The organism is Streptomyces sp. NPDC037126 (assembly GCF_055605965.1).
In genome coordinates this window covers 1-53,849 of record NZ_JBVJTD010000014.1, presented here as the reverse complement: position 1 = coordinate 53,849, position 53,849 = coordinate 1, and the positions used below count along the sequence as shown (strand labels likewise).

Genomic DNA, 53,849 nt, shown 5'->3' with positions numbered 1-53,849 from the left:
GCCCCGCCGCCCCCGGCGGCCGAGGGCGCCACCCAGTACCTGCCGCCGGTCGCGGGTGCGCCCGCCGGCGCGGCCGAGGGGGCGACGCAGTACCTGCCGCCGGTGCCCGCCGCACCCGCCGACGAGGGCGCCACGCAGTTCATCCCGCCGGTGGCGGCGGGCGGGCCGCCGCCCGAGGCGGCCGGCGAGCAGACGCGCTACCTGGGCATCACGCCCCAGCAGCCGGCGGCCGTGCCGTCCGACGCGGAGGCCACCCAGTTCATACCGCCGTACGCGGCCCAGGGCCAGGGCGGGGACCGGCAGCCGCCCGCCGAGTTCGACAACCTCTTCCGGGGCGGCCCGGCCGGCGCCGACGCCCCGGCCGGGTCCACCCAGCAGCTCCCGCGCGTCCCGCAGCAGGGCGCCTACCAGCCGTCGTACGCCCCGGCGCAGCCGTCGTACGGCCCCTCGCACGACGACGAGGGGTCCGGGCGCCGGTCGCGGGTGCCGCTGATCGCCGCCGTCGGCATCGGCATCGTGGTGATCGGCGTGGGTGCCGGCGCGATGCTCAGCGGCGGGGGCGGCAAGGACCAGGCGGCCGACGGCAAGACCGTCGCCGCCACGTCCGCCGCGCCGCAGAACTCCGGGGCGGGGGCCGACCCCGCGCGCCAGCAGGCCGTGGCGCTGGACAAGCTGCTCGCCGACAGCGGCAACAGCCGCGCCTCGGTGATCAAGGCGGTGGCCGACGTCAAGCAGTGCGACAACCTCGACCAGTCGGCGTCCGGCCTGCGGGACGCCGCCGGGCAGCGCGGCCGGCTGGTCACCCGGCTCGGCAAGCTGTCCGTGGACAAGCTGCCGAACAACGCCGCGCTGACGGCCGCCCTGACCTCGGCCTGGCAGGCGTCCGCCGCGGCCGACAACCACTACGCGGCCTGGGCCGACCAGGTCAAGGGCAACCGCAAGGGCTGCCGCAAGGGCCATGCCCGGATCACCGGCGAGACCCAGGCGGGCAACCGGGAGAGCGGCACCGCCAGCGAGCAGAAGGTCAAGGCGGCGGCGCTGTGGAACGCGATCGCGCAGAAGTACGGCCTGACCCAGCGCCAACCCACCCAGCTGTGAGCGAGGGGGGCGCGGGCGTGCGGGTCACTGCACGTCCGCGCTCTCCAGCGTCTGCGTCATGTCCGCGATGCCGTTGATGCCGCCGATGCCCTTGCGGGCCGAGACCAGCTGCCCGTTCTGGACCACCTGCAGGGTGACGTCGGCGTTGACCATGCGCGGGAAGCCGACCCCGGCCAGCTTGCCCTCGTAGGGCCAGTGCAGGGTCGGGGTGAGGCCGCCGGTGGAGACCTGCAGGCCGTCGTCCAGGGTGTGCCGCACGGTGTCGGAGCTCACGTCGCCGTCGCCGATCTTGTCCAGGGCGGCCTTGAGCACGGTGTAGGCGATCCAGGTGGTCTGCACCCCGGCATCCGCGGGGTCGATGTCGTTGTCGCCGAAGGCCTCCTCGTTGATGACCTTCTTCATCAGGTCCCAGCGCGTGTCGGAGGCCGGCGGGTACCAGCCGGTGATGTACGCCCCCTCGTACGGCCCGGAGGCGCCGCCCGTCGCATTGATCACGGTCTGGTCGACGCTGCCGAGGACGGTGGCGAGGCGCACCGCCGGGTAGCTGTCGCGGGCCCGCCGGAAGGAGTCCATGAAGATGTCCGTACGGTCCCCGAGCGCGGGCACCACGCAGCCCTTGCGGACCGGGTCCTTGGTCGCGTACCGCAACGCCTGGTCGGACTGGCCGCTGTACTCGGTGAGGTCCTCGGCGGCGAGCTGGTCGCCCGCCTGCGGGTGCTTGCCGGCCCGCAGCCCCGAGTCGAGCATCGTCGGCAGCTCGTCGCCCGCGATGCTGTCGGGGCGGACCAGGGAGACGGGCCCGCAGACCGCCGAGAGCGCCTTGCCCAGACCGGCGAGGAGGGCGGGCTGGCCGCCGTTGACCGGGTACGACATCGAGCCGGTGAACTCGTCGTTGGTGACGCCGTAGCCGCCTATGTAGGGGATGCCGGCGCCCTCCAGCGGGGCGAGGTAGGAGTCGCCGAACTGGCTGTAGGAGCCGACGACGGCCACCACGTCCTCGTCCGCCGCGTACCGGGCGCACTTCGCGGCACCCACGCTGTCGTTGTGGTCGTTGCAGGTCAGGACGTCGAGCTTGCGGCCGTCGATACCGCCGTGGGCGTTGAGCCACTTGGCGTAGGCGCGGGCCATCGCGGGCATGCCGGGCTTGTTGGTCGAGTCGGTGCCCTGCGGTGCCCACGTCATGACCTTGATCGGGTCATCCCCGGCGCCCCCCGTGACACCGGGGATGACCCCGCATCCGGCGGTGAGCGACGCACAGAGAGCCATCGCCCCCAGGGACAGGGCTGCGGCTCTGCCGGGGCGGGAGAAGGAGTGGGGGAAGGTGCGGGTGCGTCGCCTGCCGGTCATGGACACGCACGATTCCCTCACACCGCGAACCGGGGAGTGACCCTCGGTCAATGAAAAGTGACACCCAGGTGAATTACGGGGGCCGGTGGGACCGGTGGGACGAAGAACGTACGATCGATGACCGTGCAAGGTTCGGAGAACTCTTCCCGTCGCGGCCGTCGCTCCTCCACCATGGGCGGCATGCCCCTCAACGACATGCCGTGGTGGCGCTGGCGCAGCAATGTGCGCTCGGCGCTGCACATGCTCTCCGACCCCGGGTTCCAGCGGGACGTCTGGCTGGCCGGCGTGGACGGCTACGGCGACGTCACCGACGCCGTGTACCGGCTGGTGGAGGACACCTGGCTGGACAACTGGTCCGCGGAGAAGTACGTCGGCACGATATTCCGGGACTCGCAGGAGGCGGCGCTCGTCGACACCGCCGTGCTGCGGGTGCTGCGGATCATGCACCAGGTCGGCCCGGACGCGCCGGTCACCGCCTACGTCGACCACGAGAGCTGGCCGGAGGCCGTGCGGGCGGCGCGGGACGCGCACGTGCGGATGGCGGTGAGCGACGGGGAGGACCCGGAGGCGCCGCCGAAGAGCCTGGAAGTGCTGCGGATCCTCACCAGGTCCGCGTAGCGGACGCGGGGCGCCCGCGGACGGTCCGTATGGAACCCTGTAGTACATGAACGAGCAGCCTGCGCCCGCCGCCGCACCGGCCGACCAGTATGTCCTGACTCTGTCCTGCCCGGACAGGAAGGGCATCGTGCACGCCGTGTCCAGCTATCTGTTCATGACCGGCTGCAACATCGAGGACAGCCAGCAGTTCGGTGACCACGACACGGGTCTGTTCTTCATGCGCGTCCACTTCTCCGCGGACGCGCCGGTGACCGTGGACAAGCTGCGTGCGAGCTTCGCCGCGATCGGCGACTCCTTCCACATGGCCTGGCAGATCAACCGGGCCGACGAGCGGATGCGCATCCTGCTGATGGTCAGCAAGTTCGGGCACTGCCTGAACGACCTGCTGTTCCGGGCCAGGATCGGCGCGCTGCCGGTGGACATCGTGGGCGTCGTCTCGAACCACACCGAGTTCGAGGAACTGGTGGGCTCGTACAACGTGCCCTTCCACCACATTCCGGTCACCAGGGACACCAAGTCGGAGTCCGAGGCCAGGCTGCTGGACATCGTCCGCGAGGAGCGGGTCGAACTGGTCGTCCTCGCCCGCTACATGCAGGTGCTCTCGGACGACCTGTGCAAGCAGCTCAGCGGCCGGATCATCAACATCCACCACTCCTTCCTGCCGAGCTTCAAGGGCGCCAAGCCGTACCACCAGGCGCACGCGCGCGGTGTGAAGCTGATCGGCGCCACGGCGCACTACGTGACGGCCGACCTCGACGAGGGGCCGATCATCGAGCAGGAGGTCGAGCGCGTCGGCCACGACGTGACCCCGGACCAGCTGGTGGCCATCGGCCGTGACGTGGAGTGCCAGGCGCTGGCGCGGGCGGTGAAGTGGCACGCGGAGCGCCGGATCCTGCTGAACGGGCGCCGGACGGTCATCTTCGCCTGACCGGCGGGCCCGGCGGTTCGCGCCGGCGCCCGGGCGCCGCCTACTCGGGGATCGTGAAGTAGCGGGCGATGGCGGGGACGATGTCCTGTTCGCCGACGGTGCCGTCGCCCGTCGTGTCCAGCGCGGCGGCGGTCGCCAGGGCGATCTCCTGCGGCACGTGGAACACCCGCAGCACGCGCGCCGTGTCCGCGACCGTGGCCCGGCCGTCCCCGTCGGTGTCCGCGACGGCGAGGGCCGCGTGCAGGAAGGGGCGGGCGATCTCGGCGAAGCGGTCGGGGTTGTCCCGCAGGCGCTTGACCGCGCCGGTGACGAACTCCTCGCGGGTGATGCGCTGGTCGCCGTCGCGGTCCGCGATCCCGGCCATGCCCTGCCAGAACGCCTCCGCACCCGCGTAGAGCGCCTGCCCCTCGGCGGAGCGGGCGGGCACGGCGAACTCGGCGAGCAGCGCCTTGGCCGCCGCGCTGAAGTCCCCGCGGTCGATGTGGCCGTTGCCGTCCTGGTCGAAGGTGGCGAAACGGGCGGCGATCCTGCGCTCGTACTCGGTGCTGACCATGTCTGTTCGGGCCGCCTTACCTGTGCGTGGGGTTGACCTGGCACGGAGCGTACGACGCGGGTGGCCGCCAGGCGGCGGGAAACCGGCGGTTGTGCCAAGACCGGGGGAATTCCGCGACAACGGTGTGGCCCTGTCGCGTATCTCCTCGGGGTTCACGCGGGGTTCACGCGGACAGGGGGTCGGCCTCGTCGGTCGTGGCGGATTCGAGGTCGGGGCGGACGTCGAAGAGGCGGCGCACCCCGAGCGCGCCGAGGACCCGGTTGACGTGGGAGCCGTCCTCGGCGCCCCGGTCGGGCAGTATCAGCCGCAGCCGGCCCTGGCAGGAGCGGATCAGCCGGCGGGCGGCGACGAGGACGCCGACCCCGCTGGAGTCGCAGAAGAACACGTCGGAGAGGTCCACGACGAGGCTGTGGTGGCCTTCGGCCACGACGTCGTGGACCCGTTGGCGCAGCACCGGCGAGGTCATCAGGTCCAGTTCCCCGGACACCCGGAGCACGGCCCACTCGCCCTGTTCGACGCCGGTCACGTTGAAAGCCACGGCCTAGCCCCTCCGCTCGCCGGATCTCCCGGAACCGCACGGAAACGGAAGTAGTTCCTACGTTTCATTCCGCGCGGCTGCCCAGCGGCGTTTCCCTGAAACGTCGGGTGGCAAACGGCACGTGATCGACAAGGGGCTTGTTTCGGTCACTATCGATCCTGTTCGATCAGAGGTGTACGCGCCCTGTGTGGAGGTTGTGTGAAGAGGGCACTATCACCTGCGGCCCTTCGGGGGGCGCACATTGACACAAAGGGGCGTGCACTGTCAGTCGTGCCGACTACATTCGAGAGGACGGTGCAGACAGGCTGGAAGGCCGCGGGACGGGCGAGGGGAGGGGACCGCATGGCCGAGAAGGACGTACCACCGCGCTGGGACCGCAAGATGCAGCAGCGGCTCGCCCGCGGCGAGGCGGCCGCCCTGGGCGAGTTGTACGACAGGTACGCCTCCCTGGTGCACAGCCTGGCCCACCGCGTCCTCGGCGACGAGAGGGCGGCCGACGGCATCACCCGCGAGGTCTTCGCGCACGTCTGGGAGCACCCTGAGACCTACGACCCCAAGCAGGGCCCGCTGCGCTCCTGGATCGCCGCGGTGACCCACCGGCTCGCCGTGCTGCGGCTGCGCGACCGGGAGGTGCTGGAGCGCCGGGAAGAGGCGGAGGACGGGGAGCCGGAGCGCGAGGAGCTGGAGGGCAAGGTGCGCCGCGCCTCGGTCGCAGCCCGCGCCGACTACATCGTGCACTCCATGCCCGCCCCGCTGCGCGCCGCCCTGGAACTGGCCTACTTCCAGCGCCGCGACTACCGCCAGACCGCCGTCGACCTCGGCGTCACCGAGGACGAGGCCCGCCGTCGGCTCCGCCTCGGCCTGCAGCTGCTCTCCACCGCGCACGACGTCGGTGCGCCCCCGGGATACGGCGGTGCGGTGTGAGCGGGACGGAACGGCCGGAGGCGCACGGGGAGCACGCGGGCCGCGGCGGTCACGACGGCGGCGACCCGAACGGCCCCTGCGCGCACGGCCCGGACGAGCGGCCCGCACCGGGCCACGACGTCACGGGCCACGACGTCACGGGCGCCGGCGGACCGGACGCGGGCGTCCCCGGTGCGGGCGGTGGCGCGGGCGGCCCGGCCCCGCGGCCCGGCGGTTCCGAGCCGGTTCGGCCGCCACGGATACCGATGCCCCGCGCCTCCGTCGAGGACGGCGGGCGACCGCTGCCCGACCTCACCGGTCAGGGGGACCCCGCACCCGTGCCGCTCGACCTCCCGCACGATGTCCTGAAGTCGCTCCTCGGCGCCTGGGCGCTGGCCGCGTGCTCGGCGGCGGAGACGGATGCCGTGGAGCACCACCTCGGCTCCTGCGGGGGCTGCGCCGACGAGGCGCGCCGGCTGCGCGAGGCGGTCGGCCTGCTGCACCAGCCGGAGAGCCTCGACCTCGACCCCGCGCTGCGCACCCGGGTCCTGGAGAGCTGCCTGGACCGCCGGCCGCCGCGCATCCCGCTGCCCGAGTGGGCGGCGCCCTACGACGCCGAGACCGCCCGACTGGACGCGCTGCTGCAGGACTTCGGGGACGCGGAGTGGCACGCCCCGGTGCGGCTGCGGTGGTTCGAGGAGGACGCGGCCACGAGCCGTCGTACGACCGTGGCCGGGGTGATCGCGCACCTGCTGTCCGTGGACGGGCTGATCGCGGCCGCGCTCGGCCTGGAGGACCCGCTGGCGCGGGTCGCCGGTCCCCGGGAGCGGGACGCGGCGGGTCCGGCCGCGCGCACGGAGGCGTTCTGGCGGGCCTCCCACTTCCCGCCGACCCGTTCGGTGCGGGCGCCCTGGCGGGAGCAGAGCCACAGCCTGGTGCGGACCGTGGCCTTCACGGGCAGCCACGCGGGCGGTCTGACGGTGCCCTACGGCGGCTTCGAACTGCCGCTGCACGACGCGATGCTGGACCGCGCCTTCGAGTGCTGGGTGCACGCCGAGGACATCGCGGAGGCGGTGGACTACCCGTACCAGCCGCCGGCGCCGCGCCACCTCAGCAGGATGATCGACCTCGCCGCCCGGATGCTGCCGGCCGCGCTCGCCGAGCGGCGGCGGGCCGGGCTGTCCGCGCCGGGCGGCCGGACCCCGCACCTGGTGGCCGCGGGCGCGCCGGGCCGCAGCCTGCGGCTGGAGATCGAGGGCGCCGCGGGCGGCGAGTGGCTGATCCCGCTCGACTCGCCGGGCGCCGTGGGCTCCGCCGACCACGAGGTGGCCCATGTCGCCCTGGACGGCGTGGAGTTCTGCCGGCTGGCCGCGGGCCACATCTCCCCGGAGGAGGCCGCGGCGGGCCAGGTCGGCGACCGCCAGGCGATCAGAGACGTCCTGTTCGCCGCGGCGGGGCTGAGCCGCATGTGATCCCCCCGGGGCCGTCCCGCGCCTAGGGCGTCGCGAAGCGCTCCCGCAGCCGGTACTTGAGCACCTTGCGCAGGGTGTCGTTGCGGGGCAGCGCCTCCACGACCTCCAGGCGTTCCGGGAGCTTGTGCACCGACAGGCCCTCCGCGCGCAGGTGTCCGACGGCCTCGGCGAGTGTCAGCCGGGGTGCGCCGGGGGGCTGTTCCACCACCGCGCACACCAGCTCGCCGCGCTCCGCGTCCGGCAGGCCGATCACCGCCACGTCGCCCACCGCGGGGTGCCGGTGCAGCAGGTCCTCGATCTCCTTAGCCGAGATGTTCTCGCCCTTGCGGATGATCACGTCCTTCAGGCGGCCGGTGAGGACCAGATGGCCGGAGTCCGTCACCCGGCCCAGGTCGCCGGTGCGCAGGAAGCCGTCGGCGTCGAACGCGGCGGCGGTCTGGGCGGGGTCCAGGTAGCCCCGGCAGACGGCCTCGCCGCGCAGGCGTATCTCGCCGTCGACGACGCGGACCTCCATCCCGGCCGGCGGGCGGCCCTCGGTGGCCGCCAGGTTCTCGGGGGTGTCCCCGGGGTCGCCCATGGTGATCATCGGGACCTCGGTCATGCCGTACCCGTGGGTGAGCTGGACGCCCATCTCGCGGACCACGGCGTGGTACAGCCCGGGCGGCTTGGGGGCGCCGCCGCCCGCGAGCAGGCGCAGGGAGGGGATGACCCTCGTGCCCGGGCGCCGGCGCTGCTCGGCCAGGAACATCGAGTAGAACGCCGTCGAGCCGCCGGCCACCGTCACCCCGTGCCGCCGGTACTCCGTGAGCGCCTCCGGCAGCGCGAAGTGCTCGAACATCACCGCCGGGAAGCCGTAGAGCAGCAGCATGACCGTGTAGTCGGGGCCGGCTATGTGGGCGTAGGGGAAGGCCATCGAGCCCACGTCGTCCGCCGTCAGGCGCAGGGCGTGGGCCAGGCAGGAGCCCCCCGCGATCAGCGAACGGTCGGTGTGCAGCACGCCCTTGGGGTCGGAGGTGGTGCCCGAGGTCCAGTAGATCCAGCGCACCGAGGTGCCCTCGGCGGGCGGGGCGGGGAGCACGGCGGGGTCGCCGTCCGGCAGGGTGCCGTACGCCTCGAAGACGCCCCTCGCGCCGAGGCGCCGGGCCATCTCCGTGTGGTCGAAACCGCGCCAGGTTCCCGGTACGGCGAAGAACTCCGCCTTCGCCTCCCGCAGCGCGAAGCCGACCTCGCGGTCCCGGTAGAAGGGGATGACCGGGGACTGCACGGCGCCGAGGCGGGCCAGGGCGAAGGAGAGCAGCGCGGTCTCGATGCGGGTGGGCAGCTGCCAGGCGACCACGGTGCCGGGGCGTACCCCCATGCCGTGCAGGCCGGCCGCCACCCGCTCGGCGCGCGAGCAGAGCTCCCCGAAGGTCAGGACCCGGTCCTCCTGGAGCAGTACCGGGCGGTCGGGGGTGAGCCGGGCGCGGGCGGCGACCAGGTCCCACAGCGTGCGGGCGGAACTCAGGGAGTGCGGGGTCTCGTTCACGGGTGCCCCCTGCTTGGCTGACGACTCGTCAGGTGTCATGCTATCTGACGGACCATCAGATAAGTACCGTCCGGCGGAGGGGACCCATGGCCACCGAACTGCCCCGCATCGTCAGCGTCGACGATCACGTGATCGAGCCCGCCCACCTCTTCGAGACCTGGCTGCCGGCGAAGTACCGGGAGCGCGGCCCGCAGCCGCTGACCGCCGGAATCGGGGAACTGGCCTACGTCGGCGGGAAGTACCAGATCACCATGGACCCGCAGGGGCCGCCGACCGACTGGTGGATCTACGAGGACCTGAAGTTCCCGTACAAGCGGAACATCGCCGCCGTCGGGTTCGACCGGGACGAGATGACCCTGGAGGGGATCACCCGGGAGCAGATGCGGCGCGGCTGCTGGGACCCGAAGGCGCGCCTCGCGGACATGGACCTCAACCACGTCGAGGCCAGTCTCTGCTTCCCCACCTTCCCCCGCTTCTGCGGGCAGACCTTCGCCGAGGCGCACGACAAGGAGGTCGCCCTCGCCTGTGTCCGCGCCTACAACGACTGGATGGTGGAGGAGTGGTGCGGGGACAGCGGCGGCCGGCTCGTCCCGCTGTGCCTGATCCCGCTGTGGGACGTCGCACTGGCCGTCGCGGAGATCCGGCGCAACGCGGCGCGGGGGGTGCGGGCCGTGACCTTCTCGGAGATCCCCACCCACCTCGGGCTGCCGTCCATCCACTCCGGTCACTGGGACCCGTTCTTCGCCGTGTGCCAGGAGACCGGGACGGTCGTCAACATGCACATCGGCAGCAGCTCGCAGATGCCCGCCGCCTCACCGGACGCACCGCCCGCCGTCCAGGCGTCGCTCAGCTTCAACAACGCCATGGCCTCGATGATGGACTACCTCTTCAGCGGCGTCCTGGTGCGGTTCCCGCGACTCAAACTCGCCTACTCCGAGGGGCAGATGGGGTGGGTCCCCTACGCCCTGGAGCGCGCCGACGACGTGTGGGAGGAGCACCGCGCCTGGGGCGGGGTCCGGGACCTGGTGCCCGAGCCGCCGTCGACGTACTACTACCGGCAGATCTTCTGCTGCTTCTTCCGCGACAAGCACGGGGTCGCCTCGCTCGACGTCGTCGGCCGGGACAACGCCACCTTCGAGACCGACTACCCGCACGTCGACTCGACCTTCCCGCACACCAAGGAGGTCGCCCTCGACCATGTGAAGGGCCTGGACGACGAGACCGTCCACAAGCTCATGCGGGGCAACGCCATCCGCATGCTCGACCTCGACCTGGACGACTAGTGGACCTCTCCCTCACCCCCGAGGAGGAGGAGTTCCGCGCCCGGCTGCGCGAGTGGCTCGGCAAGGTGCTGCCCACCCTGCCGCGCAAGCCGTCCCCGGACGACTGGCCCGGCCGCCGCGCCCACGACCTCGGCTGGCAGCGGATGCTGTACGACGCCGGGTACGCCGACGTCCACTGGGACGCCTCGCCGACCCTGCGGCTGCTCTTCCTGGAGGAGACCGAGAAGGCGGGCGCGCCCTACGTGGGGGCCAACTTCGTCGGGCTGCTGCACGCCGGGCCGACCATCGCCGCGGAGGGCACCGCCGGGCAGCGGGCGCGCTGGCTGCCGCCGATCCTGCGCGGGGAGGAGGTGTGGTGCCAGGGGTTCAGCGAACCGGACGCCGGCTCCGACCTCGCCGCGCTGCGCACCCGGGCGCGCCGGGACGGCGACGTGTACGTGGTCAGCGGCGCCAAGATCTGGACCTCGCACGCCGAGGTCGCCGACTGGTGCGAGCTGCTGGTGCGCACCGACCCGGACGCGCCCAGGCACCGGGGCATCACCTGGCTCGCCATGCCCATGGACGCCGAGGGCGTCACCGTAAGGCCGCTGCGCACGCTCGCGGGATCCACCGAGTTCGCCGAGGTGTTCCTCGACGAGGTGCGCGTGCCGGTGGCCAACCGGGTGGGCGAGGAGAACGACGGCTGGCGCGTGACGATGGTGACGCTGTCCTTCGAACGCGGTACCGCCTTCGTCGGGGAGGTCGTCGCCTGCCGCCGCGTCCTGTCCGGGCTGGCCGGCACCGCGCGGGAGAACGGACGCTGGGACGACCCCGCGCTGCGCCGGCGGCTCGGCAGGCTGGACGCGGAGTTCCGGGCGCTGTGGCGGCTGACCCAGTGGAACGTGAGCGAGGCCGAGCGGAACGGCGGGGTGCCCGGGGCCGGGGGCTCGGTCTTCAAGCTCCGCTACTCGCACGCACGGCAGGAGCTGTACGACGCCGCCGCCGAGGTGCTCGGCCCCGACTGCCTCGACCTGGACCGGCCCTGGGTCCTCGACCGGCTGTCCTCCCTGTCGTACACCATCGCCGCCGGCACCTCGCAGATCCAGCGGAACATCGTCGCCGAGCGCATCCTCGGCCTGCCCCGGGGAGGATGAGCATGCGATTCCAGCCGACCGAGGAGCAGCGGGCCCTGCAGGCGGGTGTGCGGGGGCTGCTGGAGCGGCGCTTCGGGCGCGAGGCGCTGCGCGCGGCCGTGGCCGGACCGGGCGTACTCGACCGGTCGCTGTGGTCGGCGCTCGGCGCGGCGGGCTTCTTCGCCCTGCGGCTGCCCGAGGCGGACGGCGGGGTGGGGCTCGGGCTGCCCGAGGCGGTGCTGGCCTTCGAGGAGGCCGGGCGGGCCCTGCTGCCCGGGCCGCTCGTCGCGACCCACCTGGCCGCCGGGACCGTGCCCGGCGCGGCGACCGGCGAGACCGTCGTGGCCGCCGTGGACGGGGGCCTCGTGGAGTGGCTGGACGCGGCGGACGCCGTGCTCGGGGACGCCTCGGCCGCCGTGCCGCTGCGGTCGGTGGACCCGCTGACCCCGCTGCACCGCGTGCCCGCCGCGGGCGCCGCGGATCCCGTCGCCGTGCTCCTCACCGCCGCCGAGCAGCTGGGCACGGCCGTGCGGGTGTGCGAACTGGCGGTGCAACACGCCCGGACCCGTGAGCAGTTCGGAAGGCCGATCGGGGCCTTCCAGGCCGTCAAGCACCTGTGCGCGGACCTGCTGGTGCGCGCCGAAACGGCGCGGGCCGCCGTCTACGCGGCCGCCGTCACCGCCGACCCGGCCGACATCGCCGCGGCCCGGCTGCTCGCCGACGAGGCCGCGGTCCGCGGGGCCCGCGACTGCCTCCAGGTGCACGGCGGCATGGGCTTCACCTGGGAGGCGGACGTGCATCTGCACGTGAAGCGGGCCTGGGTGCGGGCCCGGCGCGGGGGCGGGGGCACGGAGAGTGAGGAAGTCCTCGCCGCCGGTCTGGTGGCCTGAGCGGCGCGCGGCGCCCTGCGCTGCGCCGCGCCCAAAGCCTTGGCCCAAGATGTCGCGGATCGTGGCGCGGTGGAATCACACAGCGTCGATACCGGGTTGTGTCCTCGGCGTGACTCGTCACGGCCCGGAGTCGGGGGTGTGCTCCGGTACCTTGTGTGGGATGCGAGTGGCTGCGAGCACGAGCCGTGCCGGCGATGCCCCTGGGGCGGTGCCGGACCACGCGGTGCGCGCCGCTGCTCGCGGGGCGGTCAGGGCTGTTGCCTCCGCCTGTTCGACTCCCCGGCACGAGCGTCGCACAGTATGCCTTACGCGTACTCCTTCGCGCTGGAATATGCCCGAAGCGCTTGTTGGGGTGACTGTACGTCAACCATGCTGTCGCGTAAGGGACTCACGTTCCGTGACCCTTGCTCTGGCCGTTGTTCTGGCCATGCAGAAAATGGCTACGATCGTGGCCCTCGTGATCGTCGCCGCGGCTCACGCCGGGGCGTCCGATCGGCGCGGGGTCATGTGTCCGCCGGTTCGGATGGTGTGAGCGGTGCAGGTGCTTCAAGTGCAGCTGGAGATCCGGCCCGACCCCGCGGAGGTGGGGCGGGCCAGGCGGTGGGCCCGCTCGCGGCTCGGGGGGCTGGGCATAGCGGCCGACGAGCCGTTGGCCGAGACGCTGATCCTGCTCGTCTCCGAGCTGGTGACCAACGCCGTGGTGCACACCGGCTGCCCGGCCGTGCTGCGCCTCTCCCTGCCGGGCCCGCAGGCCGAGGCCGCCCCCTCGGCCACGGTGCGCGTGGAGGTGGCCGACACCAGCTCCCGTGCCCCCGTGCCGCGTTGCGTCGGCGGTGACGCCACCGGCGGCCGGGGCCTGGCCCTCGTGGACTGCCTCGCCGACCGCTGGGGCTGGAGCCCCGAAGGTGCCGGCAAGAGCATCTGGTGCGAACTCGACCGCTGTTCGCAGCCCCGGGAGAGCGCGGCGATGGCGTACGGGGGCGGGATGTCCGCGTACGAGGGTCTCGCCTTCGAGGCGGTGTAGCGGCCAAGTCGGCGGTGCGCCGGGAGTGCAACCGTGCGTGGGCGTCGTGAGCAGGGCGTACGTAACAAATCCCCGTACCGGCGTTGACGACCCGTGACCGGCTGATCACGCTGGAGTGCGTCGATTCGCCGCGAGGGGACGGCGAGGGCCGGGGTGAGCGACGGCGGCCCTCGCCGAGTGTGGGTCGCACCGGACGGCGGCGCGTGCGCGCGGCGGTGGGGGAGACGCGCCGCCAACCGGTCCCGCGGCGTGCTCCGTCCGGCCGTGCGGCCGCGGCCTCAGAGGATCGCCACCGGTGCCACCGGTGTGCCCGTGGCGCCGACGAACGGCTCGGGCATCGCCGACAGCAGGAACGCGTACCGGCCGGATTCTCCACAGGCTGTGGACAACTCTTCGAGATTCCAGTTCTGGCCCTGGAGCATCCCCATCTCCACCAGGTCCAGGGCGTGCACCGGCAGCCACAGGTCGTCGATCTCGGGCGGGAACACCTCGAAGGTGAGCGTGTCGTTGGCGACCGCGGCCACGTCGCGCGCGTGGAACCACTCCGGGCAGCGCACCGAGAGCCCCGGCGACGGATAGCCGTACCCGTGCCTGTCCCCGGCCAGGTACACCTGCACCTGCCCGGTGCGGACCAGCGCGATGTCACCGGCCCGCACCCGGACCCCGCCGAACTCCTGCGCCCGCTCCAGGTCCTCCGGCGTGACCGCGTGGCCGCCCGCCAGCCGGTCCACGCCCCGCGCGCGTGCCACGTCCAGCAGCACCCCGCGCGAGACGACGTGCCGCGCCTTGTCGATGCCGGCGAACTCCGCACCGCCGTGCGCGGTGACCGAACGGGCCGGACGCCCGTTGTAGAGCCGCCCCGAGTGCGAGACATGGGTCAGCGCGTCCCAGTGGGTGCCCGCCTGCAGCCCCATGGTCACCGCGTCGTCGCTGCACGCCACCGTCCCCGGCCCGAACAGCTCCTGGTTGATCTGCACCATCACGTGCAGCGGATTGACCCGCCCCGGGATCATCCCGGTCTGCACCCCGTCCTGCGTGAGCGGCAGCGCGAGCGGGACGCGGCGGCCGGTGCGGACCTCGGCGGCGGCCGCCCGCACGACCTCGTCCGTGACGAGGTTCAGCGTGCCGATCTCGTCCTCGGCACCCCAACGCCCCCAGTTGTTCACGCGCTTGGCGATCTCGTGGAACTCGTCCGGCAGTGCCATCCGGTGCCTCCCCGGGGCTTGTGTCCGCGCATCCGACGGGCCATAAAATCTAACGGACCGTCAGAAACCGCGGGAAGGGGCCGGGCGTGGGGAACTTCTTGGCAGGAAAGGCCGTCGCCGTGACGGGTGCCGGGCGCGGTATCGGGCGGGCGGTGGCGCTCGCGGCGGCGGCCGAGGGCGCGAAGGTCGTCGTCAACGACTACGGGGTGGCCACCGACGGCACCGCACCGGCCGGCGAGGTCGCCGAAGCCGTCGTCAAGGAGATCGAGGCGGCCGGCGGGGAGGCGGTGGCGGTCGCCGACGACATCTCCACGATGGCCGGCGGGCAGCGGGTCGTGGACACCGCCCTGGCCGCCTACGGCCGGCTCGACGGGGTGGTCTGCGTGGCCGGGATCCTGCGCGAGCGCATGCTGTTCAACATGACCGAGGAGGAGTGGGACCCCGTCGTCGCCACCCACCTCAAGGGCACGTTCACCGTGTTCCGGGCGGCCTCCGCGGTGATGCGGCGCCAGCGCTCCGGCACGCTCGTCGGCTTCACCAGCGGCAACCACCAGGGCTCGGTGTCCCAGCCCAACTACAGCGCGGCCAAGGGCGGGATCATCTCCCTGGTCCGCAGCGCGGCGCTCGGGCTGCACAAGTACGGGGTGACCGCGAACGCGGTGGCCCCCGTGGCCCGGACTCGGATGTCGGCGGGCGTCCCCATGGAGCTGGCGGAGATCGGGACACCCGAGGACGTGGCCGCCCTGGTGGTGTACCTGCTGTCCGACCGGGCCGCCGCGCAGGACGTCACCGGGCAGGTGTACACCATCGCGGGCCCGAAGATCGCGGTGTGGGCCCAGCCGAGGGAACTGCGGGCCATGTACGCCGAGGGCGGCTCCTGGACACCGGAATCCATCGCCGAGTTCCTGCCGGGGACCGTGGGGGTCGACCCGATGCCGATGCTGTCCCAGCTCGCGGCGATGGAGAGCGCGGCCCGGGACGGGGCCCGGCCGAACGCCTGACAGTCCCGCGCCCCCAGGGGCGCTCCACACCAAGGCGGTCTTCGATGGATTTCGGATTCACCCAGGACGACGACGTCTTCCGCGCCGAGGCGAGGGCATGGCTGGCGGCGCACGCCGGCCCCTCGGCCGACCGCCGGGACTGGGAGCGCACCCTCGGGAAGGCGGGCTGGATCGGGCTCGGCTGGCCCGAGGGCGGGTACGGCAACCGGACCGGCACCCTCACGGAGCAGGTGGCCTGGGCCGAGGAGTACGCGCGCTCGGCCGCGCCCCCGCGCTCGGGGCACATCGGGGAGAACCTGCTCGCGCCGACCCTGATCGCGCACGGCACGGACGAGCAGAAGGCCCGCTTCCTGCCCCCGGTCGCGGCCGGCGAGGAACTGTGGTGCCAGGGCTACAGCGAGCCGGGCGCCGGTTCGGACCTGGCCGGGGTGCGCACCTCGGCGGTGCGCGAGGGGCCGTACTACCGGATCACCGGTCAGAAGATCTGGACCTCCCTCGCCCGGGAGGCCGACTGGTGCTTCGTGCTGGCCCGGACCGAGCCGGACTCCCGCCGCCACCACGGGCTGAGCTTCCTGCTCGTGCCGATGGACCAGCCCGGCCGCGTCGACGTCAGGCCCATCCGCCAGATGACCGGCACGAGCGACTTCAACGAGGTCTTCTTCGACGGGGCACACGCCCGCGTGGAGCACGTCGTCGGGGGCGAGGGCCGGGGCTGGCCGGTGGCGATGAGCCTGCTCGGGTTCGAGCGCGGGGTGTCCACCCTCGCCCAGCAGATCGGGTTCGCCGAGGAACTCGGCCGGGTCGTGCGGACGGCCGTCGACAGCGGGGCGGTGCGCGATCCCGTGCTGCGCGAGCGGCTGGTGCGGCAGTGGGCCGAGCTGCGGGCCATGCGCTGGCACGCCCTGCGCACCCTCGGCGGCTCGGGCGACCCGGGCGCGCCCAGCGTCGCCAAGCTGCTGTGGGCCGGCTGGCACCAGCGGCTGGGGGAGCTGGCCGTGCAGGTCCGGGGCGCGGCGGCCGCCGTGGGGCCCGGGGAGTGGTCGGCGTCCGTGCCGTACGCGCTGGACGCGGCCCAGCACCTGTTCCTGTTCTCCCGGGCCGACACCATCTACGGCGGCTCGGACCAGGTCCAGCGCACGATCGTCGCCGAGCGGGTGCTCGGCCTGCCCAGAGAGCCCAAGGGGGTCCGCTGATGCGTGGTGTGGTGTTCGACGGCAGACAGGTCCAGGTGGTGGACGACCTGGCGGTGCGGGAGCCGGGTCCCGGCGAGGTGCTGGTGGCGGTCGCGGCGGCCGGGCTGTGTCACAGCGACCTGTCGGTGGTGGACGGCACCATCCCGTTCCCGGTGCCGGTGGTGCTCGGCCACGAGGGCGCCGGGGTCGTGGAGTCGGTCGGCGCGGGGGTCACCCATGTCGCGCCCGGCGACCACGTGGCCCTGTCCACGCTGGCCAACTGCGGCACGTGCGCGGAGTGCGACCGGGGCCGCCCGACGATGTGCCGGCAGGCGATCGGGCGCCCGGGCAGGCCGTTCACCCGGGGCGGCACCCAGCCGGTGCACCAGTTCGCCGCCAACTCCGCCTTCGCCGAGCGCACGGTCGTCCGGGCCGTGCAGGCGGTGCGGATCCCGAAGGACATCCCGCTGGAGTCGGCCGCGCTGATCGGCTGCGGGGTGCTCACCGGGGTGGGCGCGGTCCTGAACCGGGCGCGCGTGGACCGCGGGGACAGCGTCGTCGTCATCGGCACCGGCGGGATCGGGCTGAACGTGCTGCAGGGCGCGCGGCTCGCGGGGGCGCTCAGGATCGTCGCCGTGGACGCCAACCCGGCGAAGGAGGCGGTGGCCCGGCAGTTCGGCGCCACCGACTTCCTGACGTCGGCGGACGGCGTGCGCGACCTGCTGCCCACGGGCGCCGACCACGCCTTCGAGTGCGTCGGACGGGTGGAGCTGATCCGCAGGGCCGTCGACCTCCTCGACCGGCACGGGCAGGCGGTCCTGCTGGGCGTGCCCCCGGCCGCGGCCGAGGCGTCCTTCCAGGTCTCCTCGCTCTACCTGGACAAGTCCATCCTGGGCTGCCGCTACGGCTCCTCCCGCCCCCAGCGGGACATCGCCCTGTACGCCGAGCTGTACCGGCAGGGGCGGCTCATGCTGGACGAACTGGCGACGGCCGTCCATCCGGTGGAGGACTTCGAGAAGGCGCGGGCGGACGCGGAGGCGGGCCGGGTGGCCCGGGCGGTGCTCACGTTCTGACCGCCGATCGGAACGTCCTGCGGTAGGCGGTCGGCGTCACCCCGAGTGCCTGCTGGAGGTGCTGGCGCATCGACTGGGCCGTGCCGAAGCCTGCCTCCCGGGCCACCTGGTCCATGGACAGGTCGCTGGACTCCAGCAGATGGCGGGCGCGCTCCACCCGCTGCCGGGTGAGCCACTGCCCGGGGCTGACGCCCACCTCCTCGCGGAAGCGGCGGGTGAAGGTGCGCACCGACATGGCCTCCTGCCCGGCCATGTCGCGCAGCTGGATCGGCTCGTGGAGGCGGTCCAGCGCCCAGGCGCGCGCCGCGGTCGTGGTCGCCAGCTGGGGGTCGGGGACCGGGCGCTCGATGTACTGGGCCTGGCCGCCGTCGCGGTGGGGCGGTACGACGGTGCGCCGGGCGACGTCGTTGGCGACGGCCGTGCCGAAGTCGCGGCGGACCATGTGCAGGCACAGGTCGATCCCGGCGGCCACGCCCGCCGAGGTGAGCACGTCCCCGTCGTCGACGAACAGCACGTCGGCGTCCACCCTGACCCGCGGGAACATCCGCTGGAAGCGCTCGGCGTCGGCCCAGTGCGTGGTCGCGGGGCGGCCGTCGAGGCGTCCGGCGGCGGCGAGGACGTACACGCCGGTGCAGATGGAGGCGAGCCGGGTGCCGGGCCGGATCCGGGCGAACGCCGCGGCCAGCTCGTCGGTCAGCCGGCCCTCCTCGAAGACGGGGCCGAGTTCGTACGACGCCGGGACGATCACCGTGTCGGCGGTGGCCAGCGCCTCGGGGCCGTGGGGGACGTGCACGGCGAAGTCGGCGTCCGTGTCGACCGGGCCGGGCGCCCGCACCGAGCAGGTCACCACCTCGTACAGATGCCGGCCCCGGTCGTCCCTGGGGCGGCCGAAGATGCGGTGCGGAATGCCCAGTTCGAAGGGGAGCAGGCCGTCCAGTGCGAGGACGGCGACCCGGTGCGGACGGAAGGCCTCGGCGACGCTCATGGCCCGATCGTAGCGAATACTGTCCGCCGGGCCACTCGTTGCGGACGGCCGTGATCGGCAGGCTTTGTGACGTGACTCAGACAAGCCCAGCCGCAGCCCCCGTCCAGGCCCCGCCGACCCGGCGCCGCCGCGTGCACCGCGCCTGGTTCGTCGCCGCCGTCACCTTCGTCACGATCACCGGCGCGGCCGCCTTCCGCTCGCTGCCCGGACTGCTCCTCGACCCGCTGCACCAGGAGTTCGGCTGGTCGCGCGGCACGATCGGCGCCGCCGTCTCCGTCAACCTCGCGCTCTACGGCCTCACCGCGCCGTTCGCCGCCGCGCTGATGGACCGCTTCGGCATCCGCCGGGTGGTCGCCGTCGCGCTGACCGTGATCGCGCTCGGCTCCGTCCTGACCGTGTGGATGACCGCGCCCTGGCAGCTGTGGCTGTGCTGGGGCCTGCTGGTGGGACTCGGCTCCGGCTCGATGGCCCTCGCGTTCGCCGCGACGGTCACCAACCGCTGGTTCACCGAGCGGCGCGGCCTGGTCAGCGGCATCCTCACCGCCGCCTCCGCCTCCGGCCAACTGGTGTTCCTGCCGGTGCTGTCCTGGACGGTGGAGCACCACGGCTGGCGCCCCGCGGCCGTGACGGTCGGCCTCGCCGCCCTCGCCGTGGTCCCGTTCGTCTGGATCCTGCTGCGCGACCACCCGGCCGACGTGGGGCAGAAGCCGTACGGCTCCGAGGAGTTCGTGCCGAAGCCGCCCCCGGTCGCCGGCGCCGCCCGGCGCACCCTCGGGATCCTGCGCACCGCCGTGCGCAGCGGCACCTTCTGGCTGCTCGCCGGCACCTTCGCGATCTGCGGCGCCTCCACCAACGGCCTGGTGCAGACCCACTTCGTGCCCGCCGAGCACGACCACGGGATGCCGGTCACGACGGCGGCCTCGCTGCTCGCGGTCGTCGGCGTGTTCGACGTCGTCGGCACCGTCGCCTCCGGCTGGTTCACCGACCGCTTCGAACCGCGCCGCCTGCTCGCGGTCTACTACGCCCTGCGCGGACTCTCGCTGGTCTTCCTGCCCATGCTGCTGGGCCCGGCGATCCACCCGCCGGTGATCTTCTTCATCGTCTTCTACGGCCTGGACTGGGTGGCCACCGTGCCGCCCACCCTGGCGCTGTGCCGCGAGCAGTTCGGGGAGGACAGCGCCATCGTCTTCGGCTGGGTGCTGGCCGCCCACCAGGTCGGGGCGGCGCTGGTCGCCTACCTCGGCGGGGTCGCCCGCGACGTCTTCGGCTCCTACGACCTGGTCTGGTACGCCTCCGGCACCCTGTGCGCGGCGGCGGCCCTGATGGCCCTGGTGATCCGGCGCCGCCCGGTCCTCGCCGCGCCGGCCCTGGCCCGAACGGCCTGAACCGGCTCAGCCGCCCGCCAGCCGGGCGAACCGGCCCCGGTGGAAGAGGAGCGGGTCGCCCGGTCCCTCGGTGCCTAGGGCGGTCACCCGGCCCACCACGATGAGATGGTCGCCGCCGGTGTGCACCGCGTGGACGGCGCAGTCGATCCAGGCGTCGGCGCCGGCGAGGCGCGGGGAGCCGGAGACGGGGGCCGGATCGTGGGCCACGCCCGCGAACTTGTCGGCGCCGCTCACCGCGAAGGCCCGGCACAGCTCGCCCTGTCCGGCGCCCAACACGTTGACGCAGAAGACGCCCGCGCGGGCGATGCGGGGCCAGGTGGTGGACGTGCGGCCCACCATGAAGCAGACGAGGGGCGGGTCCAGGGAGAGGGAGGAGAAGGACTGGCAGGCGAAACCGGCCGGACCCGGCTCGCCCGCCGCGGGCGGAGCCGTGATCACCGTGACGCCGGTCGCGAAGCCGCCCAGCACCCGCCGGAACTCGGCCTGGTCCACGGGCGCCCGCTCGTCCTCCCGTACGCACCGCAACTCGGGGCGCGGCAGCGGCTCCACCGGCTCCCGGCCCGGCCCCAGATATCGAACGGCGGCAGCGGCCGCCCCTGCGTGTCCCATCACACCGTCCATTGAAACTGACGCGGTGTCAGATGGGAACCCGTACGACCGCCGGCGGACGGCGCCCGGGCCTCAGCGGTCCAGCGCGGCCGCGACCGGCTGGACGCGGGCGGGGTCGACGCGGGTGCGCACCGCGACCGCGGGCACCGCGACGCCGGGCAGCAGCAGCCGCCACATGCGCACGACGCGGTCCATCAGGTCCTCCCGGCCGCTGACCGCCTTGGAGTACAGCTGCATGCCGGTGCAGGACTCCACGATGTACTCGGCCAGTTCGCGCGTGTCGACGCCTGCCTGCAGCTCGCCGTTGCCGGCGGCCTCCCGCAGGTAGTCCTCCATGATCTGCGCCCACTGCTGGTACGGCCCGGAGGCGTCCTCCATGCCGAAGGTGGTCGCCTCGTTGGTCAGCCGCACGCCCGCCCGGAGCATCAGGTCCACCTGGAGCTGGTACGCCCAGACCAGGGTGACGTCCACGACCCGCTGCAGGCCGTGGGAGTCGGCCATCGGCACGATGGTCTCGGGCTGGGCGTGCATGACCGCGTGCGCCAGCCCCTCCTTGGACTTGAAGTGGAAGTACAGTGCGCCCGCCGTGGTGCCGGCCCGCTCCAGGATCCGGTTGATGCTCGCGCCCGAGTAGCCCAGCTCGTCGAAGACGGCTGCCGCCGCACGCAGGATCGCCTCGCGGGTCTGCACGGCGCGCTGCTGCTTCGGCTGCCGCATGACGCCTCCAAAAAATTAGAACGTTCTGTAGGTAACAGGTATCGGGCTGTGCGCCGTGCGTCAAGTGTGGGCCGATTCCGAGCTGGTCAAACGGCATGGAGAGCGGATCAATCGGTCACTGAGCCCGTTCTCTTGGGGGGGCGCGTGGCCGAACCTTTACCTTGCGTTGACGGAAGGAAAAAGAACACTCTTTATGTTTGTGCCTGGCTCAAGTGCCACTCACGCATGCTTCTAGGGGGAATCGCATGTCCAGCACTGTCCAGAGCGTTCAGTCCTATGTGCACAAGACCGCCGCGTCCGAGGTCCTCGTGACGGACTGGCGGCAGGTGGGGGAGGACGCCTACGTCGTCGCCGCGCGGTGGCCGCAGGACCACCCCTTCTACCGGCCCGTCCACGGCTGCCACGACCCGCTGCTCATCGCCGAGTCGATACGCCAGTCGGTGCTGCTGCTCGGGCACGCGGCCTACGGCGTGCCGTTCGGCAACCCGCAGTCCTGGAGCCAGTTCCGGTACGCGGTCGAGCCGGCCGCGCTGCTCGCCCCGGGCGCCCCGGCCGATGTGGAACTGCACGTCACCTGCGGCGACGTGGTCCGGCGCGGCGGACGGCTCGCGGCCATGACCGTGCGCGTCGACGTCCTGCGCGACGGTGTGCGCGTCGGGGCCGGGGAGGTCGACTACGTGGGCCACACGCCCACCGTCTACCGCCGGCTGCGCGGCGACTACGCCGACCCGGACCAGGCCATGGCCCGGGTGGTGCCGCTGGCCCCGCCGATGCCGCCCGCCCGGGTGGGCCGCGAGCACTTCGAGGACGTCGTGCTCTCGCCCACCGACGCGCCCGGCCGCACCCAGCTGCGCATCGACGTCAACCACCCGACCCTCTTCGACCACCGCGTCGACCACGTGCCCGGGATGCTGCTGCTGGAGGCGGCGCGGCAGGCCGCACACACGATGTCCTACCCGCGGCCCGTGCTCCCGGCCGCCATGGACGCCGCCTTCTACCGCTACGTCGAGTTCGACACGCCCTGCTGGGTGCACGTGCACCCGCTCCCCGACGACGCCCGCGGCCGCAGCCGGCTCCTCGCCTTCGCGCTGCAGAACCAGAGCTGCGTCTTCTCCAGCATCACCACGCTGGAGCCGGCGCCGGAGCACTAGCGGCACCCGCGGCGGCGCCCGGCCACCGCACGAACAGGCTCTCATCCGGGGGAACTTCAGGGGGACTTCCGGCAGACCGATCTCACGCGGCTGCCGTTTCGCGGCCGTCGCCGGCCCGCGGAGGCCACGAGGGGGTGGCCCGCGCACGGCGGCCGCACAGGCCGGCGCCGGACCCTGCCGTCCGGCGCACACCCGGCCGACCATCACGTTCTGCGGCACGCGGCCGCGACGGGACCACCCGTGCCCGCGTGCCGTACAGGGAGGGGAAACACACATGGGGCGTCGCCTCACACGGCTCAGACTCGCCGCGCTCAACATCGACGGGGTCCTGCTCAACGACACGTTCAGCCCCGTCATCCACCGCTTCGTCGTCGACCGGGGCGGCAGCTACACGGCCGACACCGAACGGGCGGTCTTCTCCCAGCCACAGGCGGTCGCCGCCGGCCGGCTGGCCGAGGCGGTCGGCGGCGGGCTCACCGCCGACCAGGTGCTCGCCGCCTACTTCGGCGAGCGGGAGCGCTACCTGGCCGACCACCCGGTCGCCGTGCAGCCGGGCGTGCCCGAGCTGCTGCACCGGCTGCGGGCGCTCGACCTGCGGCTGATCTGCTACGGCGGGCTGCCGAAGAGCCACTTCGACGCCCACCTCGGCGCCTGGGCCCACCTGTTCGACGGCCCCGGCTACGTCTGCACCGACGCGTTCCGGCCGGGGCTCCACGAGATCACGACGGAGATCTTCGGGCTCCGGTACGACCAGGCCGTGTTCGTGGACGACGTGGCCCGGGTGGCGGAGGAGGCCAGGGCGCTCGGCATCCCGTTCATCGGGCTGCCCAGCCCCTACGCGCACGGCTTCCAGCGGGGGTCGATGCGCGAGGCGGGCGTACGGCACCTGGTCGACGGCCTGGACGCGATCGACGGCGAACTGCTGCGCACGGTGGACGCCGAGGCGGCCGCCGGCCGGACGTGGGGGGTCTGAACATGCTGCGGGACAGGGTTGCCATGATCACCGGCGCGTCGAGCGGCATCGGGGCCGCCGCGGCGCGGCTGTTCGCCGCCGAGGGCGCCGCCGTCGTCCTCCTGGCCCGCCGGGCCGAGCGGCTGGAGCAGTTGGTGGCCGAGGTGCGCGCCGAGGGGGGCCGGGCGCTCGCGGTGGCCGGGGACGTGACGCGGTCCGCCGACGTGGCCCGCGCGGTCGACGCGGCCGTCACCGCCTTCGGCCGGCTGGACGCGGCCTTCAACAACGCCGGGTACGGAACGGCGGGCGTGCCGCTGCACGAGGTCGCCGACGACGACTACGAGCGGACCATGGACGTCAATGTGCGCGGCGTCTGGAACTGTCTGCGCCACCAGATCCCGGCCATGCTGGAGAGCGGCTCGGGCGGGGCGGTGGTCAACACCTCCAGCGTGGCCGGCACCCGGGCCACCGGCGCCTCGGCCGCGTACGTGGCGGCCAAGCACGCGGTGCTCGGACTGACCAGGGCGGCGGCCGCGGAGTACGGGCAGCGCGGCATCCGGGTCAACGCCCTGGTCGTGGGCGCCACCCGGACGGAGATGCTGGAGCAGGCGATCACCGCCGTACCGGGGCTGGAACAGGTCTTCCTCGCCGAGTCGGTGCAGAAGCGGATGGCCGGACCCGAGGAGGTGGCCCGGGCCGCCGCGTGGCTCTGCAGCGACCGCGCCTCCTTCGTGACCGGGGCGGCGCTGGCCGTCGACGGGGGCGCCACGGCGGTGTAGAAGGCGCGGTGAGCGCGTGCGGAGTGGGGCGGTCCCGGAGCGGGGCCGCCCCTTCCGTTTCGCGCAAGAGCGGATCCGGGCATAAATAAAGAGAACGATCGCTTTGATTTGTGCCTCCGCTTTGGCTACCGTCGAGGCCAGGGACCCTCATGCACCTTGGGAGAGTGAGATGACGCAGGCCAGGGCGGCGCGTACGCGCGAGTCGCTCATCCTCGCGGCCGCCGCCGAGATCGACCGCAACGGCTACCGGGGTGCCACCGTGACCGGTATCTGCCGCGCGGCCGGGGTCTCGCTGGGGGCCCTGACCTTCCACTTCCGCAGCAAACTGCAACTCGCCCTGGCCGTCAGCGAGTCCGGTGCCGCCGTGGCGCGCGACCGCGCCGAGCGCGCGGCGGCGGGCGGCGGGGCCGCGCTGCCCGCGGTCACCGAGCTGGCCAGGCAGTTGGCCGTGCTGCTGGAGGGGGACGCGGTGGTGCGCTCGGCCGCACGGCTGGAGCGGGAGCGGCCGGCGCCCGTCGGCGCCTGGAGCCGGGCCTGGGCGCCGGTGCTGACCGGCCTCCTCGAACGGGCCGAGGTGGAGGGGGAGTTGCACCCGGGCGCGGCCCCGCAACTGGTGACGGATCTGGTGGAGTGCCTGCTCGCCGGCGTCGAGGCGCGACCCGTCGGCCGGGCCGGCGGTGGCGGCTGCGGGGGTGTGGTGGGCCGGCTGGAGCGCATCTGGCCGCTGGTCGAGCGCGGGGTGGCGGCGGAGAAGGCCTGAAGTGGCGCCACGGGGTTCGGTTTTCGGGGACCCGGGCCGCCCCGGCCCGCCGTCTTTCCCTGATCCTTACCGTCCGTGCCGGCTTCGGCCTGGAAAACATAGCGAACGTTCTGTATTCTTCCTGGTGTCAGGTCGCCGGGCCCGTCGCCCGGCAACGGGGGGGACGCCTGTGTGTCCCACGCAGGAAGGCAGGACCGTAGTGACGTACATGGAAGGTGGCCTCGACACGGCGGCAAGCACCCTGCTCGCCCGCGAGGTGCACGACCGCATCGGCACCGGGCTCGCGGTGGCCCTGCGCCGGCTGGAGCTCCTCGAAGCGACCGCGACCTCCCTCGCCCCGGCCGACCGCGCCCATCTCGACCAGGCCCGCAGCGCCCTCGTGGACACCCTCGGCATCGCCCGCGAGGTCACCACCGCGCTGCGCGGCCGGGCCGGCGCCGCGCGGGTGCCCGCCCGGTCCCTGCGGCAGGCCCTGGACGGCTTCCTGCTGTCCATGGCGCCGCTCGCACCGGGCGTGCGGATCCAGGTGGACGGCGACGACGGCGGACTCGACCCGCGCATCGCCGACGAGGTGTTCGTCGTGGTCCGCGAGGCCCTGCGCAACGTGCTCGCGCACGCCGGCGCCCGCCGCGTCACCGCCCACGTCGTCGTCGGCGACCGGGACGTGCACGCCTGCGTCACCGACGACGGCACCGGCTTCGACCCCGAGGCCGCCCGCCGCGCCGGCGCCGCCAACGGGCTGCACGGCATGGAGGAGCGGGCCCGCGCCCTCGGCGGCATCACCACCGTCACCTCGGCCCCCGGCCGCGGCACCCGCATCACCTGCTGGATCCCCGTCGGGGGCGACGAAGGGCGGGAGGAGCGGCGATGACCGAGCCCGTCACCCGCATCCTGGTCGCCGACGACCACACTTTGCTGCGGGACGCGCTGTGCGACCTGCTCGCCGCGGAACCCGACTTCGAGGTCGTCGCCCGGGTCGGCGACGCCGAGGCCGCGATCCGCGCGGCCGCCGAACTCCGGCCCGACGTGGCCCTGCTCGACGTGCAGATGCCGCACAACGAGGACCCGGCGGCCACGGTGCGCTGGCTGCTCGCCCGGCGGCCCGAGCTGCGCGTCATCATCGTCAGCATGGACGACCACCCGGTCCTGGTACGGCAGTTGCTGGCCCTCGGCGTCCGCGGCTATCTGCACAAGAGCGTCAGCCGGCAGACCCTCGTCGCCGCGATCCGGGAGCGCGCCGACGCCGGGCGGCGCACGGTCACCGTGACCATGCCGGCGGGCGGCGGGCACCCGCAGGGCGGCGCCGCCGCACCCGCCGAGCGGATCTCCGAGCGGGAGGCCGAGGTGCTCACGCTGGTCGCCGCGGCGCTCAGCAACCGGCAGATCGGGGCGCGGCTCGGCATCACCGAGGGCACCGTCAAACGGCACATGCGCAAGATCTTCGACAAGCTCGGCGCGGTCTCCCGCCTCGACGCCGTCAACAAGGCGGTCGAGCTCGGCGCGATCCGTCCGCCCCGCCCCCGCCGCCGCAGCGCCGCGTGAGAGCGCCCGGCGGCCCGCACGCGCCGGCGGGCGGTCACCCCCAGGGTGCCGCCCGCCGTGCGCTCCGGCCGGTTCACAGGGCCACGTACCCGCCGTCCACCGGCAGGGACGTGCCGGTCACGTACGAGCTGGCGTCCGAGGCGAGGAACAGCAGCGCGCCGTTCAGCTCGTCCAGCCGGCCCGCGCGGCGCATCGGCGTACGGCGCTCCACCCAGGAGCGGCCCTTGTCGGTGCCCAGCATCGACTCCGTCATCTCCGACCGGAACCAGCCCGGGCACAGCGCGTTCACCCGCACCCCGCGCGCCCCCCACTCGGCGGCCAGCTCCCGGGTCAGGTTCACCACTCCGCCCTTGCTCGCGGTGTACGCGGCCTGCGGGAGGCTGCCGCTGGCCACCAGGCCGTAGATCGAGGCGATGTTGACGATCGAGCCCCGGCCGCGCTCCAGCATGCCCGCGCCCACGGCCGTGCTCAGCGCGAACACCGCCGTCAGGTTGACGCCCAGGATGTTCTGGAACATCTCCACCGACTGCCGTTCCGCCGGCACCGTCTCCGACAGGCCCGCGTTGTTCACCAGCACGTCCACGGGACCGAGTTCCGCGGTGACCGTGCGCACCAGCCGCTCCCGGTCCGCCGCGAGCGTCACGTCGCACGGCACCGCGAGCGCCCCCGGCAGCCGGCCGGCCAGCTCCTTCAGCGGCCCGTCCCGGCGCGCGGCCAGGGCCACCCGGGCGCCCGCCGCGGTCAGCACCCGGGCGATGTGCGCGCCGAGCCCGCTGGAGGCCCCCGTCACGAGGGCCACCCGGCCGTCGAGACGGAACAGCTCCACGGGGTCCGCGCCCCCGAACTCCAGCGCCCCCGCGGGCCGTTCTCCGATGTCCGTCACAGCGACTCCACCTCCGCGATCGCGGCCGACCAGGTGAACCCGGCACCGGCACTGAGCAGGACGAGCAGGTCCTTGGGACGTACGTCGTCCCGGTCGAGCAGATCGGCGAGGTTGGCGACGGCGTCACCCGCGCCCAGGTGACCGGTGTCCGCGCCGAGCGGGACCACCGGGGCGGAGCACACCTCGCGGAACGCCGGTTCGTAGGCCTCGGCCGTCACATGCCGGGCGAGCCGCGGCAGCCCCGCCGCCCGCAGCCGCGGATCGTCCCCCGCGACACCGGCGTCGGCCAGCGCCCGTGCCACCACACCCGTCACCGCGTCACGGGCCAGCGGGCCGAACGGCAGGTCGGGGTGTTCGGTCAGGAACTCCTTCTTCGCGGCCTTCGGCTGCAGCGTCTTGACCCCGCTGAGCGGCGCGGGACCGAACGGGGCGGCGCCCCGGTGCATGCCCTCCAGCGCGGCCACCGCCACGGTCGCCGTCGACAGCAGTCGCACCGACCGCCCCCGCGGGGCGCGGGTGACCAGCACCGAGGTGGCGCCGTCGCCATAGCAGACGCCGTAGTCCCCGCCCCACCGGTCGAAGCCGGGGGCGGCGAACCGGTCGCCGGTGGTCACCAGGACCGGCCCCGCCGCCGGATCGGCCAGCAGGTCGCGCACGGCCTGTCCGACGGCGGCCATCGCGCCGTTGCACATCTGCTGCACCCCGGCCGGCTCCGCGCCGCGCGCCCCGACCCGGTCGGCGATGTAGTGCGCGGGGGACCAGAACTCGTGGCCCTGGTGGTACGTCCACGCGTGCAGCACCCGGCCGAGCGCGGCCGCGTCCACGCCGGCGGCGGCCAGGGAGCGGGCGGCCGAGTCCACGGCCAGTTCCACCGGCGCCCGCTCGCTGACCCGCAGCGCCTCGTACCCGTACTTCTCCGCGGTGTCCGCCGTGATCAGCGCCTCGGCGACCGCCTCCGCCACCGGCTGGGCGTGCTCCCCGAGCACCCGCTCGGGGGAGGAGAGATAGACCGGAGGGTCAACGCGCATCGCCGGCTCCGGGGGTCAGGGTGCTGTCCAGTCGTATCCGCATCCGGGCGACCTCCTCGCCCTGCTGCACGAACGCCACGTCCGTCAGCAGGTCCGAGCCGAGACCGGCCGGGGTGGTCACCACGGTGATGGGGGAGTCCAGTTCGGCGAATCGCAGGTACTCGGCGCTCACCCCGGCCAGGAACGACGAGCCGGGCGAGACGCCCCGCCGGTCGGCGGCCAGCAGCAGCGAGGCCTGCCGGGCGGCCTCCATCATCACCGGGCCCGGCACATGGTCCTGGGCGTGGTCGAACATGCTCGGGTGGTCCACCGGCACCCGCAGCCGGCACACCAGCGACTCGCCGTCGTCGCGGGCGTCCTCCAGGACCACGTTCTCCGCGTTCTCCCGGCCCACCAGCCAGGGCGCCGGCGCCACCCCGTCCGTACGGCCCGGCAGGGTGTCCGAGGACGGCGGCGGGCTCGCGCGGTGGCTCATGCGCAGCTTCTCGTACACGTCGTCGGGGCGCTGCGCGGTGTCCACGGTGATCACGCCGACCTCGTGGCCGCGGGCCAGCACCCGCACCCGGTGCACCACCCGGGAGACGGCGCCCTGGTAGTTCTTGGCCAGTTCGACCGCGCCCTCCAGGGCCAGGTCCAGGGGGCCGCGCACCCGCAGCGGGGCCGCGTCCGAGATGTCCAGCGTGGCCGTGGCGGTGATCGACTTGGTGTCGGAGCCGGCGTCGTGCTGCAGGTGCATCGCGCACAGCAGCATCTGCCGTACGGCCTCGAACACCGCGAGCGGGTCGTGCGCGGCGGGGCGGGTGGTGTGGTCGCCGTAGTAGAAGTGGCGCGGCGGGAGCTGGGCCGCGGCCCGGAAGGTGTGTTCGTCGACCGACTGGAAGTCGGTGAGGAACACCTCGGCGAGCGCCGCGCGGTGCACCAGGTGGCGGGCGAGGGTGCGCTGCGTGGTCAGCCGGCTCGCCGCTGCGGCGGCGGTGCGGGGCAGGGGCAGGACGGTCATGGCGGTACCTCTTCTTGTCGGCGGGGTCGGTTCAGCGGGCGGCGGCGGCCGGGGCGGCCGCGTCCAGCAGGCCCTGGACCTGGCGGGCGGCCTGCCCGGCGTCGTGGAACAGCACGGCCTGCCAGCCGGCCGCGATCGCGCCGGCGACGTTCTTCTCCAGGTCGTCGACGAGCACGCAGCGGTGGGGCTCCAGGCCGGCCCGCTCGGCGGCGATCCGGAAGATCTCCGGCTCGGGCTTGCGGGAGCCGACGGCGTACGAGCAGACGATCCCGTCGAAGAGGGAGTCGTCGGCCATGTAACGGCGGTGCCTCTCCCACGAGGGCGGCAGGTTGGACAGCAGGCCCACGAAGGCGCCCTGGGCGCGGAACTCCTCCAGGTGCCTCGCCCACAGGGCGTTGGCGGGCCGCCCGGCGAACCAGCGGTCGCCGAAGTTCTCCAGGTCGGCGACGACACCGAAGCGGCTGCCGAGCACGTCCTCCAGCTCGCTCGACCAGGTGGCCTCGTCGATCAGCGGGATGTCGATGGCGCCCATGGGGTCGGTGCCGTACTTCTCACCGACGATGCGCATCGCCTCCTTCAGCGACCACAGCGGGACGCCGACCCGGTCGGCGAACTCGTTGAAGGTGACGGAGACCGGCGGGGTGAGCACGCCGCCGAAGTCGGTCCAGACGGCGAGTGGTGCGGTGGTGGTCATGGCGGGGTCCTTCGCTTCTCGGGTGGGGTGGTCGGTCAGAGGCGGTAGAGGAGCCCGCCGTAGTACCAGCCGGAGCCGACCGCCGTGGACAGCACCAGGTCGCCGCTCTTGAGCAGGCCCTTCTCGGAGAACTCCGACAGGGCGATCGGGATCGACGCGCAGCCGGTGTTGCCCCGGTCGGCGAAGTTGGTGAGGAAGCGCGCCGGGTCGAGGTCCAGGCCGTCGCGGACGCCCGCGTGGATGGCGTTGTTGCCGGGGTGCGGGACCAGCCAGTCGATGTCGGAGGTCTTCAGGCCGTTGCGGGTCAGCACGTTGCCGGCGACGCGCAGGCTGGAGGAGACCGCCAGGTCGATCAGCTCGGGCTTGGGCCGCAGCCAGCCCTCCGGCGCGCGGGCCGCGACCGTGTCGGCCTCCGCCGCGTCGCAGTCGAGGACCGAGTCCAGCAGGCCGCTCGGGTCGTCCGGGTCGCCCTTCTCCAGCACCACGGCACCGGCCGCGTCGCCGAAGACGAGCTGGCCGCGGGTGCCGGGCCGGGCCCGGCGGGTGAAGCGGTCGGCGGCCACCACGACGGCCCTGCGCCAGCCGGGGTGCGCGCTCAGCATCGCCGCCGCCGTCTGCACGCCGTGCACGAAGCCGGTGCAGGCACCGCACACGTCGAAGGCGAGTGCCCCGTGGGCGCCGAGCGCCGCCGATACACCGGGGGCGATCTCCGGGATCCACTGCCGGTCCGTCCAGTTGGCCAGCACCACCAGGTCCAGGTCGCCGGCCTCCCGGCCTGCCTTCGCGAGCGCGGCCTTCGCGGCCTCGACGGCCATGAACTCCACCGTCTCGTCCTCGGCGGCGACGTGCAGGCTCCGCACGCCGAGTTCGGCGGCGGCCTGCGGCGGGTACGTCCGCCCGTCGAGCGTGACCTCGCCCTCGTGGCTGCGCCGCAGCCGGGGGAAGTAGTGGCCGAGGCCGGTGAACTTCAGACCCGTGCCGGTCCAGGTGCGGCCTTCGGTGCGTGCGTGCATGGTGAAGCTCCTTGGAAGGGGGAAGAAGGCGTGGGGGTTCGGGGTGGCGCCGGGCACCGTCACCGGTAGCGGCCGGCCGGGTCGAGGGCGCGCAGCAGCGCCAGCTCCTCGGCCGAGACGGGCTTCTCCGGGACCACGGCGGTGACGTCCGCCGTCCACGAGGTACGGGTGGCCACCGCCTCCGCGGCCCGCCGGCGCATCTCCGCGGCGTCGTCGGCTGCCTCCTCCGCGGGCAGCCACGTCGCCAGCCGGAAACCGGTGTCCCGCCGGGCCTCGCGGGTGAAGCGGCCGAAGTCGCTGACGACCTCGCGGACGCGGTGGCCCGGGCTGGTGCGGTAGCCGACCTGCCGCACGTAACGGCGCCGGGACGACGGGGCGATGACCACGCAGTCCGTGCTGGACGCGATGTCGTTGGCCCCGCCCGATCCGGTCAGCCAGCGGCCGTCGGCGGACCGGCTGGTGTTGATGGTGCCGGTCTCGTCGATCTCGGCGGCGGCCAGCACACCGAGGGCGCGCGGGTTGGCCGCGACCATGCCGCCGAGGATCTCGGGGATGCCGGCGAGCATCTCGCTGCGCCGGGCGTGCAGGAGGCTGAAGAGGTAGACGTCCCCCGGCTCGGGCGAGAAGCCGTACATGCCCAGCTCCGCCACGACCTTGACGTCGTGACCGCCCGCCCTGAGGAGTTCGGCGGCGAGCCAGGCGCACATGTGGGACGTGCCGATGCCGGCCAGCAGGGTGTCGTAGCCGTGGTCTCTGACCTGGTCCGCGACCGCCCTGGCGCCCAGGACGATGAGGCGTTCCTGTCGGGTCGCCTCGGCCTCGCCCTCGGTGGGCGCGTTCCCGCCCGCCCCACTCGTGCGGCCTGCGCCACCGGGTGCGCGGGCCGGGGCGTGGTGCGGTGCGGCGCCGCCGCGGGGGGCCGCCGCCGTGCGCAACGCCTGTTCCACCGCGGAGCGTTCGCAGCGGTAGATCTCCGCCCAGGCCTCGATCTCGGCCTCGTAGTCGGACGACGCGGCCCGGGGCGGCCGCAGCGGGTCGGTCAGGGACGCGCGGCGGGCCGCACCGAGGCGGGTCAGATAGGCCTCGTGGGAGCCGGGGCCGGTCACCCAGGACTCGTACCAGCCGGTGCCACGGGACGGGCCGTGGCAGGAGTCGACGATCTCCTCCAGGAAGGCGTAGTCGTCCAGGTAGCCGTCCACGCCGGCGAGCCCGGCCGTGCGCAGGGACTGGGGGTGGGCGCCGAGCGGGGCCTCGGTCAGGCCCAGGACGCGCTGGCCGGGGATGACCACCCGGTCGGCCATCTCGCTCATCTCCTCGCGGGAGACGATCCGTTCCACCGAGGCGATCACCCCGCGCCGGGCCGCGTACGCCGCCCACGCGCCCTCGCCGAGCGGCGGCACCAGCGCGATGTTGCCGTCCTCGTCGGCGGCCACGCCGTGCACCAGGGTCAGGTCCGGGCGCAGCGCCGTCACCAGGGTGACCTCGCGGTCCGGGTCGGCCGGGTCGGGTACGACGTGCAGCTCGTCCGGCTTGCCCCCGGCGAGGTCGGTGCCGGCCAGCGAGCCGGTGACCGCGTACGGGGCGCCCTGGGCGCCGGCGATCAGCCGCTGGACGTAGGACAGCAGCGACCAGGCCTCGAAGGTGAACGGCCTGCCCTCGGCCAGGTCCGCGTACAGCGGGTTGGGGCGGGGGGAGGGGTAGGTGTCGCCGGCGAAGCCCGCGATGACCTTCTCGGCCACGCCGGACAGGGCGAGCGCGTGGGCCGAGGAGTGCACGGCCGTCGTGGAGACCGTCAGCCGGCCCTCGGCGCCGAAGACCCGGCACAGGGCGTAGGTCAGGGCGTTGGGGCGGGACGGGGTGCCCGCCAGGTGGACGTGGTCGCCGGGGCGCACCAGCCGGCGGACGAGGTCGTCGACGTCCCGGGCGATCAGCGGGCGGCTCATGAGGGCGCCCCCACCGCGACGACGGCCGTCTGGCTGCCGAAGGCGAAGGACATGGAGACCGCGAGGTCCACCTCGGCCGGACGGGCGCCCTCGATCACATGGTCGTGGTCGCAATCGGGGTCGGGCGTGGTGAAGTTGATCGTCGGCGCGATGGTCCGGTGGTGGATCATCAGGCTCGTCGCCGCGACGTTGATGATGCCCGCGAGGCCGAACGTATGGCCGTAGATCGGCTTGTTGGAGCTGAGCGGCGGCAGGGCCGCGGTGGTGCGCTCCGGGTACAGGGCGCGCAGGGCGCGGGACTCGGCGATGTCGTTGTAGCGGGTCGCGGTGCCGTGCGCGCAGAAGTAGTCGACGTCGTCGGCGCTGCGGCCGGCCGCGGCGAGCGCGTCCTCGATCACGGATGCGGTGACCTTGCCGGTCAGGTCCATGGTGGTCGGGTGGGCGGCCTCGTTGAGGGACGCGGCGGAGAGGATCTCGGCGTACACCCGGGCGCCCCGGGCCTCGGCGGCCGAGGCGCGCTCCAGGCAGAGCACGACCGAGCCCTCGCCGAGCGCGAAGCCCTCCCGGCAGGCGCTGTACGGGCGGACCGCGCGGCTCGGGTCGTCCTGCTCGGAGGAGAGCACGCCGTGGCCCATCGCCCGGTAGCAGGAGGCGACCTCGGGCAGGATCGGGAACTCGTGGCCGCCGACCAGCATCGCGTCGGCGGCACCGGAGCGCAGTTCGCCGAGTGCCAGCTGGATCGCCTGGTGGCCGCCGACGCAGGCGTTGCTGACCGTGGTGACCAGGCCCTGGGCGCCGTTGTAGATGGCGGACAGGGTGGCCGGGCAGCCGGGCAGGCCGCGGAACATGGCGCCCTTGTCGCCGTAGGCGCCCGGGTCGGCGCCGGAGATGACGTCCCGCCACCAGGACAGCGGGCCGCGGCTGGAGGACATCACGATGCCGAGGCGGCGCGGGTCCACGTCGCCGTCGCGAAGGCCCGCGTCCCGGCGGGCCTCGGCCGCCGCGGACATCGAGATCAGGATCTCGCGGGAGTACTTGGCGGCGTGCGCGTCGGTCAGCTGGGGGAGGAAGGGGTGGTGGTCGAAGCCGTTGATCTCGGCGGCCGCGTGGACCGGGAGGCCGGCCTCGGGGCCGTCGAAGCGGGTGAGCCGGCCGACCTGGGAGCGGCCCTGGGAGACATTGGTCCAGAACTGGTCGACCGAGAAGGTGTTGGGGAGCACGACACCGATTCCGGTGACCACGATCCTGTTGTCGCGGTCGTTGGTTATTCGCTCGTATTCCGTCATGGGAAAAACACTAGAAGGACGGAGAACGGGAGGCATGGGCCGTCGGGTACCGAATAATCCGGTGACCGGTACCCCGGGTACCGGCCCGTAATGCCGAAAAAACCGCCCCTCCGTATGGAGAGGCGGTCCGGGGGAAACGGCGGCTTAATTGTCCGTGTACCGGCGCAGTTCCCGTTTCGCCAGCGAGGCGCGGTGCACCTCGTCGGGGCCGTCGGCCAGGCGGAGGGTGCGCGCGTGGGCCCACAGCTCCGCCAGCGGGAAGTCCTGGGAGACCCCGCCGCCGCCGTGCGCCTGGATCGCCTTGTCGAGGACCCACTCGGTCATGGCCGGCACCCCGATCTTGATGGCCTGGATCTCGGTGTGGGCGCCCCTGTTGCCGACGGTGTCCATCAGGTACGCCGTCTTCAGCACCAGCAGGCGTGCCTGCTCGATGCGGACCCTGGCCTCCGCGATCCACTCGCGCACCACGCCCTGTTCGGCCAGCGGGCGGCCGAACGCGACCCGGCGGCTCACCCGCACGCACATCAGGTCGAAGGCGCGTTCCGCCATGCCGATCAGCCGCATGCAGTGGTGGATCCGGCCGGGGCCGAGCCGGGCCTGCGCGATGGCGAACCCGTCGCCCTCGCCGGCGATCAGGTTCTCGGCCGGTACCCGTACGTTCTCGAAGACCACCTCGCCGTGCCCGCCGTGCGGTCCGTCGGTGTAGCCGAAGACGTGGACGCCCCGCTTCACGTGCACGCCCGGGGTGTCCCGGGGCACCAGGATCATCGACTGCTGCCGGTGGCGGGGCCCGTCGGGGTCGGTCTTGCCCATCACCACCAGGAGTTCGCACTCCGGTGCCATCGCGCCGGACGACCACCACTTGCGGCCGTCGACGACGTACGAGTCCCCGTCCCGGCGGATGCGGGTGGCGATGTTCGCGGCGTCCGAGGAGGCGACGTCCGGCTCGGTCATGCAGAACGCGGACCGGATCGCCCCGTCCAGCAGCGGCTTCAGCCAGCGGTCCTGCTGCCCGGGCGTGCCGAAGAGGGCCAGCACCTCCATGTTCCCGGTGTCGGGGGCCGCGCAGTTGACGGCCTCGGGGGCGATGAAGGGGCTGCGGCCGGTGATCTCGGCGAGCGGCGCGTACTGGAGGTTGGTCAGCCCGGCGCCGAACCGGTCGTCGGGCAGGAAGAGGTTCCACAGCCCCTGGCGCCGCGCCTCGTCCTTGAGTTCCCGCAGGACCGGGGGCCGCCCCCAGGGGTGCCCCGCCGCGTGCTGGGCGTGGAACACGGGCTCGGCGGGCAGCACGTGCTCGTCGAGGAAGGCGCGCATACGACCGCGCAGCTCCTCGGTCCGGTCGTCGTAGGAGAAGTCCATGGCGTGTCTCCGATGTCTGGGTGGTCTGGGGGCGGGCCGCCGGCACGGGGAGGTCGGCCTGCGGGTGTTGGGGCGGGGCGAGGTGCGTGGCGGCGGACGGGTACCGGTCGTGCTGGTCGCCCCCTTCCCCCCACCCCGGGGCGGGGCGGTCCGCGCGGACGCCCGGCGCGGGGCCGGTCGGCGGGCCGGTCCGCTCCGGGGTCAGCCGGCCGTGTCGAGGGACTCGTGGCCGCGGGCGATCAGGAGGGGGACGGCCGAGGCCAGGTCGGCGGACTCCTCACCGACGGTCAGGCCCTGCACGGTGCGGCAGTGGATGCCCTCGAGGATCGCGGCGAGCTTGTAGAAGGCGAACGCGGTGTACCAGCCGAGGCGTTCGAGGCCGGCCGGGTGGTGGACGGCGTACCGCTCCACCAGCTCGCGGCGGCCGGGCCAGCCGGGCAGCGCGCCCGGGGTGGCGACGGGGGAGCGGTCGGCGCCCGCGAATCCGTCCCAGTACATGCACAGCATCCCCAGGTCGGCCAGCGGGTCGCCGAGCGTGGACATCTCCCAGTCCAGGACGGCGGTGACCAGGCCGGGCTCGGCCCGGTCGAACAGCACGTTGTCCAGCTTGTAGTCGCCGTGCACGAGCGCGACCGCCCCGGAGTCCGGGCAGCCGGCCGCGAGCCGGTCGTTGAGCAGGTCGGCGCCGGGCACCTCGCGGGTGCGGGAGGCCTCCCACTGCCGGCGCCAGCGGGCCACCTGCCGCGCCATGAAGCCCGCCGGGCGGCCGAAGTCACCGAGCCCCACCTCGGCCGGGTCGACGGCGTGCAGCAGGGCCAGGGTGTCGACGAGCGCGTGCGTGGTGCGCACCGCCGACGCCGGACCCAGCGGCGCGAGGTCCGCGTCGCCGCGGTAGGTGATGCCGTCGGCCAGCCCCATCAGGTAGAACGGCGCCCCGAGCACCGCCGGGTCGGTGCACAGCCCGTACGTCCGCGGCACCGGGACCCCGGTCGGGCCGAGCGCCGTCAGCACCCGGTGCTCGCGGGCCATGTCGTGCGCGGTGGCCAGGACGTGCCCGAGCGGCGGCCGGCGCAGCACCAGGACGCGGTCGCCCCAGTCGAGCCGGTAGGTCAGGTTGGACCGCCCGCCGGCCAGCGGCCGCACCGCGCCCAGCGGGCCCCGGCCGGGCAGATGGGCGTCCAGCCACGCGGCCAGCCGGCTGGTGTCGACGCCGTCGGCGGCGGTGATGGTGTCCGGCACGGTGCTCTCACTCTCCTGCTCGCGAGGAAGCGCCGCGGTCCCGGCGCCGTGAGGGGCGTCCGGGACCGCGGCCGGGGGAAGGGGGAAGGGGAACGGGGGAGATAAGGGGGGTGTCCAGCTGTCGGGGGTGGGGGCTCAGCTGTCGGCGACGAGCTTGCCCGCGTTGGCCCAGCTGTCCGCCGGAACCTCCTGGATCCAGACCTGAACCGTCTCGGCCGGGATCTTGTACGCGTCGACGAAGGCGTCCGTGATGCGGGCGACCAGGTCGCGCTTGAGCTCGACGTCGCGCGGACCCTGCTGAACGGTCACGATCGGCATTTCTTCCTCCGGGAATTCGAGGGGGGGATTTCTCTGAGCGATTACCGGGCCGCTTTTCGGCGTTTTCCCCGGCACGTCCAGAACGTTAGGAGCGCCCCGCGGCCCCCGGCAAGGAATGTGCTCCCTAGGCGGCCCCCCGATGTCTCTTTGGAAACACGCGTCCGGGGCCCCGCCCGTGCCCGCGCCTACATTCGGCAGCACCCGAGTCCGCAGAATTCTTCGCTTCCCATGTGGGGTATGACCGTGACGCAGACAGAAGACCGCCCCGTTCTCGTCGTCGGAGCCGGCCCCGTCGGCCTGACCGCCGCCACCGAACTGCTCCGTCGCGGCGTGCCCGTACGCTGCGTGGACCGGTCCTCGGGCCCCTCGCCGCTGACCAAGGCCCTCGCGGTGTGGCCGCGCACCCTGGAACTGCTGCGCCGGCTCGGCGGCGGCGACCGGATCGAGGAGTACGGCCTCCCGATCGAGTCCCTGCGCTACCACTCGCTGGGCCGCGAGGTGGCCCGCATCCGCTTCGACGAGCGCACCCGCCCGGTGACCCTGCCCCAGCCCGACGTGGAGGCACTGCTCGCCGAGGCGCTGGCCGGCGCCGGCGGCAAGGTGGAGTGGGACACCGCGCTCGCCGCGCTGGAACAGCACGCCGACGGGGTGCACGCCACCCTGCGCGGCCCCGACGGCACCGAACTGCGCGAGGAGTTCGCCTACGTCGTCGGCTGCGACGGCGCCTCCAGCACCGTGCGGGAGACGCTCGGCATCCCCTTCGAGGGCAGCACCTACGAGAACCTGTTCGCCCTCGCCGACGTCCGCGTCGAGGGCCCCCTGGTGCACGACGCCAACTACTACTACTGCGGCCCCAAGGGCATCGTCGTCCTGGTCGGGCTGCCCGGCGGCCGGTTCCGGGTGTTCACCGCCGCCCCGCCCGGCACCGCCCGCGAGGACATCGACCTGCCGCTCATCCAGCGCCTGGTCGACGACCGCGGACCGGGCGACCTGCGGCTGACCGATCCGACCTGGACGGCCGGCTTCGCCGTGCACGCCCGGCACGCCGGACGCACCCGGGAGGGCCGGGTCTTCCTCGCCGGGGACGCCGCGCACATCCACAGCCCGGCGGGCGGCCAGGGCCTCAACACCGGTGTGCAGGACGCCCACAACCTCGCCTGGAAGCTGGCCCTCGCCCACACCGGCCGGGCCGGCGGCCCGCTGCTCGACAGCTACGCCGCCGAGCGCGAGCAGGTCGCGCGGACCGTGATCCGCCAGGCCGATCTGCAGACCCGCGCCTGGACCCCGGTCAAGCGCCGCCATGTCGCCCTGCGGGACGCCGCGTTGCGCACCGCGTCCGCGCTGCGGCTGTTCGGCGTCGGCTACGTACCGGGCCTGGCCGGCCTCACCACGGTCTACCGCGAGGGCGTCGCCGTGGGCCCGAAGCACAGCGCCGGCGGCTTCACCACCGGCGCTCTCGTGCCCGACCTGCCGGTGTGGGACGAGCGCACCAAGCGGCGCACCCCGCTCCGGCTCGCCCTGGACGACCTGCGCCTGACGCTCCTCGTCGCGGCCCCCGCCGGCACCGCCGCGCCCGACGCGGCGCTCGCCCTCGCCGATGAACTCCGGGCGCGCCACGGCGACCTGGTCGACGTGCGCCACCTGGACACCACCCGGCACGCGCTCTCCGACGACCCGCCCGCCGCCCCCTACCTGCGCCGCGCGGACGGCCGCTGCACCCTCGCCCTGACCCGCCCCGACGGCTACGTCGCGGTGTGCGGCGCCGGGGACGCGCCCCACCTGGTGCGCGACTGGCTGCGCACCGCCCTCGCGCAGGGCGCCTGAACCGTCCCACGTCAGCGGCCGCCTCCCCGGCCGTCACACCGGATGTCACCCCGGATGTCACCTTGGAAAGGAATCCCCATGTCCGTGATCCCCGAGTCCCACGCCGATCTGCTCGAACGTCCCCTGTTCGGCCACCTCGGCACCCTGCGCCCCGACGGCACCGTGCAGGTCAACCCCGTCTGGTTCCGCTGGGACGGCGAACTGCTCTGGTTCACCACCGAGAAGCGGCGCCACAAGTACCGCAACATCGTGAAGAACCCGCAGGCCACCCTGTCCGTGAACGACCCCGGGCAGCCCTACCGCTACCTGGAGGTGCGCGGCACGGTCGAGGAGATCGTCGACGACTCCTCCACCGACGGGTTCTTCGCGCTCGCCGACCGCTACGGCATGACCTTCGAACGCCCCATCGCCGACGCCCCGTACCGCGTCCTGCTGGGCCTGCGCCCGCAGCACGCGACCTACCAGTGACCACCGCCTCGTGAAGGGAACCAGACCGATGTCCACCACCCCGCAGCGGGTCGCCGTCGTCACCGGAGCCGCCCGCGGCATCGGCGCGGCCACCGCCGAACGCCTGGCCGCCGACGGGCACGCCGTCGCCGTGCTCGACCTGGACGCCGCCTCCGGCGCCGAGACCGTGCGGCGCGTCGAGAAGAACGGCGGCAGGGCGATCGCCGTCGGCGCCGACGTCTGCGACGAGGCACAGGTCGAGGCGGCCGTCGCCCGGATCGCCGCGGAACTGGGCGCCCCGGCGATCCTCGTCAACAACGCGGGCGTGCTGCGCGACAACCTGCTGTTCAGGATGAGCGTCTCCGACTGGGACACCGTCGCGAACGTGCATCTGCGCGGCGCCTTCCTGATGACCCGCGCCGTGCAGGGGCACATGGTCGACGCCGGGTACGGCCGGATCGTCAACCTCTCCTCGTCCTCCGCGCTCGGCAACCGCGGCCAGGCCAACTACTCGGCCGCCAAGGCGGGCCTCCAGGGCTTCACCAAGACCCTCGCCATCGAGCTGGGCAGGTTCGGCATCACCGCCAACGCCGTGGCCCCCGGCTTCATCGCCACCGAGATGACCAAGGCCACCGCCGACCGCATGGGGATCACCTTCGAGGAGTTCCAGGAGCGCTGCGCGGCCGACATCCCGGTGCGCCGGGTCGGCACCCCCGCCGACGTCGCCGAGACCGTCTCGTTCCTCACGGGCGAGCGGGCCGGGTTCGTCTCCGGGCAGGTGCTGTACGTCGCCGGCGGCCCGCTCTGCTGAGCGTCCCGGGCGTACGCGAAGGGGGCCGGTGCGTGACGCACCGGCCCCCTTGGGGCAGCCGCTCAGATCCCGCCGCCCGCCGCGATCAGCCCGCCGTCCACCGTCAGGGTCTGCCCGGTCACCCAGGAGGCGTCGTCCGAGGCCAGATAGGCGACCGCGGCGGCGATGTCCTCCGGGGTGCCGAGCCGGCCCAGGGCGTAGCCCGCGGCCACCTCCTGCTCCCGGTCCTCGTACAGCTTCGCCGCGAACCGGGTCTTCACCACGGCCGGGGCGACCGAGTTGACCCGGATCCGGGGGCCCAGCTCCTGGCCGAGCTGCTCGGTCAGATGGATCAGCGCGGCCTTGCTCGCGCCGTACGCGCCGATGCCCTCGGCCGGCCGCAGCCCGGCGACGGCGGTCATGTTGACGACCGCGCCACCGTGCTCGCCCATCCAGGCCGCACGGGCCCGGCGCAGCCAGCCGAGCGCGGCCAGCACGTTGACGTCGAACAGCTTTCGCAGGGCGGCCTCCTCCAGGTCCAGCACCGGTCCGAACACCGGGTTGATCCCGGTGTTGTTGACCAGCACGTCGAGCCTGCCGAAGGTCTCCACGGCCCGGGCGACGGCCTCGGCCTGGTGGGCGGGGTCGTCGGCCCGGCCGGCCACGGCGACGGCGTGCCCGGGGCCGCCGAGCAGGGTGACCGCCTCGGCCAGCGGCTCGGGAGAGCGCGCCGTCAGACAGACCCGGGCGCCCTCGGCGACCAGCCGCTCGGCGACGGCGAGACCGATGCCGCGGCTGGCCCCGGTGACGAGGGCGACCCGGCCCTGGAAGCGGGGACGGGAGACAGGGGTGGTCACGGTGAGTTACCTCCATGAATGGCATGAGTAAAAGGAGCAGAGGGCCCCGGGAAAACCGGGGGAACAGGTTTCTTCAGGATGCCCGGACCGTCGCGCCGTGCCCGGCCAGCAATTCCCGCCGGTTCGCCACGCCGAGCTTGCGCAGCACATTGCTCACATGGTTCTTGACGGTCTGTCTGGCCACATGCAGTTCGGTCGCTATCTCGTCATTGGAATAGCGGGCCAGCAGCAGCCCGAGCACCTGCTGCTCGCGTGCCGTCATCCCCGGCACCCGGGTCTGCTCCGGCACGCGGGGCGCCTCGTCGCGCTGCCCGCGCAGGTACCAGACGGGCCGGCCCACCGCGAGGGTCTCCACGGCGTGCACCAGCCGCTCGGGGGAGGCCGAACGGTGCACGAACCCGTCCGCCCCGCCGGTCAGGCACGCGGCCACCACGGCCGGGTCGTCGGCGCCGGTGAACACCAGCACGCTCGGCGGCCGCGACAGCCGTTTCACCTGATGGCACAGGCGTACGCCGTCGCCGCGGCCCAAGAGGTCGACATCGGTCACGAGCAGGTCGGCGCGCAGCCGGCGCACCAGCTCCACGGCGGCCTGTCCACTGTCGGCCTCCCGGGCGTCGTCGAGGGCGCCGGAGTGCCTGAGCAGCGAGGCCACCGCCGTCCGGGAGACCGGGAACGGATCGGCCACCACCGCCACGCGGTACCGGGACAGTGAGGCCGCCCCATCGTCCTGTGCCATCACCCCTCCTTCCAGCGGGTGCGGGGAATGCGAACGTAATCCGCCACCGCGGAAACCGGTCCGGAAAATGGCGCGAAGGTGCCCGGTGAATGTCTCTTTCGAGACCCTGTCCTGTATTCCGCCGCCGCTTTCCGCCTAGCGTGCACAGCAGTTGAAAGGAGTGCGCAGATGGCGTTGCGTGAACGGCTCGGCGAACTCGCCGAAAGGAAACAGAAGGCGGCCGAAGGGCCCGGGGCGGCGGCCACCGAACGGCAGCACGCCCGCGGCAAGCTCACCGTCCGTGAGCGGCTCGACCTCCTGCTGGACAAGGGCTCGTTCACCGAGGTGGAGGGGCTGCGCCGGCACCGGGCCACCGGCTTCGGCCTGGAGGAGAGAAAGCCGGACGGCGACGGCGTGGTCACCGGCTGGGGCACCGTCGACGGCCGTCAGGTCTTCGTCTACGGACACGACTTCCGCGTCTTCGGCGGCGCCCTCGGCGAGGCCCACGCCCAGAAGATCCACAAGATCATGGACCTGGCGGAGGCCGCGGGCGCCCCGTTGGTGGCGCTCAGCGACGGCGCGGGCGCCCGCATCCAGGAGGGCGTGACCGCGCTCGCCGGCTACGGCGGCATCTTCACCCGCAACGTCCGCATGTCCGGTGTGGTCCCGCAGATCAGCGTGATCCTCGGCCCCTGCGCGGGCGGCGCCGCCTACTCGCCGGCCCTCACCGACTTCGTGTTCATGGTGCGCGGCACCGCGCAGATGTACATCACCGGACCCGACGTGGTGCAGGCCGTCACCGGCGAGCGGGTCGGCCACGACGAACTCGGCGGCGCCGACGTCCACTCCGCGCTCTCCGGGGTCTCCGCCTTCCTCCACGAGGACGAGGAGTCCTGCCTGGCCGACGTGCGCCACCTGCTGTCGCTGCTGCCCGCCAACAACCGCGAGCTGCCGCCCGAGGAGCACACCGCCGATCCGGTGGACCGGCCCTGCGACGCCCTGCTCGACCTCGTGCCCGAGCACCCGAACCAGGCGTACGACATGCGCCGGGTGATCGAGGAGATCGCCGACGACGGCGACTTCTTCGAGCTGCACGAGCGCTGGGCGCCCAACCTGATCGTCGCCCTGGCCCGGCTCGGCGGGCAGGTCGTCGGGATCGTCGCCAACCAGCCGCAGGTCCAGGCCGGTGTGCTGGACATCGCCGCGTCCGAGAAGGGCGCGCGGTTCGTGCAGTTCTGCGACTCCTTCAACATCCCGCTCGTCACCCTCGTCGACGTGCCCGGCTTCCTGCCCGGCACCGGCCAGGAGCAGGACGGCATCATCCGGCGCGGCGCCAAGCTGCTGTACGCCTACTGCGACGCGACCGTGCCCCGGGTGCAGGTCATCCTGCGCAAGGCCTACGGCGGCGCCTACATCGTCATGGACTCCCGCTCCATCGGCTGCGACCTGTCCTTCGCCTGGCCGACCAACGAGATCGCCGTGATGGGCGCCGAGGGCGCGGCGAACGTCGTCTTCCGCCGGGAGATCGCCGCCGCCGACGACCCCGCCGAGGCCCGCGCCCGCCGGGTGGCCGAGTACCAGGAGCGGCTCATGCACCCGTACTACGCCGCCGAACGCGGCCTCGTCGACGACGTCGTCGACCCCCGGGACACCCGGGCCGTCCTCGTGCGCTCCCTGCGGATGCTGCGCGGCAAACACGCCCACCTGCCCGAACGCAAGCACGGGAACCCGCCGGTATGAGCGCGACCGAGAGCCCCGCCGCCGTGCGCGTGCTGCGCGGCCACGCCGAACCCGACGAACTCGCCGCCGTACTGGCCGTGCTGCACGCGCTCGCCGCCCGCGACGCCCCCGGCGCGCCCGCACCGGCCGGCGCCCGCCCCCGCGCGACCTGGCGCCGCCCCCGGCGCCACCCGCACACCGGCACCTGGCGCACCCCGCCGATGTCACTTAGGTGACACCGGGGCCGTACCTCGGTGGCACTTCCCTTGAGCGGGCGCGGGCCCGGTTCCTAGCGTGCTGAGCACCGGGCCGCAGCGCCCGACCCCCGGACCCCCCCAAGCCCCTTGCGCAGAACCCAGGAGTCAGTCATGCCCGCAGTCGCCCAGCCCGCAGCGGACCGCCCCATGCGGGCGCTGCTGCCCACCGGCCGGCCGGAGGAGATGGTCGAGCCCGGCACGGCCGAACTGCCGCGGCCCGCGTCCGACGAGGCGCTCGTCGAGGTCAGGGCGTTCTCCGTGAACCGCGGCGAGGTCTTCCAGCTGCACGGCCCGCTGCGGCCGAACGGCGCCCGCCCCGGCAAGGACATCGCCGGCGTCGTCGTACGCGCCGCCGCGGACGGCTCCGGACCGGCCGCCGGCACCCGGGTCGTCGGCCACCCGCCGGCGTGCGGCTGGGCGCAGTACGCGGCCGTCCCCACCCACTCCCTCGCCGAACTCCCGGGCGACGTCGCCTTCGAGACCGCCGCCGCCCTCCCGCTGGCCGGCCTCACCGCGCTGCGCCTGCTGCGCGTGGCCGGCCCGGTCACCGGACGGCGCGTCCTGCTGACCGGCGCCTCCGGCGGCGTCGGCCACTACGTCACCGAACTCGCCGCCGGCCAGGGCGCCGAGGTCACCGCCGTCACCGCCACCGCCGAACGCGGCAAGCGGCTCGCCGACCTCGGCGCCACCGTCGTCCACGACCTGGACGAGGTGACCGGCGGCCCCTTCGACATCGTCCTGGAGTCGGTCGGCGACACCTCCACCCCGCGCGCGCTGGCCCTGCTGAAGGAGCGCGGACAGCTGATCTGGTTCGGGCAGGCCTCCCGCAAGCCCGCCGAGCTGAGCTTCTTCAACTTCTTCAAGGGCCCCCGCTCGGCCACCGTCCGCCACTTCCACTACGAGCACTTCGACGAGCCGTTCGGCGACGACCTGCGGACCCTGGTCCGGCTCGTCGCCGAGGGCCGGCTCACCCCCCACATCGGCCGCACCGAGGACTGGGCGCACACCGCCGCCGTCCTCGGCGACCTGCGCGACCGCCGCGTCGTCGGCAACGCCGTGCTCACCGTCAGCGCCTGAAACCCGTCCCCCACCACGATTGGAACGTGATGGCCACCACCGCCGTAGAGGCGCCCGCCACCCCGCAGGCGACGCGCATGACCTCGCGTCAGCGCCTGCTGCTGACCCTGCTGCTCGGCTCGCAGTTCATGCTGGCCGTGGACTTCTCCATCCTCAACGTCGCCCTGCCCGACATCGGCAAGGGCCTCGGCTTCTCCCTGGCCAACCTGCAGTGGATCTCCACCGCGATGATGCTGCCCTCGGCCGGCTTCACCCTGCTCTTCGGCCGTCTCGCCGACCTCGCGGGCCGGCGCCGCATGCTGCTGATCGGCATGGGCCTGCTGGCCGCCGGCTCCCTCGTCGGCGGGCTGGCCACCAGCCCCGGCATGCTGCTCGGCGCCCGTGTCGCCCAGGGCCTCGCCTCCGCGCTCGCCACCCCGGCGGCCCTCTCCCTGCTGACCACCTCCCTGCCCGAAGGCCCCCTGCGCGACGAGGCGCTCGGCCTCAACGGCACCCTCATCTCGGCCGGGTTCACCGTCGGCGCGATCTTCGGCGGCATCCTCACCGACCTGCTGAGCTGGCGCTGGGCCTTCTTCATCAACGTGCCCGTGGCCATCGCGATCCTGTTCGCCGCGCCCTCCGTGATCCCGGAGAGCCGCGGTGAGCGCACCAAGCTCGACATCCCCGGCGCGATCACCGTCACCGGCGGACTCCTCGCCCTCGTCTACGGCGTCACCGAGGCCGGCCAGCACGGCTGGACCGACCCCGCCGCCCTGTCGACCATCGCCGCCGGAATCGTCCTGCTCGGCGCGTTCTGGCTGATCGAACTGCGCGCCAAGGCGCCCCTGGCCCCGGTCCGGGTGCTGACCCGCCCGACCGTCAAGTGGGGCAACTTCGGCGGCCTGATCACCTTCACCATGGAGAGCTCGGTCATCTTCCTGCTGACCCTGTACCTCCAGGAGGTCTTCGGCTACAGCCCGCTGCAGACCGGCCTCGCCTTCTGCGGCATCGGCGTCGCCGCCTTCGTCGGCGGCATGACCGCCCCGCGGCTCATCGGCCGCTTCGGCAACCGCGCCGTCCTCGGCGCCGGACTGCTGCTGCAGGCCGTGGCCACCGGCGCCCTGTTCCTCGTCGGCAACGGCGGGGGCGGCGCCCTCGCCCTGATGCTGGCCGCCTCCTCGGCCGGTGCCTTCGGCCACATCTCGGCGATCGTCGGCTACATGGTCACCGCCACCTCGGGCCTGCCCGACGGCGAGCAGGGCCTGGCCACCGGCCTCGCCTCGATGACCCAGCAGGTCGGCATCACCATGGGCATCCCGGTGCTCAGCTCCGTCGCCACCGCCCGGATGAACGCCACCGGCTCCACCCTGACCGGCATCCACACGGCCCTGCTGGTCGACGCGGCGATCGTGCTGATCGGCTCCGCGCTGGTCACCACCGGACTGCGCCGCCGCTGACCCACCCCGCACCCCCCGGGCAGGGCCCCGGGCCACTCCGCGGACGACGACGTCCCGGAGCCGGCCCCGGGCCCTGCCCGTGCGGTCAGCGCCCCCGGAAGTCCGGACTGCGGCGCTCCGCGAACGCCCGCAGCCCCTCGGACGCGTCCCACGTCGTCAGGTTGATCTCCTGGGCGGCCGCCTCGGCGGCGAAGGCCGACCCCCGGTCGGCGTCGAGACAGGCGTGCACCAGCTGCTTGGTCAGGGCGAGGGCCCGGGTCGGCCCGGACGCCAGCCGCGCCGCCCACGCCCGGGCCGTCTTCTCCAGCTCCCCGTCCGGGACGACCCGGTTGACCAGCCCCAGCCGCTCCGCCTCCGCCGCCGGGACGGCGTCCCCGAAGAACATCAGCTCCTTGGCCCGCTGCGGGCCGACCAGCCGGGGCAGCAGATAGGCGCCGCCCCCGTCCGGCACCAGCCCGCGCCGCACGAACACCTCGACGAAGCGGGCGGACTCGGCGGCCAGCACCAGATCGCAGGCGAGCGCGAGATGAGCGCCCAGCCCGGCCGCCGTACCGTTCACGGCCGCGACCACCGGCTTCTCGCAGTCCAGCACGGCGGCGATCAGCCGCTGGGCGCCGACGCGCAGGGTGCGGGCGACGTCCCCGGGGATTCGCTCCCTTTCGGCGGCACCGCCCCGCAGATCCGCGCCCGCGCAGAACCCGCGCCCCGTCCCGGTGAGGACCACCGCCCGTACGTCCGGGTCGGCGGACGCCTCCGCCAGCAGCCCGACGAGCCGGTCCCGCAGGGCGGGCGTGAGGGCGTTCAGCGCCTCGGGCCGGTCGAGGATGAGGTACGAGACGTGCTCGCGGACCTCGTGCGCGATCCCGCTCACCGGCACACCACCAGCGCGTCCAGCGCCACCGCGCCCTGCCCCCGGGGCAGCACCAGCAGCGGGTTGATGTCCAGCTCCGCCATCCGGTCGCCGAGTTCGAGCGCCATGCGCTGGACGCGCAGGACGACCTCGACCAGGGCGTCCAGGTCGGCGGGCGGCCGGCCGCGCACGCCGTCCAGCAGGGCCCGGCCGCGCAGCTCCGAGAGCATGTCCCGGGCCTGCTCCTCGGCGAACGGCGGCACCCGGACCGCACAGTCGCGCAGCACCTCGACCAGCACCCCGCCGAGCCCCACGGTCACGGTCGGCCCGAACAGCTCGTCCTGGGTGACCCCGACGACCATCTCCACACCCTGCTCGACCATCTGGCACACCAGGACGCCGTCCAGCGGCACCCCCTCGTAGCGGGCGATGTCGGTCAGCTCGCGGTAGGCGTCCCGGACCTGGCTCGCCGAGGTCAGGCCGATCTTCACCAGGCCCAGCTCGGTCTTGTGCGCGATCTTCCCGCCGGACGCCTTCATCACCACCGGGTAGCCGACCTGCGCCGCCGCCCGGACCGCCGCCGCGGCGCTGGTCACCAGCTGCTCGCGCGGCACCCGGATGCCGTAGGCGCGCAGCAGCTGCTTGGCCGCGTGCTCGCTGAGCTGCCGGCCCGGCCGCATCAGGGCCTGCACCTTGCGGCAGGACGGGGAGGGGGTGCGGGGGGCCTCGTCGAAGGGCGAGCGGTACTCGCCGGTGAAGCGGTGGTGGGCCAGCCAGGCGCGCACGGCGGTGAGGCAGTTGCCGACGGTGCGGAAGGTGGCCACGCGGGAGGAGCCGAGCAGCACCTCACGGTAGGCGGCCTCGGTGCCGACCGGCGAGCCCCACACCACGCACACCAGCTTGTCGGTCTCCTCGGCGGCCTCGACCAGGTCCCGCACCAGTTTGTCGCTGAGCGGCGGGAAGGGCCCGGTGACCGGGCAGATCAGCACGCCCACCTGCGGGTCGGCGAGGATCGCGTCGATGATCCGGCGGCCCCGCCAGTCGCCGACCGGATGCCCGCCGTTGTCCACCGGGTTGGCCACGCTCAGGTACTCCGGTATCCACTGGTGCAGCTCGGCCTGCTTGGCTGCGGAGAGCCGGGGCAGCCCCAGCCCGGCCGCGGTGGCGAGGTCGGCGACATGGGCGCCGGTGCCGCCGGAGATGGAGTAGACGGCGACGCCCTCGGCCAGCGGGGCGCGGGCGCGGGCCAGCAGGGCGGCGGTGTCCTGGAGTTCGTCGAGCCCGTCGACGCGGATCACCCCGTACTGGCGCATGGCCGCGTCCACCACGTCGTCGGCGCCGGTGAGCTTGCCGGTGTGCGAGGCCGCCGTGCGCGACCCGGCCTCGGTCCGGCCCACCTTCACCGCGACGACGGGCACCTTGCGGCGGGCGGCGCGGTCGGCGGCCAGCAGGAAGGACCGGCCGTCCGCCAGGCCCTCCACATAGGCGGCGATGGCGCCGACCTCGGGCTGCTCGGCGAACCAGGAGATGAAGTCGGCGGTCTCCAGGTCGGCCTCGTTGCCGGTGGGCGCCCAGTGCGAGAGCCGGATGCCCAGCTCCTGCAGCGCGAACACCGGCCGGCCCTGGTGCCCGGACTGGGTGATCAGCGCGATCGCCGGTCCCTGGAGGTCGTCCCGGAACCGCTCGAAGGCGTTGAGGTTGGTGTTCGGGCCGAGCAGCCGCAGCCCCGACCGGCGCACGGCCTCGGCGAGCCGCCGCTGCGCCTCGGCGCCCTCCTCGCCCGTCTCCGCGAAGCCGGAGGCGAAGGCGACGGCGAACTTCACCTTGGCCTCGCCGAGTTCGCCGATCACCGGCAGCGGATCGGCCACCAGCAGCACCGCCAGGTCCACCTGCTCGGGCAGCTCGGCGACGGACGCCCGGCAGGGGATGCCGAAGACGGACGGCCGGGTCGGATGCACCGGGTGCACCCGGGCGCCGACCCGCTCGGCCCACGCCAGCAGTTGCCTGGTGATCCCGGTGTTCGGCCGCCCCTCGGCGTCGGAGGCGCCGATCACGGCGACCGACTCGGGCCGGAAGAGCCGGGCGAGATCCGGTACGTCCGCGTACAGCGGCCGCCCGCTCACGTCGAGGTCGTCGACCCGGTCGTGCACGGCGGGTCCGGGACGCTGCTCGCCGCAGGCGATGACCCGGGCCCGGCGGGAGTCGGTGGTGAGGGTGCCGTGGGTTGATCCAAGCATCGGTCCGCCCGCTCCTGTGAGACAGCACAAGTAAACTGACGCTCTGTCAGATTACAAAAGTGATGCCCCATCAGGAACGGTTCGGACCGTCAAAGTTACCGCCGGGTGCGCAGCTCCCCGGACAGACGCCTGGCGATCTTGCCGGCGTCGATGGCCAGTTCCCGGAACATTCCGCTGATCGGGTTGGTGAATCCGGTGAAGTAGAGACCCGGCGTCCCCTCGGGTGCGCGGCCGCCGTGTGCCGTCGGCCTCCCGCGCTCGTCCAGCACCCCGAGGTGCCCGACCAGTTCCTCCAGCGCCCGGGCGTACCCCGTCGCGGCGATCACCGCGTCCGGTGCGAGGCGGCTGCCGTCGGCGAGGACCACCTTGCCGTCCTCGAACGACTCCACGGCCGCCACGATCTCCACCTTGCCCCCGCGGACCGCGTCGACCAGGCCGACGTCCTGCACCGGGATGGCGCCCTGCCGGACCCTGCTGTACAGCCCGGTGTCGGGGCGCGGCAGCCCGTGGGCGGTCAGATCCGGCGTGCTCATCCGCGTCACCGGCCCGGCGAGCCGGTCCACGAGGCGCACCGGCAGCCGCCGCACCAGCACGCCCGTGTACTGGGCGGCCCAGCCGAGGGTGGAGCGGCGCAGGATGTGCGGGACGGTGCGCACGGCGAGCCGCACTCGCGCGGCCCCGCCCTCCACGAGGTCGACGGCTATCTCGGCGCCGGTGTTGCCGATCCCGACCACCAGCACGTCACGGCCCGCGTACGGCTGCGCGTCGCGGTACGCGCCTGCGTGCAGGAACTCTCCCTCGTACGACTCCTGGCCGGGCCAGTCGGGCACGCGCGGGGTGTGGTTGTAGCCGGTGGCGACCACCACCGCGCTGCCGGTCAGCTCGCGCCCGCCGGAGGCGTGCAGCAGCCAGCCGGTGCCGTCCCCGGTCCGCTCGACGCGGTGCACCTCCACCCCGGTGACGATCTCCAGCTCGTGGTGCTCGGCGTACTTCTCCAGGTAGCGCACCACGTCGTCCCGGGCCACCCAGCGCCCGAACCGCCGGGGGATCGCCAGTCCGGGCAGGGCGGACAGCCGCCGGGTGGTGTGCAGCCGGAGCCGGTCGTAGTGGCGCCGCCAGGAGTCCCCGACGTGGTCGGCCTTCTCCAGCACCACGGCCCGTATGCCCCGCGCCCGCAGCGCGTACGCGGCGGCCAGGCCGCCCGGACCGGCGCCGATCACGTACACCGGGCGGTCGGCGGGGGTCGGGGACAGGTGCGCTGTAGCGGAACGGGTGACGGCCATGCTCGGGAGCGTAACCACGCACCCGCTTGATGGGTCTCGGTCAAGACCGGAATTGGTTGCGGATTGATCACGGGTGTGCGGGTACGGTGCGTAATCGACGGAAGACCGCGCCACCGGGCTCGGTCGGGGGGTCGGCAATCCAACTGATCTGACGTACCGTCAGATCCATGGACTCGATATGGCTGGACGGCGCGGAGTGGCTGGCCGTGCTGCGCATGGGTCTCGGCCTGTGGTGGCTGGAGAGCTGGCGGCACAAGGACAAGAAGGCCTGGTTCGAGCGCGGGAGCGGCATCGCCTGGGCCGCGGACGTGGCGGGGAAGCACCGGTGGGCCCCGGTCCGGACGGGCTTCGAGACGGTGGTGAAGCCGTACCCGAAGCTCATGGCGTACGTCGTCGCCTACGCCGAACTGTCCCTGGGCCTGGGTCTGGTCCTCGGCTTCCTGACCCCGGTCGCCCTGGTCGGCGGCCTGCTCCTCAACGCGATCTACTTCGTCCTCATGATCCACGACTGGGCGGAACAGGGCCAGAACTCGATGATGGCGCTGATCTCGGCGGTCGGCCTCTTCGGCATGTGCTGGCAGACCTGGTCCCTGGACGCCTGGCTGGGGTGGTTCGGATGAGCGCGGCCCGGTACGACGTCCCCGAGGCCGACTCCCTCACCCGCCCCTACTGGGAGGCGGCGGCGCGGGACCGGCTGCTGATCCGCCGCTGCGGCGACTGCGCCCGGGCCCACCACTACCCCCGGGAGTTCTGCCCGCACTGCTGGAGCGAGCGGGTCGGCTGGGAGGAGGCGAGCGGCCGCGCCACCCTCTACACCTGGTCCACGGTGCACCGCAACGACCTGCCCCCCTTCGGCGACCGCACCCCGTACGTCGCCGCCGTGGTCGACCTCGCCGAGGGCCCCCGGATGATGACGGAGCTCGTCAGCCGCCCACCGGACGGGCTGCGGCCGGGGATGCCCCTAAGGGTGGCCTACCGGAACGGAATCCCGGTCTTCGAACCCGACGCCGAACCCGAAGCCTGAGCCCCCGCGCCCTGGGACCCGGCCGCGCACGGGTGTCACGGCCACAGCAGGCCCCTGCTCCAGCCGAACTCCGTACGGCGGTACTCCAGGCGGACGTGCTGCCTGGCGGCCTCGCCCTGGAAGAACTCGACCGCTTCGGGGCGCAGCCGGTACAGGGTCCAGGTGGGCGACGGCTCGGACGGGTTCTCGCGGGCCCTCGTCCAGGCCGCCTCCGAGGCCCGGCGCAGCTCCTCCACCGAGGGCAGCTCCTCGCTCTGCCGCCCGGTCAGCGCCGCCGCCAGCGCGCCCGTCGAGCGGGCGTGCAGATCGGCCTGGCTCTCCGTGGACGGCGCGGACACCACCGGCCCGCGCACCCGCACCTGCCGGCCCAGCACCGGCCAGTAGAAGGCCAGGGCGGCGTAGGGGTGCGCGTTCAGCGCCCGGCCCTTGCGGCTGGTGGCGTGCGTGGCGAAGGACCAGCCGTCCGGGTCGGCGCCGTGCAGCATCACGATCCGCACGTCCGGCCTCCCCTCCTCGTCCACCGTGGCCAGCGACATCGTGTGCGGCTCCGGCTGCCCGGCCGCCACCGCCTCCGCGAACCAGCTCGTGAACAGGGACAGCGGTGTCGGGGGAGCAGTCTCCGGGTCGAAGGGCGGCAGCCGCGTCACCTCGGGCGCCCATACGCGCTGGTTCCTGAGCAGGTCATGGAGATCGGTGTGTGCCATGGGCCGAGTATCCCGGCCGGACGGGACCAGGCGGCCGCGGGCCGCACGGCGCCGCCGTCCGCCGCTCACCCGTTCGGGTCGCCCGGCCCGGCACACGAGCGCACCCGAGTGCGGCGGCCCCGGCCCGCGCTCAGGCTGGGACCGTGGGCGACGGGACCGGCGGTGAGGGCGGATGATCGTAACGGTGGTGTCGATGCCGGAGGGGACCGGTACGCGTACGGACATGGCGGAGGCCCGCCGCCGGCTCGCGACGACCCGCTTCCTGCTCGTCGACGTCGAACTTCCGGACGGGGACCCGGCGGGGGACCTGGAGGAGCCGGTGGCCCGGCGGCTCGGTCTGGGCGCCGAGGAGCTGGCCTGGTTCGGCCGCACGGACGAGCCCGCCCGGGCCGACTTCCTGGGGGACATGCTCGGCCTGGTGGTGCCGCTGGTCCGCGACGACCGGGTCGAGTACGCCCACCTGGTGGCCACCGAGCGCTTCCTGGTCACCGCGCACCGGGGCCCCGCGATCCTGGCCCCGGACATCACCGCGCACGTGCGCCGGGAGCGGCCCCACGACTCCGTGGCCCTGCTCTTCCTCGTGCTCCAGGAGGCCCTGGCCACCTTCCGCCGGGCCGCGGTGGCGGCGCTGCTGGAGGTGGAGGAGCTGGAGGACGACATGTTCCAGCAGCGGCGGCCCGAGCAGGTCTACCGGCTGGCGCAGCTGCGCCGCCGCTCCGCCCTCTTGCACCACTCGCTGCTGCCCTACCTCCAGGTGGTGGACGAGGTCGTCACGCGCCGGCTGATGAGCCCCGACTTCCCGGCCGAACGTCAGCGGCTCGCCCGGGAGTTCCAGCATGCGGCGCGTCCGGTGCTCACGGCCATCGAGAGCCTCCAGGACGCCGCCCGCCGGGCCTTCGGCAGCTACTCCTCCCTCGTCGCGGGCGAGCAGAACGGCGTGATCAACCGGCTCGCCATCGTGTCCGTGATCTTTCTGCCCCTGTCGTTCCTGACCGGGTTCTTCGGCATGAACTTCACCTACCTCACCGACGAGTTGGAGAGCCGGGCCGTCTTCTGGCTGCTCGCGGTGGGACTCCAGGTGGCCGTGCTGTTCGCCGCCGCCTACGTGCTGCACCGCACCCGCATCTGGCGCAGACTGCGCGACGAGGACTAGTAGTGCTTCGTTACGTCGAGTGATCTCGCCTGGTGGTGGGCATCTTCTCCGGTATGAGGTTGGGGGAGGTGGAACGGCTCCGGGGTGAGTT

53 protein-coding genes (1 of these 53 running past the window's edge) are annotated in these 53,849 nt (G+C 73.7%); 29 read left to right on the top strand and 24 right to left on the bottom strand.

What is annotated here, in order from left to right; translation table 11 throughout:
• Positions 1-1,098, top strand: partial view of a hypothetical protein gene (locus ACZ7FF_RS27490; protein ID WP_470815167.1) — the 3' portion only. 501 nt of this gene lie to the left of the window's left edge; only the last 1,098 of its 1,599 coding nucleotides appear in the window; its start codon lies beyond the left edge, outside the window; it ends in the stop codon at positions 1,096-1,098.
• Positions 1,099-1,122: 24 nt separating this feature from the next.
• Here ACZ7FF_RS27490 and ACZ7FF_RS27485 read toward each other — a convergent pair whose 3' ends face one another.
• Positions 1,123-2,445: an ABC transporter substrate-binding protein gene (locus ACZ7FF_RS27485; protein WP_470815165.1), complete on the bottom strand. Its 1,323-nt coding sequence runs from the start codon at positions 2,443-2,445 to the stop codon at positions 1,123-1,125.
• 117 nt (positions 2,446-2,562) lie between these two features.
• Between ACZ7FF_RS27485 and ACZ7FF_RS27480 the strand changes: the two genes are divergently transcribed.
• Both ACZ7FF_RS27480 and purU read left to right on the top strand, forming a co-directional pair.
• Positions 2,563-3,063, top strand: a complete 501-nt coding sequence (locus tag ACZ7FF_RS27480) for an SCO4402 family protein (RefSeq protein ID WP_470815163.1) — start codon at positions 2,563-2,565, stop codon at positions 3,061-3,063.
• A 46-nt stretch (positions 3,064-3,109) separates the two neighbouring features.
• Entirely contained in the window at positions 3,110-3,991 is an 882-nt protein-coding gene (gene purU / locus ACZ7FF_RS27475) for a formyltetrahydrofolate deformylase (RefSeq protein ID WP_470815162.1), read from the top strand.
• Positions 3,992-4,031: 40 nt separating this feature from the next.
• Here the strand turns inward: purU and ACZ7FF_RS27470 are convergent, their stop codons facing one another.
• Positions 4,032-4,544, bottom strand: a complete 513-nt coding sequence (locus tag ACZ7FF_RS27470; RefSeq protein WP_470815160.1) for an EF-hand domain-containing protein — start codon at positions 4,542-4,544, stop codon at positions 4,032-4,034.
• Between the two features lie 163 nt (positions 4,545-4,707).
• Positions 4,708-5,082 carry an STAS domain-containing protein gene (locus ACZ7FF_RS27465; protein ID WP_470815158.1) on the bottom strand — a complete coding sequence of 125 codons (375 nt, stop codon included), beginning with the start codon at positions 5,080-5,082 and terminating at the stop codon, positions 4,708-4,710.
• A 342-nt stretch (positions 5,083-5,424) separates the two neighbouring features.
• Between ACZ7FF_RS27465 and ACZ7FF_RS27460 the strand changes: the two genes are divergently transcribed.
• On the top strand, positions 5,425-6,006 hold the full coding sequence (locus ACZ7FF_RS27460; RefSeq protein WP_470815157.1) for a sigma-70 family RNA polymerase sigma factor: 582 nt from the start codon (positions 5,425-5,427) through the stop codon (positions 6,004-6,006).
• Positions 6,003-7,457 carry a maleylpyruvate isomerase N-terminal domain-containing protein gene (locus ACZ7FF_RS27455; RefSeq protein WP_470815155.1) on the top strand — a complete coding sequence of 485 codons (1,455 nt, stop codon included), beginning with the start codon at positions 6,003-6,005 and terminating at the stop codon, positions 7,455-7,457. The genes ACZ7FF_RS27460 and ACZ7FF_RS27455 overlap by 4 nt, the downstream gene beginning before the upstream one ends.
• 22 nt (positions 7,458-7,479) lie before the next feature.
• Here the strand turns inward: ACZ7FF_RS27455 and ACZ7FF_RS27450 are convergent, their stop codons facing one another.
• Positions 7,480-8,982 carry a class I adenylate-forming enzyme family protein gene (locus ACZ7FF_RS27450; RefSeq protein ID WP_470815153.1) on the bottom strand — a complete coding sequence of 501 codons (1,503 nt, stop codon included), beginning with the start codon at positions 8,980-8,982 and terminating at the stop codon, positions 7,480-7,482.
• Positions 8,983-9,068: 86 nt separating this feature from the next.
• Between ACZ7FF_RS27450 and ACZ7FF_RS27445 the strand changes: the two genes are divergently transcribed.
• The 4 genes from ACZ7FF_RS27445 (at position 9,069) to ACZ7FF_RS27430 (ending at position 13,291) form a co-directional block, all read left to right on the top strand.
• A complete protein-coding gene (locus ACZ7FF_RS27445) occupies positions 9,069-10,265 on the top strand; it encodes an amidohydrolase family protein (protein ID WP_470815152.1) in 1,197 nt (398 codons plus the stop codon).
• Positions 10,265-11,398 carry an acyl-CoA dehydrogenase family protein gene (locus tag ACZ7FF_RS27440; protein WP_470815150.1) on the top strand — a complete coding sequence of 378 codons (1,134 nt, stop codon included), beginning with the start codon at positions 10,265-10,267 and terminating at the stop codon, positions 11,396-11,398. Before ACZ7FF_RS27445 ends, ACZ7FF_RS27440 begins: the two co-directional genes overlap by 1 nt.
• A gap of 2 nt (positions 11,399-11,400) precedes the next feature.
• A complete protein-coding gene (locus ACZ7FF_RS27435) occupies positions 11,401-12,267 on the top strand; it encodes an acyl-CoA dehydrogenase family protein (protein WP_470815148.1) in 867 nt (288 codons plus the stop codon).
• Positions 12,268-12,817: 550 nt separating this feature from the next.
• The gene (locus tag ACZ7FF_RS27430) at positions 12,818-13,291 is read left to right on the top strand and encodes an ATP-binding protein (RefSeq protein ID WP_470815550.1); all 474 of its coding nucleotides are present in this window, start codon (positions 12,818-12,820) and stop codon (positions 13,289-13,291) included.
• A 278-nt stretch (positions 13,292-13,569) separates the two neighbouring features.
• On the opposite strand, the gene ACZ7FF_RS27425 is transcribed toward ACZ7FF_RS27430, so the two are convergent.
• The gene (locus ACZ7FF_RS27425) at positions 13,570-14,496 is read right to left on the bottom strand and encodes a cyclase family protein (protein ID WP_470815146.1); all 927 of its coding nucleotides are present in this window, start codon (positions 14,494-14,496) and stop codon (positions 13,570-13,572) included.
• A gap of 86 nt (positions 14,497-14,582) precedes the next feature.
• Between ACZ7FF_RS27425 and ACZ7FF_RS27420 the strand changes: the two genes are divergently transcribed.
• Genes ACZ7FF_RS27420 through ACZ7FF_RS27410 form a run of 3 tightly spaced genes read left to right on the top strand, consistent with a single transcriptional unit; the run spans position 14,583 to position 17,742 of the window.
• Complete coding sequence (locus ACZ7FF_RS27420) at positions 14,583-15,497, top strand: SDR family NAD(P)-dependent oxidoreductase (protein ID WP_470815144.1); 915 nt, start codon at positions 14,583-14,585, stop codon at positions 15,495-15,497.
• Positions 15,498-15,541: 44 nt separating this feature from the next.
• The gene (locus tag ACZ7FF_RS27415) at positions 15,542-16,690 is read left to right on the top strand and encodes an acyl-CoA dehydrogenase family protein (RefSeq protein WP_470815142.1); all 1,149 of its coding nucleotides are present in this window, start codon (positions 15,542-15,544) and stop codon (positions 16,688-16,690) included.
• Positions 16,690-17,742 carry a Zn-dependent alcohol dehydrogenase gene (locus ACZ7FF_RS27410; protein ID WP_470815141.1) on the top strand — a complete coding sequence of 351 codons (1,053 nt, stop codon included), beginning with the start codon at positions 16,690-16,692 and terminating at the stop codon, positions 17,740-17,742. Before ACZ7FF_RS27415 ends, ACZ7FF_RS27410 begins: the two co-directional genes overlap by 1 nt.
• On the opposite strand, the gene ACZ7FF_RS27405 is transcribed toward ACZ7FF_RS27410, so the two are convergent.
• Complete coding sequence (locus tag ACZ7FF_RS27405; protein ID WP_470815139.1) at positions 17,732-18,727, bottom strand: GlxA family transcriptional regulator; 996 nt, start codon at positions 18,725-18,727, stop codon at positions 17,732-17,734. The two genes, ACZ7FF_RS27410 and ACZ7FF_RS27405, sit on opposite strands and share 11 nt — an antisense overlap.
• 71 nt (positions 18,728-18,798) lie before the next feature.
• Between ACZ7FF_RS27405 and ACZ7FF_RS27400 the strand changes: the two genes are divergently transcribed.
• On the top strand, positions 18,799-20,112 hold the full coding sequence (locus ACZ7FF_RS27400; RefSeq protein WP_470815137.1) for an MFS transporter: 1,314 nt from the start codon (positions 18,799-18,801) through the stop codon (positions 20,110-20,112).
• Between the two features lie 6 nt (positions 20,113-20,118).
• Here ACZ7FF_RS27400 and ACZ7FF_RS27395 read toward each other — a convergent pair whose 3' ends face one another.
• Together ACZ7FF_RS27395 and ACZ7FF_RS27390 are read right to left on the bottom strand one after the other, a co-directional pair.
• Positions 20,119-20,721 (bottom strand): flavin reductase family protein, encoded by a 603-nt coding sequence (locus ACZ7FF_RS27395; RefSeq protein ID WP_470815135.1) that lies wholly within the window; start codon positions 20,719-20,721, stop codon positions 20,119-20,121.
• Between the two features lie 72 nt (positions 20,722-20,793).
• Positions 20,794-21,438, bottom strand: coding sequence for a ScbR family autoregulator-binding transcription factor (locus ACZ7FF_RS27390; RefSeq protein ID WP_470815133.1), 645 nt, complete (start codon positions 21,436-21,438; stop codon positions 20,794-20,796).
• A 245-nt stretch (positions 21,439-21,683) separates the two neighbouring features.
• Here ACZ7FF_RS27390 and ACZ7FF_RS27385 point away from each other — a divergent pair, with 245 nt between their 5' ends.
• The 6 genes from ACZ7FF_RS27385 to ACZ7FF_RS27360 all read left to right on the top strand — a co-directional run bounded on the left by ACZ7FF_RS27385 (position 21,684) and on the right by ACZ7FF_RS27360 (position 26,622).
• Positions 21,684-22,589 (top strand): ScbA/BarX family gamma-butyrolactone biosynthesis protein, encoded by a 906-nt coding sequence (locus ACZ7FF_RS27385; RefSeq protein WP_470815131.1) that lies wholly within the window; start codon positions 21,684-21,686, stop codon positions 22,587-22,589.
• A gap of 274 nt (positions 22,590-22,863) precedes the next feature.
• Positions 22,864-23,562, top strand: a complete 699-nt coding sequence (locus ACZ7FF_RS27380) for an HAD family hydrolase (protein ID WP_470815129.1) — start codon at positions 22,864-22,866, stop codon at positions 23,560-23,562.
• Positions 23,563-23,564: 2 nt separating this feature from the next.
• The gene (locus ACZ7FF_RS27375) at positions 23,565-24,320 is read left to right on the top strand and encodes an SDR family NAD(P)-dependent oxidoreductase (protein WP_470815128.1); all 756 of its coding nucleotides are present in this window, start codon (positions 23,565-23,567) and stop codon (positions 24,318-24,320) included.
• Between the two features lie 169 nt (positions 24,321-24,489).
• Positions 24,490-25,080 carry a TetR family transcriptional regulator gene (locus tag ACZ7FF_RS27370; protein WP_470815126.1) on the top strand — a complete coding sequence of 197 codons (591 nt, stop codon included), beginning with the start codon at positions 24,490-24,492 and terminating at the stop codon, positions 25,078-25,080.
• Positions 25,081-25,288: 208 nt separating this feature from the next.
• The gene (locus tag ACZ7FF_RS27365; RefSeq protein WP_470815548.1) at positions 25,289-25,951 is read left to right on the top strand and encodes a sensor histidine kinase; all 663 of its coding nucleotides are present in this window, start codon (positions 25,289-25,291) and stop codon (positions 25,949-25,951) included.
• A complete protein-coding gene (locus ACZ7FF_RS27360; protein ID WP_470815124.1) occupies positions 25,948-26,622 on the top strand; it encodes a response regulator in 675 nt (224 codons plus the stop codon). The genes ACZ7FF_RS27365 and ACZ7FF_RS27360 overlap by 4 nt, the downstream gene beginning before the upstream one ends.
• Before the next feature lie 73 nt (positions 26,623-26,695).
• On the opposite strand, the gene ACZ7FF_RS27355 is transcribed toward ACZ7FF_RS27360, so the two are convergent.
• The 10 genes from ACZ7FF_RS27355 to dmpI all read right to left on the bottom strand — a co-directional run bounded on the left by ACZ7FF_RS27355 (position 26,696) and on the right by dmpI (position 37,385).
• A complete protein-coding gene (locus ACZ7FF_RS27355; RefSeq protein WP_470815122.1) occupies positions 26,696-27,505 on the bottom strand; it encodes an SDR family NAD(P)-dependent oxidoreductase in 810 nt (269 codons plus the stop codon).
• Complete coding sequence (locus tag ACZ7FF_RS27350) at positions 27,502-28,533, bottom strand: 3-oxoacyl-[acyl-carrier-protein] synthase III C-terminal domain-containing protein (RefSeq protein ID WP_470815121.1); 1,032 nt, start codon at positions 28,531-28,533, stop codon at positions 27,502-27,504. Before ACZ7FF_RS27350 ends, ACZ7FF_RS27355 begins: the two co-directional genes overlap by 4 nt.
• The gene (locus ACZ7FF_RS27345; RefSeq protein WP_470815120.1) at positions 28,523-29,533 is read right to left on the bottom strand and encodes an AfsA-related hotdog domain-containing protein; all 1,011 of its coding nucleotides are present in this window, start codon (positions 29,531-29,533) and stop codon (positions 28,523-28,525) included. The genes ACZ7FF_RS27350 and ACZ7FF_RS27345 overlap by 11 nt, the downstream gene beginning before the upstream one ends.
• Positions 29,534-29,564: 31 nt before the next feature.
• The gene (locus tag ACZ7FF_RS27340; protein ID WP_470815119.1) at positions 29,565-30,227 is read right to left on the bottom strand and encodes an HAD-IA family hydrolase; all 663 of its coding nucleotides are present in this window, start codon (positions 30,225-30,227) and stop codon (positions 29,565-29,567) included.
• A 35-nt stretch (positions 30,228-30,262) separates the two neighbouring features.
• A complete protein-coding gene (locus tag ACZ7FF_RS27335; RefSeq protein ID WP_470815118.1) occupies positions 30,263-31,240 on the bottom strand; it encodes a 3-oxoacyl-[acyl-carrier-protein] synthase III C-terminal domain-containing protein in 978 nt (325 codons plus the stop codon).
• A 59-nt stretch (positions 31,241-31,299) separates the two neighbouring features.
• Complete coding sequence (locus tag ACZ7FF_RS27330) at positions 31,300-33,183, bottom strand: CoA-transferase (RefSeq protein ID WP_470815117.1); 1,884 nt, start codon at positions 33,181-33,183, stop codon at positions 31,300-31,302.
• Positions 33,180-34,469, bottom strand: coding sequence for a beta-ketoacyl-[acyl-carrier-protein] synthase family protein (locus ACZ7FF_RS27325; RefSeq protein WP_470815115.1), 1,290 nt, complete (start codon positions 34,467-34,469; stop codon positions 33,180-33,182). The genes ACZ7FF_RS27330 and ACZ7FF_RS27325 overlap by 4 nt, the downstream gene beginning before the upstream one ends.
• Before the next feature lie 144 nt (positions 34,470-34,613).
• Positions 34,614-35,828, bottom strand: a complete 1,215-nt coding sequence (locus ACZ7FF_RS27320; protein ID WP_470815113.1) for an acyl-CoA dehydrogenase family protein — start codon at positions 35,826-35,828, stop codon at positions 34,614-34,616.
• 201 nt (positions 35,829-36,029) lie between these two features.
• Complete coding sequence (locus ACZ7FF_RS27315) at positions 36,030-37,067, bottom strand: phosphotransferase family protein (protein WP_470815112.1); 1,038 nt, start codon at positions 37,065-37,067, stop codon at positions 36,030-36,032.
• Positions 37,068-37,202: 135 nt separating this feature from the next.
• Positions 37,203-37,385, bottom strand: a complete 183-nt coding sequence (gene dmpI / locus ACZ7FF_RS27310; protein ID WP_452983933.1) for a 4-oxalocrotonate tautomerase DmpI — start codon at positions 37,383-37,385, stop codon at positions 37,203-37,205.
• Between the two features lie 243 nt (positions 37,386-37,628).
• On the opposite strand from dmpI, the gene ACZ7FF_RS27305 reads away from it, so the two are divergent.
• From ACZ7FF_RS27305 to fabG, 3 genes are all read left to right on the top strand, one after another.
• Entirely contained in the window at positions 37,629-39,209 is a 1,581-nt protein-coding gene (locus ACZ7FF_RS27305) for an FAD-dependent oxidoreductase (protein ID WP_470815111.1), read from the top strand.
• Between the two features lie 78 nt (positions 39,210-39,287).
• On the top strand, positions 39,288-39,677 hold the full coding sequence (locus ACZ7FF_RS27300; RefSeq protein ID WP_470815109.1) for a PPOX class F420-dependent oxidoreductase: 390 nt from the start codon (positions 39,288-39,290) through the stop codon (positions 39,675-39,677).
• A gap of 28 nt (positions 39,678-39,705) precedes the next feature.
• Complete coding sequence (fabG, locus tag ACZ7FF_RS27295; protein WP_470815108.1) at positions 39,706-40,467, top strand: 3-oxoacyl-ACP reductase FabG; 762 nt, start codon at positions 39,706-39,708, stop codon at positions 40,465-40,467.
• Positions 40,468-40,529: 62 nt separating this feature from the next.
• Here the strand turns inward: fabG and ACZ7FF_RS27290 are convergent, their stop codons facing one another.
• Both ACZ7FF_RS27290 and ACZ7FF_RS27285 read right to left on the bottom strand, forming a co-directional pair.
• Complete coding sequence (locus ACZ7FF_RS27290) at positions 40,530-41,303, bottom strand: SDR family oxidoreductase (protein ID WP_470815106.1); 774 nt, start codon at positions 41,301-41,303, stop codon at positions 40,530-40,532.
• A 73-nt stretch (positions 41,304-41,376) separates the two neighbouring features.
• A complete protein-coding gene (locus ACZ7FF_RS27285) occupies positions 41,377-42,039 on the bottom strand; it encodes a response regulator (RefSeq protein ID WP_470815105.1) in 663 nt (220 codons plus the stop codon).
• A gap of 168 nt (positions 42,040-42,207) precedes the next feature.
• On the opposite strand from ACZ7FF_RS27285, the gene ACZ7FF_RS27280 reads away from it, so the two are divergent.
• The 4 genes from ACZ7FF_RS27280 (at position 42,208) to ACZ7FF_RS27265 (ending at position 46,507) form a co-directional block, all read left to right on the top strand.
• Positions 42,208-43,758 carry an acyl-CoA carboxylase subunit beta gene (locus ACZ7FF_RS27280; RefSeq protein ID WP_470815103.1) on the top strand — a complete coding sequence of 517 codons (1,551 nt, stop codon included), beginning with the start codon at positions 42,208-42,210 and terminating at the stop codon, positions 43,756-43,758.
• Positions 43,755-43,973, top strand: coding sequence for an acyl-CoA carboxylase epsilon subunit (locus ACZ7FF_RS27275; RefSeq protein WP_470815101.1), 219 nt, complete (start codon positions 43,755-43,757; stop codon positions 43,971-43,973). The genes ACZ7FF_RS27280 and ACZ7FF_RS27275 overlap by 4 nt, the downstream gene beginning before the upstream one ends.
• A gap of 168 nt (positions 43,974-44,141) precedes the next feature.
• Complete coding sequence (locus tag ACZ7FF_RS27270) at positions 44,142-45,071, top strand: zinc-binding dehydrogenase (protein ID WP_470815547.1); 930 nt, start codon at positions 44,142-44,144, stop codon at positions 45,069-45,071.
• A 29-nt stretch (positions 45,072-45,100) separates the two neighbouring features.
• A complete protein-coding gene (locus ACZ7FF_RS27265) occupies positions 45,101-46,507 on the top strand; it encodes an MFS transporter (RefSeq protein WP_470815545.1) in 1,407 nt (468 codons plus the stop codon).
• Positions 46,508-46,592: 85 nt separating this feature from the next.
• Here ACZ7FF_RS27265 and ACZ7FF_RS27260 read toward each other — a convergent pair whose 3' ends face one another.
• The 3 genes from ACZ7FF_RS27260 to ACZ7FF_RS27250 form a co-directional block, all read right to left on the bottom strand.
• Positions 46,593-47,384 (bottom strand): enoyl-CoA hydratase/isomerase family protein, encoded by a 792-nt coding sequence (locus ACZ7FF_RS27260; RefSeq protein WP_470815099.1) that lies wholly within the window; start codon positions 47,382-47,384, stop codon positions 46,593-46,595.
• Complete coding sequence (locus tag ACZ7FF_RS27255; RefSeq protein ID WP_470815097.1) at positions 47,375-49,594, bottom strand: acetate--CoA ligase family protein; 2,220 nt, start codon at positions 49,592-49,594, stop codon at positions 47,375-47,377. Before ACZ7FF_RS27255 ends, ACZ7FF_RS27260 begins: the two co-directional genes overlap by 10 nt.
• Positions 49,595-49,689: 95 nt before the next feature.
• The gene (locus tag ACZ7FF_RS27250; RefSeq protein WP_470815095.1) at positions 49,690-50,877 is read right to left on the bottom strand and encodes a flavin-containing monooxygenase; all 1,188 of its coding nucleotides are present in this window, start codon (positions 50,875-50,877) and stop codon (positions 49,690-49,692) included.
• Positions 50,878-51,044: 167 nt separating this feature from the next.
• Here ACZ7FF_RS27250 and ACZ7FF_RS27245 point away from each other — a divergent pair, with 167 nt between their 5' ends.
• Entirely contained in the window at positions 51,045-51,497 is a 453-nt protein-coding gene (locus ACZ7FF_RS27245) for a DoxX family membrane protein (RefSeq protein ID WP_470815094.1), read from the top strand.
• Complete coding sequence (locus tag ACZ7FF_RS27240) at positions 51,494-51,901, top strand: Zn-ribbon domain-containing OB-fold protein (RefSeq protein WP_470815092.1); 408 nt, start codon at positions 51,494-51,496, stop codon at positions 51,899-51,901. Before ACZ7FF_RS27245 ends, ACZ7FF_RS27240 begins: the two co-directional genes overlap by 4 nt.
• Before the next feature lie 35 nt (positions 51,902-51,936).
• On the opposite strand, the gene ACZ7FF_RS27235 is transcribed toward ACZ7FF_RS27240, so the two are convergent.
• The gene (locus ACZ7FF_RS27235) at positions 51,937-52,605 is read right to left on the bottom strand and encodes a pyridoxine/pyridoxamine 5'-phosphate oxidase (RefSeq protein ID WP_470815091.1); all 669 of its coding nucleotides are present in this window, start codon (positions 52,603-52,605) and stop codon (positions 51,937-51,939) included.
• Positions 52,606-52,798: 193 nt separating this feature from the next.
• Between ACZ7FF_RS27235 and ACZ7FF_RS27230 the strand changes: the two genes are divergently transcribed.
• Positions 52,799-53,758 (top strand): magnesium transporter CorA family protein, encoded by a 960-nt coding sequence (locus ACZ7FF_RS27230; RefSeq protein WP_470815089.1) that lies wholly within the window; start codon positions 52,799-52,801, stop codon positions 53,756-53,758.
• The last annotated feature ends 91 nt before the right edge of the window (positions 53,759-53,849 follow it).

Bases quoted from the DNA above. Each gene is read 5' to 3' on its own strand.
- ACZ7FF_RS27405 (WP_470815139.1), bottom strand. From the start codon at position 18,727: ATGAGCGTCGCCGAGGCCTTCCGTCCGCACCGGGTCGCCGTCCTCGCA.
- ACZ7FF_RS27250 (WP_470815095.1), bottom strand. From the start codon at position 50,877: ATGGCCGTCACCCGTTCCGCTACAGCGCACCTGTCCCCGACCCCCGCC.
- ACZ7FF_RS27365 (WP_470815548.1), top strand. From the start codon at position 25,289: ATGGAAGGTGGCCTCGACACGGCGGCAAGCACCCTGCTCGCCCGCGAG.
- ACZ7FF_RS27300 (WP_470815109.1), top strand. From the start codon at position 39,288: ATGTCCGTGATCCCCGAGTCCCACGCCGATCTGCTCGAACGTCCCCTG.
- fabG (WP_470815108.1), top strand. From the start codon at position 39,706: ATGTCCACCACCCCGCAGCGGGTCGCCGTCGTCACCGGAGCCGCCCGC.
- ACZ7FF_RS27360 (WP_470815124.1), top strand. From the start codon at position 25,948: ATGACCGAGCCCGTCACCCGCATCCTGGTCGCCGACGACCACACTTTG.
- ACZ7FF_RS27330 (WP_470815117.1), bottom strand. From the start codon at position 33,183: ATGAGCCGCCCGCTGATCGCCCGGGACGTCGACGACCTCGTCCGCCGG.
- ACZ7FF_RS27435 (WP_470815148.1), top strand. From the start codon at position 11,401: ATGCGATTCCAGCCGACCGAGGAGCAGCGGGCCCTGCAGGCGGGTGTG.
- ACZ7FF_RS27425 (WP_470815146.1), bottom strand. From the start codon at position 14,496: ATGGCACTGCCGGACGAGTTCCACGAGATCGCCAAGCGCGTGAACAAC.
- ACZ7FF_RS27460 (WP_470815157.1), top strand. From the start codon at position 5,425: ATGGCCGAGAAGGACGTACCACCGCGCTGGGACCGCAAGATGCAGCAG.
- ACZ7FF_RS27270 (WP_470815547.1), top strand. From the start codon at position 44,142: ATGCGGGCGCTGCTGCCCACCGGCCGGCCGGAGGAGATGGTCGAGCCC.
- ACZ7FF_RS27275 (WP_470815101.1), top strand. From the start codon at position 43,755: ATGAGCGCGACCGAGAGCCCCGCCGCCGTGCGCGTGCTGCGCGGCCAC.
- ACZ7FF_RS27320 (WP_470815113.1), bottom strand. From the start codon at position 35,828: ATGGACTTCTCCTACGACGACCGGACCGAGGAGCTGCGCGGTCGTATG.
- ACZ7FF_RS27340 (WP_470815119.1), bottom strand. From the start codon at position 30,227: ATGACCACCACCGCACCACTCGCCGTCTGGACCGACTTCGGCGGCGTG.
- ACZ7FF_RS27485 (WP_470815165.1), bottom strand. From the start codon at position 2,445: ATGACCGGCAGGCGACGCACCCGCACCTTCCCCCACTCCTTCTCCCGC.
- ACZ7FF_RS27265 (WP_470815545.1), top strand. From the start codon at position 45,101: ATGGCCACCACCGCCGTAGAGGCGCCCGCCACCCCGCAGGCGACGCGC.
- ACZ7FF_RS27345 (WP_470815120.1), bottom strand. From the start codon at position 29,533: ATGACCGTCCTGCCCCTGCCCCGCACCGCCGCCGCAGCGGCGAGCCGG.
- ACZ7FF_RS27390 (WP_470815133.1), bottom strand. From the start codon at position 21,438: ATGCGGCAGCCGAAGCAGCAGCGCGCCGTGCAGACCCGCGAGGCGATC.
- ACZ7FF_RS27470 (WP_470815160.1), bottom strand. From the start codon at position 4,544: ATGGTCAGCACCGAGTACGAGCGCAGGATCGCCGCCCGTTTCGCCACC.
- ACZ7FF_RS27230 (WP_470815089.1), top strand. From the start codon at position 52,799: ATGCCGGAGGGGACCGGTACGCGTACGGACATGGCGGAGGCCCGCCGC.
- ACZ7FF_RS27375 (WP_470815128.1), top strand. From the start codon at position 23,565: ATGCTGCGGGACAGGGTTGCCATGATCACCGGCGCGTCGAGCGGCATC.
- ACZ7FF_RS27325 (WP_470815115.1), bottom strand. From the start codon at position 34,469: ATGACGGAATACGAGCGAATAACCAACGACCGCGACAACAGGATCGTG.
- purU (WP_470815162.1), top strand. From the start codon at position 3,110: ATGAACGAGCAGCCTGCGCCCGCCGCCGCACCGGCCGACCAGTATGTC.
- ACZ7FF_RS27240 (WP_470815092.1), top strand. From the start codon at position 51,494: ATGAGCGCGGCCCGGTACGACGTCCCCGAGGCCGACTCCCTCACCCGC.
- ACZ7FF_RS27410 (WP_470815141.1), top strand. From the start codon at position 16,690: ATGCGTGGTGTGGTGTTCGACGGCAGACAGGTCCAGGTGGTGGACGAC.
- ACZ7FF_RS27255 (WP_470815097.1), bottom strand. From the start codon at position 49,594: ATGCTTGGATCAACCCACGGCACCCTCACCACCGACTCCCGCCGGGCC.
- ACZ7FF_RS27415 (WP_470815142.1), top strand. From the start codon at position 15,542: ATGGATTTCGGATTCACCCAGGACGACGACGTCTTCCGCGCCGAGGCG.
- dmpI (WP_452983933.1), bottom strand. From the start codon at position 37,385: ATGCCGATCGTGACCGTTCAGCAGGGTCCGCGCGACGTCGAGCTCAAG.
- ACZ7FF_RS27370 (WP_470815126.1), top strand. From the start codon at position 24,490: ATGACGCAGGCCAGGGCGGCGCGTACGCGCGAGTCGCTCATCCTCGCG.
- ACZ7FF_RS27445 (WP_470815152.1), top strand. From the start codon at position 9,069: ATGGCCACCGAACTGCCCCGCATCGTCAGCGTCGACGATCACGTGATC.
- ACZ7FF_RS27235 (WP_470815091.1), bottom strand. From the start codon at position 52,605: ATGGCACACACCGATCTCCATGACCTGCTCAGGAACCAGCGCGTATGG.
- ACZ7FF_RS27335 (WP_470815118.1), bottom strand. From the start codon at position 31,240: ATGCACGCACGCACCGAAGGCCGCACCTGGACCGGCACGGGTCTGAAG.
- ACZ7FF_RS27480 (WP_470815163.1), top strand. From the start codon at position 2,563: ATGACCGTGCAAGGTTCGGAGAACTCTTCCCGTCGCGGCCGTCGCTCC.
- ACZ7FF_RS27380 (WP_470815129.1), top strand. From the start codon at position 22,864: ATGGGGCGTCGCCTCACACGGCTCAGACTCGCCGCGCTCAACATCGAC.
- ACZ7FF_RS27385 (WP_470815131.1), top strand. From the start codon at position 21,684: ATGTCCAGCACTGTCCAGAGCGTTCAGTCCTATGTGCACAAGACCGCC.
- ACZ7FF_RS27350 (WP_470815121.1), bottom strand. From the start codon at position 28,533: ATGCGCGTTGACCCTCCGGTCTATCTCTCCTCCCCCGAGCGGGTGCTC.
- ACZ7FF_RS27245 (WP_470815094.1), top strand. From the start codon at position 51,045: ATGGACTCGATATGGCTGGACGGCGCGGAGTGGCTGGCCGTGCTGCGC.
- ACZ7FF_RS27280 (WP_470815103.1), top strand. From the start codon at position 42,208: ATGGCGTTGCGTGAACGGCTCGGCGAACTCGCCGAAAGGAAACAGAAG.
- ACZ7FF_RS27395 (WP_470815135.1), bottom strand. From the start codon at position 20,721: ATGGGACACGCAGGGGCGGCCGCTGCCGCCGTTCGATATCTGGGGCCG.
- ACZ7FF_RS27285 (WP_470815105.1), bottom strand. From the start codon at position 42,039: ATGGCACAGGACGATGGGGCGGCCTCACTGTCCCGGTACCGCGTGGCG.